Below are 57,671 nucleotides of genomic sequence, written 5' to 3'. Positions count from 1 at the left end.
CTATGGCGAGGGTGGCTATCGCGATGCGGACGGGGTCGAGTTTGTCGGTCTGCCGCGTCAACCGCAAAATATGGCTGAAGGTGACTTCAGTGTTCCTCTGCCAAAAAATGCCCGTTTACCAGCCACACCATCAGCCAGTCATGCAGGCTTGCCGCCCGCGCCGGCTTCGGTCTATGCGTCAACCAAGCTGATGCAGGAGTACCTGCTATGCCAGGCTGGCGAAGGTGCGGGATGGGAGGCCACCATCCTGCGCTTCCAGAACGTCTACGGCCCCGGTCAATCTCTGCGTAACCCCTACACCGGTGTGCTTTCCATCTTCGCTCGTCAACTTCTGGCCGGTGGGCAGTTGGCCATTTTTGAAGATGGTGATATCGCCCGGGACTTCGTATTCGTTGACGACGTAGTTGCTGCGTTGGTGTGCGCCAGTATCAATCCTGTAACACACGGTACAATTCTGGATATCGGTAGTGGGGAAGCCGTTACAATCCTCGATATGGCACGTATGCTGATGCGCGCCCTCGGTTTGCCGGACAATGCCTATAGCGTCACAGGTCAATTTCGCATCGGTGACATTCGGTATGCTTGTGCTGACGTTTCTGCGGCCAAAGGCCAGCTCAAATGGTCACCTCAAGTGAGCATCCAGTCAGGCGTTCAACAACTGGCTGACTGGGCAAAAACCGAATTCAAGACAGCGACGCTATAAAAGGAATTGCCATGGAAAACGATGAAGTCATCCGGGTTTACGTCGGCGCCGATCGCTCCCAATTGCTCGCGGTTCCCGTCTTGGAGTATTCAATCAAGCGGCATACCACGGCAAAAGTTGAAGTCATCCCGATGCTCGATCTGCCAGTGCCCGTCCCAAAGGATCCACGTAACGGCCAGCGCACAGGATTTTCTTTCAGTCGTTTTTGCATTCCGAAGCTGGCCGGATATAAAGGCAAGGCTATCTATATGGATGCCGATATGCTGGTATTCCAGGATATCCGCAGCCTGTGGAACCTGCCTTTCAATGGCGCGAAGATTCTGATTCAGGAAGAAGTAAAATTTACCGACGTCACCATGGCCAAGGAAAACGCGCCTAAGGTCAGGAAAAAGCAGTGCGCAGTCATGCTGCTGGACTGTGAAAATCTTGACTGGGACGTGGAAAAAATCGTGCAAGGTCTGGATGACGGCCAGTACAACTATGAGCAATTGATGTCGGAGCTGTGCATTCTTCCCGAAAGCGAAGTGGGCTACAGCGTACCGTTCGAATGGAACAGCCTCGAACACTATGATCCGAACACCTGCCTGATCCACTATACCGACATGGGCACTCAGCCCTGGGTATCGACGCGCAACTCAAATGGCTATTTGTGGTTCGATGAGGTCCGCAGGATGATCGCGGCCGGGGTGCTTGATCTGCAGACGATAAAGGATGAGATTACCCAAGGTCATTTCCGTCCTTCACTCATCAGCGAAATACGTTATGGCCACGTTATACCACGCTTTTTGCGCCCGCTCTTCAACAAGAAGAACGAAGCCGCCGACAAACTTTCGGGCTATGTGCCTCATAAGAGCGTCTATGATCAAAAGCGGATTCGCAATAAAGCCATAAAAGAATATGAGCGTTCGCTCAGCAGTGTTAAGGTCTAGAATTTCACATGCGCAGCTATATGAACAGTTTCAAAGCGGCCGTAAGGATTTCGCTGGCTCGAACCTTAGGCCTGAACATGTCGTCCAAAACCGTTGGGACTGCCAATAGCCCCGCGCGTGTACTTTTTATTTCCAATGCCTTTATCCCGACGCTGCAGCTCAGTTTCTTCAAGCCCCTGGCCAACTTGATCGAACAGGGAGAATTGGCCGCCGAACTGTTAAGCGAACAGCAGATGAGGGAGCAATTCGGCAAGCGTTTGCGTGGAGCAGAAGTCGAGCAGTGGATCAACAAGCGGATTGCACAGTTCAATCCTACCGCGCTAGTCTTCTGCCGATACAGTGGGCCGCATGCGCAGCACATCACCGAATTGGCTCGCCGTGCCAGCATCCCCACCATCTTTCATATCGACGACGATCTGTTGAATGTGCCCATGGAGATAGGCCAGAAAAAATACGCGCTCCATAATCATCCACTCAGACTCGAAACTGTCAGATACCTACTGCAAAATGTAGACCTTGTTTACTGCTCGACTGAACCGCTGAAGCAACGTTTCGTTTCCTATGGATTGAACGGAAACTTCAAGGTCGGTGATATTTACTGCTCAGGCAAAGTGCTTGTTCCGGCAGTGGATCGTCCGGTAAGAAAAATCGGCTATATGGGCTTCGACCATGCCCATGATCTCGAAACGGTGATACCCGCGTTGATCCAGGTGATGCGAAGGAATCCAAAGGTGGAATTCGAACTGTTTGGTTCCATTCCAAAACCTGCCGCGCTTGAAGAATTTGGAAGACGGGTCAACGTCATCCCCCCCGTCCCCAACTACGAAGAGTTCCTGGAAAAATTCGCTTCGCTAAACTGGGATATAGGTATTTGCCCACTGGCGAAGACCGATTTCAACGCAGTGAAGGCGAACACCAAGTGGGTTGAATACACTTCGGTCGGAACCGCCGTCATTGCCACAGCGGGAACTATCTATGATGCCTGCTGTGCTGATGGGTGTGGTGTGCTGGCCAATACGACCAACGAGTGGGTAGAAGCATTGGAGACTCTTATAGCCGACAGTCAAAGCCGTGCGAAGCAGGTGGCAACGGCTCAGCAACGGCTACAGCAGGATTATTCTGTTGAGCGCTTGGAACTCCAGGTGCGTGAGGTCCTGGCGAGCGCCGGACGATACATCAACAAGCAAGAGCAGTGACCACCCGCATGCACAAGTGCTGCGCCTGCTGCATTAGCGGTTTTATGCAAGACTGAAGCCTTTTCAGCGACCAAGATCACATGGCAACTTGTGTCGGCAGCGGATGGTTGAGCCTGGCGCTGAACGAAGGCTACAAGGAATGCCTGAATGGGCATGATCAATGCCGACCTCAAGCGTTTTGCGATTGAGCAAGAGAACAGAGCCGTTTATCGGTTTGCAACAAATAGCAGGGATATCGCTATGCAGTCAATAACGGCTCTTCTATCAGAGGATGTACCAATACATGATTGATCGGAAAGTAAACTGGGTTATCCCACCCGCACTGACTCAGGACGAACCGTTGTTACTGTTCTCCAGTTGCGACTCAGGATATCTTAGATATGCGATCTCGTTGATCAGAAGCGTAGATCTTTATTCACCTGGATATTCGTTTGTTCTTCATATCATTAACCCTGACCAACAATCACTTGAACGGATCAATGACTTGCGTTCAGGATTGCGCCATACGCGTCTATTTGTGTCCAGGGAAGACACCGATCTTACTTCACTTCCCTTAAAACAAAAGCGAGCTTATTACGCCAGCGCTCGCTTCCCTCGGCTACAAACCCTGCTGAGCGAATACGCTACACCTGTATTTAGCATGGATGCAGACTCTCTGGTAGTTAATCCAATTGAACTGGATTTTTCAGACAAAGCAAACGCAGAACTGATTATTATTCGGCGTGATCAGGTCGAAGGCACGCCTGAGCATCTCTCGATCGCCACCGGCTCTATCTGGTTCTTACCCACCCCTCGGGTAGTTGAACTCCTAAAAGATGTGTCAGATGAAATAGATAATCACTTTAAAAATCAGACGTTAAAATGGTTCATCGACCAGATTGTATTTTTCCAAAAGATGCAAAAATTTAAAAAAATCCACTATTTCAACCTGAAACAAAAATATGCCGACTGGCAGTTTAAAGAAACAAGCATTCTTTGGGCGGGCAAGGGTGGGCGCAAGCTGTACGATATGCGCTTCTTTATACTGCAGGCACTGTTATCGGATGATGAAGAACGACGGGTACTTGCCAATCAACTCGTAGCCAATCTACAGAGTAATAGCGATTTACTTTCAAACGAGTGGATGTTTGAACGCCTGAGAGTAGCTCGGAACGTCTCGGCACGTATTACGCTGTATATTCCAAGGCTAGACCTACCTTGGAAACGAGGAGCTGTCGCCAACGCCGCGCCGCCAATCCCCAGCGACGATACGATTGATCTCCGCTTGTATTGGAAAGCTTTTACTTTGCGCTTGGCCAATTCCATTCAACGAGCGGGAATGCCAGTAGATATTATCGAAGTTCCCGCTTGGACAATAACCCGTCAGAAAATCGAAGAGAATTGCTCAGCGTTGGCCTTAATTCCTCATCGCTGCAAACTTGACTTCGAGGATGGCCCCACGCCTGTCATGTTTTACATGCAGGAATTTTTTCGCTGGGTGTTCGTGGTCAATGACCAGGGCTGGAGCGCTGCGTCAAGTGTTTACCCGGTGGATCTGCAGTCTCTGCCACAACAATCTCAAGAGGCCTACGACCATTATCGTGACCGTTTGCAGGACGGAAAAATCGGTAGTAAATTTTCCCAGCCAGCCCCGAGAACCAAGGAAGAACTGCTACGTGAAGGACTGATTCCTGCCTTGTACAATACACAGGGAATCAAGACTGATACTCCTCGACCGTATATTTTCTTCCCCTTACAGATTCCCACTGATCAGTCGATTCGCTATTTTTCGGATGTTTCCGAAGAAGATGCTGTTGCGGCGCTTATTACCTGGGCCCGGGCTCGTGATATAGCCGTCGTGCTCAAGCCTCATCCCGCCAATATGAAAAGCATGTCGCCATTTGAGCGATATGCGGACGGGGCCACGGTCTTATTCAGTAATGCCAATGTTCATGATCTGACGAAGCATGCGAGCGGCGTCTATACAATCAACAGTGGTGTAGGCTTTGAGGCTTTGCTACAGGCCAAGCCCGTGGTCACATTTGGCCGGGTTGAGTATGATTGCGTGACCTTCAATGCCACACTCGGCAACCTTGATCAGGCGTGGGAGTTTGTTTCAAACACCAGCAAGGCGGAGCTGGAGAATCGCTATCGACGCTTCGTTGACTGGTTCCTCGGAAGCTACGCAATTGACATGTCGCAATCCGAGACTCTCGACAATCGCTTCAAGGAAACAGCCGAAGCTATCGTAAGCAAAGCTCATGACTTTCTCAACAAGGGCAACAGCCATTAAAACCTTACTCAACATAATGGACTCCGGCGTAACCCTAGCATTACGCAACATCCGCCTGCAGATGCGTGAACATGCCCTGGGATATGCATGGGCGTTGATCATCCCCATGCTCTATGCCATCTGTTACATATTCATTAAACGTGAGCTGACCGGAAATGCCACCAATCTTTCGGAGCAGGCGGGCTGGGACATTCTTCGTGCCTTTGCCGGGATTACTCTGTTCCAATGCTGGATGCAGATAGTTCAGGAAATGGCCAATTTCATACGCCGTCAGCGCGGCCTGTTGCGAGGGCTGGACGTCGGCCCAACGCCTTTTGTACTGGCAATTGTATTTGAGGGCGGAATTGCCGTTCTGATTCGCAGCGCTCTGATCATTCTTGCCATTCCGCTTCTCGGTCTGGCTTTCCCGACAGGCATATACCCTTGGTTAATATTTATAGCGTGTATTTTGGCGCTGCTGCTATCGGCAACCACTATAGGTTTGCTGCTGGCTCCTTGGTCGGTGCTATATGCCGATGTGCGTAAAGCACTGAGTTCGATAAATCTGCCGATCGTCCTGATTTCGCCAATTTTCTACCCTGCAACAGAGAGATTGGACAGCGTGCTTTATTGGATAAATATTGTTAACCCTCTGGCGTCACCACTAGCAGTTCTGTCCAGCGTGCTACAGGGACAGAGCGGAGGCGTTTATATGCTGCCCATGCTTGTCGCCAGTGGAATTTCGCTATTGTTACTGACATGGTTACTTGTTCTGTTGCGTCGTCAGGTACCTATTTTATTAGAGCGGATGGGTAACTGATGGAAGTGCTACTTGAAGTCCAGGGTCTCTGGAAGAAATACTCCCGCAACCTGAACGCGTCGGTACGTCATGCGGCCAAGGACCTGCTGTCGAATGCGACCGGCATGACAGATCGAAATAGTGACCTGCGTGACTCGGAATTCTGGGCCCTCCGCGACGTCGATTTCTCACTGCGACGTGGCGAGGTCATTGGCGTACTGGGCCACAATGGTGCGGGAAAAAGCACCTTGCTCAAATGTATCGCCGGGAAGTTAAGGGCGGATAAGGGAAACATAGTACGACGCGGCGAGCTAGGGCACTTACTTGAAATGAGTGCGGGCTTCGCACCGAGCATGACCGGACGCGACAATGTTTCGGTACGCGGACGCTTGATGGGAAAGCGCGGTAAAGACTTGGCCCAATACATTGCTCAAGTCGAAGAGTTTGCGGAAATCGATGAATTCTTTGATTCACCAGTGCAGTTTTATAGCTCTGGGATGAAGTCACGCCTCGGCTTCGCAGCCTCCTCAGTGATAGAACCGGATATCCTTATCATTGATGAGGTGCTCGCCGTCGGCGATCTGGCGTTCCGCATGCGCTGTTATGAAAGGATCAACGAGCTTTCGCGAAATGCTGCGGTTATTTTTGTTTCGCATTCCATAGGACAAGTCGCTCGGCTGTGCGAACGTGGGCTATATCTTGAGAAAGGCCGCGTTTTATTTGATGGCGGCGTGCAGCAAGCGATCGAACTCTACCAAGATAAACTGGGCCATCATAATGAGAAAAAACGCGGGCAAGTATTCAATCCAGAGCTTGTCGCCCTTGAGTTACTGGTCGCCGGATCGCCTCTTGTCTCCGGTCAACCCATACAGTACGGAAGCCCGCTGTCGTTGAATATCGATATTTCCAAGCTGCCGGCCAATGCTCAAGTGCGAGTCTTATTGAGAGACACCGCGCAAGGCGTGCTGATGGACTGGAATTCGGTACGCGCAGCACTTGCCTGGCCCGACCATGCCAGTATTTTACATGTTGAACTTGGCAGCGCTGAACTTTCTCCAGGTGCATTTTCGATTGCGGTACAAGTCATGAGTCCAGACGGAGTGGATCATCTCAGCCTTTCGGAAGCTGTTCCTTTCCGGGTAGCTGGAGAATATCACTATGCCGTTCCGGTTCAACGAGCGGCCCAGTGGTCGTTTAAGTAAACGTTCGAAACCAAATTTTAACGGAATGTTTGTATGACAAGCGTACAGCGACAACCCCTTCTGATTGGTGGCGCTCCCCGCAGCGGCACGACCGCTCTATTGCAGGTATTGAACTCGCACCGCTCGGTTTATATCTCTTCGGAAGAGAATCTTGTCAATACAGGGAAGGTATTGAGCAAGCTTCTTGGTACCCGCGAGCGACGTGCCCGTACGCTCACCGGAGGTATGCGCTCACTGTCTCACCGTGAAACGTTGACGCTAGACAATATTCATAGCCATAATTTTTCCGTAAAATCCGTCTGGCCAGCTATTCTTTATATGTATAAATGGCACCATAAACGTCATGCCGAGGGCGAACCCTTGGTCGTCTGGGGAGATAAATATCCTAACTACTACAAAGAAATTGATGAAGTATTAGCCTTGCCCCACGCTCGATACTTGCATATTACCCGCAATCCCTATGACGTGGTTAACTCCATGCTGCGCCGTACCGAAATGTCCAAACAAGGCAAGGATTGGTGGAAAGCAATTACCGATATCGATCTGATGATTGAAGCATGGGCCCAGGCCTATTCCACGATCCTACGTATCGAAAGGAATCCGAACGTTTTCCATATGCACTACGAGAGCCTTGTTTTCGACTTCGACAAGACGATGGACAGGCTAAATAATTTTTTGGGCGTTGACTTCGCGTACGAAAATTTAATGGTTGATGACCCGGACAAACATTATGAGCGCGATTTTATCAGCGATGAGATCGAACAGCGCATTTCTTCCAATTCTCAAGTCAGCGACTACGTCAATACATTTCGGAATCATCCAGATCTGGCCAGCGTAGCAGCTTCACTTAGCCTGTTGAAGTCGCTTTAGTTTGGAGTCTGAAAATGCAGAGACTCGTCTGAATTCGTATCACCGTTCGCTATGAGTAAAAAGGAACACTATGAGCACTGAGCCAACACTGACGGAGACCGGCGCACGAATTTTCATCGCGGCCACACCTGCCGAATGGTTGCCAATGCGGGTGCTTGAGTTTTCTATCAGAGAAATCTCATCGATCCCCGTGGAAGTGTCGCCCATATACTCATTCGAGCGATCAATCCCCGTACCGGAAGCATTGGAAAATCGTCCGCGAACACCTTTTTCCTTCCAGCGTTTCCTGATCCCTGAGTTGTGTGGTTTTTCAGGTAAAGCCATCTACCTGGACGCAGACATGCAGGTATTCCAGAACATTACTGGTCTATGGGACCGCCCCTTTTCCGGTAGCGATCTACAAACAGTTGAAAAAGCAGAAGGCAGCCGACGCCCGCAGTTCAGCGTCATGCTTCTGGATTGCAGCAAGCTCAACTGGAAGATAGAGGAGATCGTTGCAGATCTGGACGCGAACCGTCTTAATTATGCGAGCTTAATGTTTGAAATGCGCGTAGCAAAGAATATCGCCTGGACGATCCCCGATACTTGGAACTCACTTGAGCATTATGAGCCGGGCGAAACGGCGCTCCTGCATTATACCGACATGAATACTCAGCCCTGGGTTTCAATTAAAAACAAAAATGCCAGCCTTTGGGTTTCTTGCTTACGGCGTGCAGTTAACAGCGGTTTTATCAGCCGCTCTGATATTGAACGAGAAATCGAAGCTGGAAACGCACGCCCCTCGCTCCTCTACCAAATCGAAAATGGCCTTGATGACCCACGGGCATTACCAGCCAGACTATTGCTGCGTGATGTTAAATTTATCCCCCCCTATAATCGTATTCTTAAAACCAGGCGGCCAATACTGTACGTATACGCTCGTCAACTGTTGAGCATGCTTATGCTCTCCGGTCGACGTCTGCTCGGCAAGCCTTGATGAGAGCCAGGTTTCTCAACCCTATCCTGCTACCTAGCCTGCACAAGTCCGGCTTGCCTGCTGCCCTGGCCATCCATGCGTCATTGTTGGTCAGATGGGGCATCTGACCTATCACACCAGCCCGGGCCATGTCGTCGGCAGGCGTCCCCTGCTGGCGCCCATGATTACCTCCGACCACGTCCTCAACATAGCAGGTAAAGGCAACAATTATCCGCTGCCCATGGCATCATTCTCGACATAGGGAGGTGAGCCTGTTCCGACTCTTGAATGCCAAAAGATGCAAATACGCAATCGTCGGCCTGGGGAACGCCTCCTATAAGATACCGGCCCGTTCCGGCTTGATGGTGTTTTGCTGTGCGTGCGCCAACACTACCGCTACCCGACTGCGACAACGTGCGAAGACCGTCGGAAGCGAAATGTCTGTCGAGAGGCAGAGGTAGAATTCAATGTTAAACAGTAATGGGGGTCCGAATGGATCACGGAGATGAAGTGATACGGGTATATGTCGGCGTTGATCGCTCACAGCTATTGGCCGTTCCTGTCCTTGAGTATTCGATAAAGCGACACACCACCGCTAAAGTCGAGGTCATCCCGATGCTCGACCTTCCTGTCCCTGAACCCAAGGATCCAAGGAACGGTCAGCGCACAGGGTTCTCCTTTAGCCGCTTCTGCATCCCGAAGCTCACCGGCTATAAGGGCAAAGCGATCTATATGGACGCCGATATGCTGGTGTTTCGCGACATCCGTGAGCTGTGGAATATTCCATTTGACGGCGCGAAGGTCATCATCCAACAGGAAGTGAAGTTCGGCGACGAGTCGACCCAGAAAATCGGTGCCCCGAAGACCCGCAAAAAACAATGCGCTGTTATGCTCCTTGACTGTAACCGCTTGGACTGGGACATCGAAACCATTGTCCGGGGCATGGACGAAGGTCGCTACGACTATGATGAATTGATGTCGCAACTGATCATTCTTGAGGAAGAACATGTCAAGTACGGTGTCCCGTTCGAGTGGAACAGCCTGGAGCACTGGGACACCGATACACGTCTGATTCACTATACCGATGTTTACACGCAACCCTGGTCCGCGTGCGGGAATAAAAATGCCTGGCCTTGGTTCGCGGAGGTGCGCAGGATGCTCAAAGATGGCTCATTGACAGAGGCCCAGATACAGACAGAGATCGATCTTGGATATTTTCGTCCCTCACTGTTGCGTGATATCAAATATCGGCATTGGCTGCCATCTTTCCTGCACGGTTTGTGGGACAAGAAAAACGCGGCAGCTGACAAACTCTCGGGTTACATCCCACACAAAGCGGTCTATGAAGCCAAAAGGAATCGTCAGCGTGTGATCAAGGCTTATGAAGCTAAGCTACAAGCGGAAAAAAACCGAGACGACCAGAAGGCGTCCAACTCATGAGGGGCCTCTTCGATTTATTATCCAGACCAAAAACCGCCGGAGCAACGAAACCGTTTGACCTCTGCTTGAATGGTAACCCTAACGGGCGGAACATTCTTATTTTTACTGAGTATGTTAATGCTACCTATTTTATTAGCTTCGATCTTCCGTTACGCGAGATGCACCGTCGAAAGGAGGTAAACTTCGCGGTTATTTCCCAAAACCTGGTCACTCGTGCAGAGGAAGGATTCTGGAAATTATCGAGTGAGGCGTTCAAACCGGACTTGGTCATCATTACCCGCTACGGCCAACCTTTTGGGGCGCAGATTGTCGATTATTTTAAAGCTAAAAAAATACCAACAATTTATCATATCGACGACAACTTGCTCGAAATCCCCGCCTCTTTAGGCGTAGAAGTCCTGGAACGACAAGGCGCCCAAGATATTATCGATGCTCGTCGATATCTATTGGCACATTGCGACCTGATTTATGCTTCTACATCCCATCTGGCAGGTTTACTGATCCAGCTGTTTCCAGATCGACCCGTTTATCACGGCATGTATGCGCCATATATTGGGGACAGGCTTCCAATCACCAGAAAAGCTCGACCGTACCAAACGGTGGGTTACATGGGATCTAAAGGGCATCAGGAAGATTTGAATCTGGTTGTGCCTGCGCTCGAACGTTTACTGGACGAAAGGCCAGATTTACATTTCGAAGTTTTCGGCACGATTCAGATGCCTCCGCGTCTTGAGCGCTTCGGTGACAGAATTAAAAGTCACAAGGTAAACAAAGCCTATTCCGAATTCCTTTCCGTGTTGGCAAGCTTGAATTGGGACATAGGCCTGGCACCTCTTGTCAATGAAGAGTTCAATCTATGCAAGGCGCCGACCAAATTTATCGAATATACCGCAGCCGGAATACCTGTTATCGCTTCAAATATCCCTGTGTACAGCAAGGTAATACCTAGCGATGGAGGTATGCTCGTGGATGAAACAGGCTGGTATGACGCGCTAGTCTCATCGCTTGATTCCAAGGATTTTAGAACACAGGCGGTTAGAATTGCTCAAGAGTTCTGTGCCGTGAATTTTTCGATCGACCGGCTTGAGCAGCAGTTAGCGTTAGTTTTTGATAAGGTGACAATACCCTAAGGGTTTCCATCGAGCCCGCTCGCCGAGTAACTTAAGCACAACGAAAGGTAACGAATTAAGTTACCTTTTGTTATCGATCGAGCGCCATGCCCATTTGCGCAACGCAATGTCTGTCCAACCAACATGGTGTTTCTACAGCCAGACGTCTGGCCCGACTCTATATGCTCGAAGATTGTTGAGCTTACTTATCCTATCCGGCCAACAGCTGTTCGAAAAGCCCTGACCGTTCTCAACGCTCAGAATTGGATCTTTCAAGCAAGCAAAAACCCGACACACAGCAACTCAGGGTACGTGAAACGATACAAAATACTGACAAATGTGGCATCATGCGCACTTCACGACAGCATGATCAGCAAATATGAACTATAACCTGCATACAAAAATGATTGATTGCTTGAGAGGGCTAGCAGCTTCTGCTGTGTTCTTTTCACACTCCGATGCATCTCATCTCGCCACAAATGAATGGCTGACCGCGAATAAAGGATTTCTAGGTTCATTTGGCGTATATATTTTTTTCTGTTTAAGCGGATATTTGATATGGCGATCCGGGACGCGCTTAATCGGGACGCCTAACGGAATAAAACTCTACGCCATTCACCGCGTCACCCGGCTGATGCCGCTGTACTTGGTAAACATAATCGTAGTTGCCGGATTGGTTGGGTATATCGGCAGCCAATGGGTCGCGTCTCACGACCCTTGGATTATATTCAGGCATCTGATCTTTTCTCAAGACTTATACCCTTCTGTATCCAGAGGCATCAACCCGGTACTTTGGACACTCACACATGAGGCGCTGTTCTATCTACTCGCTGCCTTAATGTTGATGGCAAACTTCCGGAACCCTGTCGTGATCTTGGCAGCCTCTCTGCTATTGTGCTTCATTTTTCAAGCCTATGGTATTGTCGAATATTTCAAATTCTCACAAATATTCTATTCCTTCGCATTAGGAATATTCATTGCAGAGGCTAATAAAACCGTTAGAATCGCGATAGGCACTATTGTTGCGGGCCTTGCGGCTTATACATTTTTTGATACCAGGCTAACCTCTTACTCAGCCCCGTTAAGCGGCATTTCCGTAGCAATGCTCAGCATCACGTTTACCATTGGCAGAAGATGCAACCGCCTGACCAGCAGACTCCTGTCCCCCCTTGCCTTTCTAGGTGTAATTTCTTATAGCCTTTATATCTGGCATTATCAAATAATCAACATCATGGAATATCACCTGAGATTTTTCATCGATAATGTGCCAGGCTTTTCGGACTCGAAATTTGTTCGCGGGCTCGTCACCAGCTTCATCTGCGTAGGAATATCCTATATTTCTTACCTGTTCATTGAGAAGCCATCAATGGGTAAACTGCGTATAGCGCTTGAGCGCAAAGCAGAAATTAACCCAGCACCAGAAAAATAAATCTATCCGCTCCATGATTCTCACCTTAACAGATGAGTTTCATGGAGCGCGCGCACAGGTCAATCAATCTACAATCCCAATATTTCGAGCCTTCGCCCAGTCTGCAAAGCGCTCTACAATCAGACGGCTACCGAACTCATTGTAGTGGCGGAAATCTCGAAGCAATGGCACGCCATCCTTCACTAAACTGCAGTTTTTATCATTGCAGAACAACGGATTTTGATCAAAAACAAAGGCCTCTGGATGCTTTGCTGCCACGCGATCAATGACCGCTACGATTCCAGCCTGCTGTTTTCCTACTTCGTCCAGAGAGACGATACAGCTGTTAGCTGCCGGAGCGAAGGGGCGCGCAAAGCAGGTCCTTGGCTCGTAAGCGACTTCTGGCTTTGGCTTGAAAATAATAGTAGTCACACCATGTTTATTTAAGAAATCAATCTTTGCACTTAAGAAGTCTTCATAGCGTTTAAAAAAACTCATATTATAATTCAACGACTCTCCACTTATCATATTAACTATCTCGCCGTCCTCACGAATCCGAGGCCATAGCGAGCTGATAATTGCATACTTAATTGACGGTTGTTCCGAAATGATCTGCTCCTGCATATCGCAGTCAATCTGGTAGCCACCCGGTTCACACGAACCATACGACAGAATATTTTGCTTGGAGAAGCGTTCGCTTTCCACCAGTCCGCCATACAGATGATTGGCGTAGCTATTGCCGATCAGAATAACTGTGGGCGGACTGGGTTTTTCCTGCGAGCAGAAGTAACGAAAAGTGGGCGCATACAAGGAAACACACAAATCATTCTTTGTGTACTTCCACGTAGGACCAACCAAGAGCTTATTGAGCGCCTCTTGGTCTGTCGCTGCGGCACGTCCAGGAATGCCTTCGGTTTTCGCCACGTACCAACCAAATGCACCGATAGCAATCATGGAAATGACAAGGCCTATAGTTACATTCCGGCTCTTGGAGTATCTAAGCGGCCTCTCCACAAAAAGATAGGTGGCGATGGCCAGTATCAATGAAAGTAGAACGGCTCCCGCCCTGACCAGAACGGAAGGCTGCCCTCCGAGTATCACGTGAGCAAACGACAGAATCGGCCAGTGCCAAAGGTAAAAGGGAAAACTTACCAGACCAAGAAACCGTGCAGAAGAACTCGCTAGAACATGCTGGCTGACCCATCCGGATGGGGTTGAGGCGATAACAAAAAATGCGCCGAAAACCGGAAGCAGAGCCCAGTAGCCCGGGAACATCGGCCCCTCTTCGGCAAAAACATAGGAAAGGGTAATCAAGGCTATCCCAACCCACGCATAAAGTGCATGAGCTTTCCAGCCATCTCGGCATACATAAGCCAGCAAAGCGCCCATCGCCAGTTCCCAGAATCGGAAGAAAGGCAAGTAAAACGCGGCAACCTGATCCTCTCTGATGACGATGATGGAGGCGATGAAAGAGGCGATTATGGACAGGACCAGGAAGATCCCAAAGAAGCGGCCAGTTCGCCATAACAGAACAGCAACAATAGGCCAAACAATATAAAACTGTTCCTCTACACCCAGCGACCAAAGATGCAGTAGAGGCTTGGTTATCGACGAGACGTCAAAATAACCGCTCTCCCTGAAAAAACCGATATTGGATAAAAAGCTGGCTCCCAGCGCAGTTTGTTTCCCGAGCTGCGCATATTCGTTTGGGAACAGGGCGAACCATCCAAATCCTATACATGATGCCATGACCAGCGCCAGTGACGGAAATATCCGCTTGATTCGGCGCCGATAAAAATCGAGAATACTAAACTGCCCAAGTGCAGCACTTTTATAAATATTGGCTGAAATCAGATAGCCGGATATTACAAAAAAAACATCTACCCCCGTAAACCCACCAATCATAAGACTTGGGAAGGCGTGATACAGAACCACACCTAAAACGGCGATTGCGCGAAGTCCATCAATGTCCGCGCGATAGGCAAGATGGGGATATGAATATGAACGACCCTCTGTCGCCGGCACTTCCAACTCAGCCTTTGACATCTGTATCGCTCCATTCAGAGCACGGCCCAAAAGTGATGCAGAAGGGTTCAGCTCTTTCTTGCGTCACATAAAATAAGTCAGTCGTTGAAACCATCTTAATTGACGGCATAACCTTTGTTTTTTTTTGCATGAGTGGGTTCATCGAATTCATATGGAAATGCCAACAACACGTTAGCTGCGCGTAACAGTAGCATATTTGACTTATTGAGAGGCTACGGGGCGCCCGCTACCGCATCGGCATGACTGGTCCCGACACACTGTCGAGTGACCGGTGAGCCGTATTTGCCCAATCAATCACGATGTGTCTGGAGCCCCGGCTATGGATAGCTGAAGCTCTTGATCAATGTCAGCTCCCCGACCGCCCGCATCGGCACCACGAACGTTTCCATCTTCTCGCTCGGAGTGCCCTCTTCAGTAATCACCGTTACCTGCGCCGTGGTCAGGGCCTGTTGCGCCTGCTCCACCTGCTCGCCGTCGCCCTCCTCATCCTCGTCACTGCGGTAGCCGCCGCCGTAATAGTTCACGTAGACCAAATACTGGCCCTTGATCGGCGCGGGCATGGCGAAGATTTCCGGGCCGTAGCCGGTGGTGACGTCGACGTCGAGCGCGGCGCCGTTGGCGACGGCGCGGTCGCCGTACCAGATGTGCGCGCCATCGGGCGTCACCAGGTGCAGGTCGAGGTCGGTGCCGTCGCTATCCCAAGTCAGCAGGACCCGTAGCTTGGCCGGGGTGGCGCCGCCGGTGGTGTTGAGGAACTGCGTGCGGTGGCGCTGCTGACCATCGGCGCTGCGCACTTCAACGCTGTTGCTGCCATTGGGGAATGAGAACGGTCGGTCGAAACGGCCTTCTTCATCTGTTTTCAGCGGCAGGCTTACGCCGTTGACGATCAATTGTCCTGGCGCATTGCTGTCCTTGGGCGCGCCTTTGATCTGGCCGCTGATGCGTGCGGTGTCGGCCTGGCTCGGGGGCGTATTGACCGACGAGGCCGGGTAGTTGACGGTCTGGCTGAAGCTTTCGCCCTCGCCCCCCGGCGCACCGCTGCGCCAGCCGCCGACGGGTGTGTCGAGCTTGATGGGGTCGGCAGCCATGGCCGGTGGTAACGCGGTCAAGGCACAGAGCAACAACAAGACCTGTGGATAACGGAGTGTCATGGTCTATTCCAGCAAGAGGTGACGGGCGAGCCCTTCGATATAGGTTTCGTCCTGGCCGTTGGGGTGAGCCTCAAAGGCCAGGTGCAGGTATTCGTGTGTGAGGTCGAGGCGGTCTTGCAGCGAGAGCACGCCACGTACGTAGATGCGCTGGCGCTCGCGGTCGACATACGGCCGGCCGAAGGCGACGCGGCAGACCGCGAAAGCGCTGATTTCGTTGTAGCCCACTTCGCTTTCCAGGCGCTCACGCCAGCCACGGCGCTGCTTCAGCAACCAGTCCTGGGCCGCGGGCAACGCTTCGCAGGACGCTACCGGGTTGTCCCAGCGGCTGAGGCTGGCACGCGGATATGCATGCAGCAGGATGGCGTCGTAGCGTTGGCCGCCGTTGGCTTGTTCAACGGCTTGGGCCCAGGACAATTTGTCCGGGCCCGGTTGATCGGAGTGGTAAGTGACGTCAGTGCCGGCCAGGACCAGATCAGTGGTCCACGCGGCAATAGCGCGGGTTTCAGGCGCCGCCGGACGCGGGGCGACGCGCTGGCGGTGACTGCTGTCATCGATGCTCAGGCAATCACCATTGCGTCCGGCGTTTTGCAGCAGGTAGGTGCGAATCGCCACGGCCAATGCCTTGGCCGCTTCGACCGGTTCGGCCTTGGCTTCGCGTTGCAGGACCCGGGCGACGTATTCTTCCCGATCCAGTCGCGCGACCAGCTTGCCAGGCAGCAGGAACAGCTCGCCGTCGCTGTGGATATCCAATTGGTTGCCATTGGTGAACTCGACACGGTAATCGCCGCGCAGCTGACCCGGCGTGGCAGGACGGTCGCCAGCCATGACCCGCTGCAACGGATAACGGGCAAACAGGCCTACTTCCACGCAACGCCCGGTTTCCGCCGGCCAGCGCGACGGCAATGCCATGGCCAAGCCATCGCCATACTTCTTCAGCACCTGCTGGCTGGTACCGCGCCCACCGGCCCAGACGGGCGTGCCATCGGCCAACCAACCGGCGAAACCGCCCTGGCGCGACGCTGGGCCCCGGTCATCCAGCCAGCTCCAGGTCTTGACCCGCAGGCGACCGCCCAATTGACCGATCAATCGCCCATCCGCAGCGCCGAGCACCACGTCGAGTAATACCCGCCGGGCCTGATCCTGGGCCGGCAACGTGGCCAGCGCCTTGAGCAGTTCTGCAACGGGTACCTGGGTTTGCGGCTGCAAGGTCGGCAAGTCCAGCAACCAGTTCGGCGCCCGGCGCGCTTGCCAGTAATCTCGCCAGTCCGGTGCCGAAAGCCCGAGCCGTTGCGGTTCGAAGTACAAGCCGCAGGACTTCACCAGCGCCTGATCCCGGCCGATGCTCTGCCCGGCAGTGCAGCAATAGACTTCTTCTTTCGATTCGCCGCGACACTCATAGACCGGCTCGCGAGCATCGGTGTCCACCAGCCAGGCGTAGACGAAGAGCTTCCACAGGCTGCCCAACGGTGCCGTCAACGCGTCCGGCAACGGCTGGCGGTCCAGCACCTGGGTCTGGCTCACTCGCAACAGCTGACCGTCGAAAGCCAGGCGCAAGGGCTCCTCCTGCGCTGTCGCCAGCGCAGGAATCAAGCACAACAGCCACCAGCCCCAAGGCTTGCGCATGTCAGTTGACCGTCACCTGACCGAGCGCCGGTTTCTGTTCGCGAGCCTGGTTTTGCGGCGCATACACCTGGGTGAAACGCACCGGCGGCAGGGTGAACTGGCCCTTCTGGGAGAAACGCACCAGGTGCCGCAGGCGCAGTTCGCCACTAAGGGCATCCACCGGGACCGCGTAAGCCATCTGGCCCGGCTCGAAACGGGCCTTTTCCAGGGACGTCGGTTCGCTGTCGGCCTTGCCCAGCAACTGGATGCCCCACGTGGTGCGCTCCACATCAGCGCCCGGCGGCAGCGGCACTTCGAGCATGCCGTAGCGCAGCGGCGTTGAGGCCTTGCTGTTGATGATCACTTCATCCAGATAGAGGCTGTCGCTGGACAACGGCTTGTTGCCGACAGCTTCGAGCTTGAAGGTGAACGCTTCGTCGCCCGGCACGAGGCGCGACAGGCGGCGGGTGATGGACACGGCCATCGGCGCAATTGGCGCTTGCTGGCTCTGGAAGCTCAATGACGCCTGCACCGGACGCGCCTGGGCACTGGTCAGGGTCAGCATCGTTGGTAGCTGCGCGCCCTGCCACTGCCAGTAGGTTTCACCGGTCGCGCCCTGCTTGGCTGCCCAGCCTTCGGCCGGTTCCAGGGTTGTGGCCGCCGGTGCCTGTTCGATACTGCGCTGCAACCAAGTCAGGGCCAGGGCACGTTCCAGCGTGGATTGCTGTGGCAACACACGCTGCAGCAACGCGGCGGCGCGCGCCTGATCGAAGCTCTGCATCGACAAGAGCAAGGCCTCGACGAACGGCTGGGAGCTGAGTTCCAACTGCTGTTGCGCGGCGTCTGCCTGGCGACTGAAGGCCGCCGGCATTGGCACTTTTACCTGCTTGGCCAGCGATGCCGTCAGGACACGGGCGCTGGCCAGGCCGAGGGCTGAATCCGGCGCGTACATGACGAGGCTGTCCTCGCCACTGTCCAGCACGCTCTCGGTGCTGTCTTCGCTGGCCTTCGCCAGGTCGTCCATCAGACCGCTGACCAAGGTGTTCACCGGCAGCTGCATCTGTTTGGCAAACGACAGGATCAGGGCACGTTGCAGCAATGGCGTCTCACCGGCCTGCTTGGCATAGACCTCCAGCACTCGCTGCCAGTGTTCCGGCGGCAGGTTCAGGTCCAGCGCCTTGCTGGCGTGCCAGTCGGCGTAATAGGCGTAGGCGGTGAGGAATGCATCCGGCTCGCCGTCCTGGCCCCACCAGGTGAAGCTCGCCGACGGGCCGGCCATCTGCACCAGGCGCAAGCGACTGTTTTGCATGATCAAGCGCAAGCGGTCGCGGATCTGCGGGTTCGACGCCAGGGACGGGTAGGCAATACTCAACGGCAACAAGCGGCTGGCGGTCTGTTCGACGCCGCCGTACGGGTAGCTCAACAGGTCGTCCAGGGCCGAACGGAACAGCGCTTGCGGGCTGTCATCCAGGCGCAGGCGAATGTCACTGGCGTCGGCCGGCAGGTTCAGTGGCGTGGCGTCACTCATAACGTCGAGGCGCTGGCTCTGGGTGACTTGCCAACCGTTGCCGCTGGCATTGAGGTGCATGGCCAGGGCGTCCTGGGTTTCGCCATTGAGTTGCAACTGCACGGTCAAGTCGCCGTTGCTCAGCTCCATGGGAGGCAGCGCGACGTAGTTGATGCCATTTTTCAGGTCCGCGACCACACGCTGTTCGGCGCCGGCGTAGCGGATCAACAGTTCGGCCTTGAGCGGTTTTTCCGACTGGCTGAAGACGAACAGGCCCAGTTGCGGCTTGTCGCCCACGCGGAAGCGGGTCGGGCCGCTCCACTTCAGGTACAGCGGTTTTTCCGAGGCGATGAACTGCTTCTTCTGCCCCACCTGGCCGTCGTCAGCGATTGCCTTGGCGGTGATGCGCCAGCGGGTCAGGGAGTCCGGCATCTTGAAGGTAAAGCGGGCCTTGCCGTTGGCGTCGGTGACCAGCTCCGGTTGCCATGCGGCGGTGTCGACGTCTTCGCGACGCGGCCGTTCCAGCACCTTGACGCCACGCTCGCTGCGGTTGGCCTTGCCCGGTGCGCCAGGGCTGCCCGGCAGCGCCACGTCGTAGCTGATGAATGACAGGCTGGCGCTGGTGCGCACGTTGTTGCGGCGTGGGTGATAGAAGAACTGGTCGATGGTGGGCGCCACTTCCGGTTGCAGGGCATAGACCATTTCATCGACGACGCTGACGGTCAGGTGCGCCGGGATCGCCTTGCCGGCGAACTGGGTGCCCAAGTCCACGGTTACGGTGTCGCCCGGGCGATACGTGGCTTTATCGGTGGTGATGGCCACGTCGATCTGCGGCGCGACCACCTTGATCCCGGCGTTCTGGAAGCTGTACTGGCCGCCCTTGGTGTACAGCACCGAGAAGGTCAGGTTCGGCGCAAAGTTGTCTTTCACGGCAATGCGCGCGCGGTATTGGGTGTCGCTGAGCTTTTCCATCTTCAGCCAGTCGGCGCCCTTGGTCAGCAGCGCGGTAGCCTCGACCTTGTCCCGTTCCAGGGACAGCAGCGCGTCGCTGACCGGTTCCGGGAAAGTGATCAAAGCCAGGGCTTCGTCACCGGTCTTGTATTCAGGCTTGTCGAAGACGATCTCGACCGTGCCCGGCACGGCCTTGATACCTTCACCGGTTACCGCATGCGCGGCGGCGCCAATGACCCGGCCGTGGTCGTCCTTGAGCGTCAGGTTGTAGGTGCCAGGACGCTCGAAGGTCAGGCTGAAACCCTTGTCCTTGGCCGCCAGCTTGCCTTCGCCTGTGCTCTGGTCTTCCAGGCGTACCCAGGCGTAGCTGCCCGGTGTCACGGCCTTGGCCTGCTCGTTGCCGCCTTCGTTGGCGTAGCTGAACGACACTTTCTGGCCAACGGCGCTGAACCGCTGGGGAGCGCCCAGGCGGAAATTTGCCGCGCCACGATCGATGAGGATTTCCTTGCTGGTCTTGACCCGATAGGCCGCGCCATCGCTGGCGAATACGGTAAGTGTGTAGCGGCTTGGCTTGTCGGCGGCCGGCAGGTCGAGGGCGGCGTTGCCCTTGGCGTCGGTGGTCACTTCGCTGCTGGTCAGCTCCACCGGGAATTGCCCCAGGTATTGCAGCTCGTTATCCACCATCGACAGTTGCTGGGCGCGCAGACTCAGGCTGACCTTGGCGTCCGCCACGGGCTTGCCGTCCGGGTACAGCAACACCAGATTGCCCTTGACCGGCTCGCCGGTGCGGTAATCCTGCTTGGCGAGGTTCAGGGCGATTTCGAAATGCGGCTTGACGTATTCAGCCACGCGAAAGGCGCTGCTGTAGAGCTGATCCTTGTAGCTGAAGCGCAACTCATAACCACCGGCCACGGCATTTTCCGGCAATTGGAAACGGCCCTGGGTGCCGGCCTTGGAGTCGAGCTTCAGGGCCAGGGTTTGCAGCGCGGTGCCGGTCGCGTCCAGCACTGTGACGTTGACGTCGGCGGCGGTCGGTTGCACCGAGTCGCGGGCATTCTTGAACTCCCGGCCAACGATCTTCAGCGATACCCAATCCCCCGGCCGGTACAGCGGCCGGTCGGTGAAGGCGTAGAGCTTGGTGTCGTAGATTTCGCTGTCGTAGTAGAAGTTTTCCGAGACGAACACCCCGCCCTCTTCGTCCTCGCCAATGACGAACGAACGCTCCGGGCTGACGTGCTTGAGGCGCAGCAGGCCGTCTTCATCGGTGGCACCGCTGCTCATCACGCCCAGGCCGTCGGTCCACAGCACGTTGACCTTGGGCACCGAGCGCCCTTCATGCTTGCGCGCGGCCCAGACCAGCAATTCGTCACCGGCAATCTTGCTCACGGCCACGGTGTTGGAGACGAAGACCATCGTCGTCGCCCGGTACTTGCCGATCAGCGCTTCCACCAGGTACAGGCCCGGTTTCAACTGGCCCAGCGGCACGTAGACATTGCCCGGCGCGACGCTGACAAAGTCGCTGGACGAACCGGCCAGGTCGACGCCGGCCGGTGGCTGGATCGGTTTGGCCTGCCACAGCGGATAGCGGAACTGGCTGACCACCGGCAAGCCGGGGATCAAGGCGAATTGCGCTGGAGCGTCGTACGGGGTCGGCGCGATCAGGGCATTGCCGACCTTCAGCTCCGGCACTTCTTCAGTGACTTGCTGGCGGGACTCGTAGGAGAACGCCCGCTGCATCACCCGGCGGGACTTGCGATACCAGTTGTCCCACAGGTACGCGATGGTATTGGACAAGCCTTCGCCCTTGAACTGGCCGTCGCTGACCACGCGATGCAGGTTCTTCTGGCGCTTGAGAAACTCCAGTGGCTTTTCGATGCGATAGACGCGGATATCCGCGCCGCCGTAGGGCTCCATGCGGAACCGGCGGTAGTCGCGACCCGGCGCTTCGAGACGGACCATCGCCTGCTCGTCGCTGGCGAAACTGCTGTCGGCCAGCAGGAAGAAGCTTTCACCGGACACCGGCGTGTAGCCGCTGGGCTCCACGGTGTCTTCGGCATTCACGAGAGGTGCCAGCAACAGAGCAAACAGCAGGGGCAGTTTTGAACACAAGCGCAGCATGCGGGCACCGGTCATTGGGTGAGAAAGTTGAGTCGATAGACGCCGATGAAGTTGGGGTTGGCTGCGTCGGGTATCCATCGGGTGTCCTTCCAGTTCATGAGTTGTTGCAGGCTTGCGGAACGCATGCCGTTGTCAGTGGGGGTGGTAGTGCCGGTGTGATAGGCGATGTAGCGGCCCATCCAGATCATCAGGTGCTGGTCGTCGCCCTGGTCGAAGAACATCAGGTCGCCGGGCCGGGCCTGGGTGACATCGCGGCCCACCAGACGGCTGTTGAACTGGATCAGCTTGATCGCGTTGACATAGGGCCCGACCTTGCCGCCGCCCTGTTGCCATTGCTGGGCCAGGCGCCGTTGCGCATCGCTCAGCGGCAGCTCCGGCGGCAGGTAGCGGTTGGACAGCCCATTGCTGCGCAACCATTTCTGGTCATGGACTTTCAGCGCTTCGTTGGCAGCGAAGCGCACCAGTCCGGCGCAGTCCTGCTGGTACCAACGCGGGCTCGGGCCTTTGCTCAGTTGCTCCTGGGCGATGCGCACGAACCAGGCCCGAAAGACCTGGGATTGTTGCGCATCCAGCGGCGGCGCCTCGTCGGCGAACGCCCGCGCGCCGAGCAGCAATGCCAGCAGCAGCGCCAATCCGGGAATGCGGATCAGTCCTGTCACAGCGCTTTCCATTCCAGCGGCAACCATTGCCAATGGCCGTCCGGCTCGCTGCCTGCAGGCAAGGTCAGCGCGTATTTGCCGTAGCCGCCGAGGGTGCGCAGTTTCGGAATCAGGTAGGTTTGCGCGGCGTTATAGAACACCGGTTCCATGTCCTGGGGCAGGCTGTCGAGGGTTTCGCGCTGCATCAGTTGCGCCATGGAGTCGGGGCCAAAGTAGACCGGCATCAATTGGTCCTTGGGCACTACATCGGCCATGGGCGGGAAGCGTTTGTCGAGGGTGCCGAGGGCCTTGTCGACCAGTTTGTCGTCAAGGGAGAACAGCAGGGTCGAACCGTGGCGCGCCAGGCTGACCCGCATGAACGCCTTGCCGGTGATCGACTCGGGCTGCTCAGCGTCCTTGGCCAGGTAGGGGCCGAAGTTGGAGCTGACCTGGCGTTGCCATTGGTGCATCGCACCTTGCTGCTTCTCTACAACCGGGAACGCATGTTCGGCGACATTGTTTTCATAGGCGCCCACCATCGAACCGAACAGCTTGCCCAGGTCGGCGTCGAGCTTGCCGTCGTCTTCGTTCAGGCTTGCCACCAGCAGCGGTGTGTACAGGCGCGACTCGGCGTACCAGCACAGGCCCGCCGCACCCGCCACGTGATCAACCATGGCCTGGGCGGCTTTTTCGTCGGCACCGAGTTTTACCAGCAGGGGCTTCTGCTGCTCGGCGGCCAGGGGCAAGGCCACGCAGGCGCTGGCGCCCATCGGCATGGCTTGCCAGATGGGCTTGAAATCGAAGTCCGGCTGGTTCTCCAATTCGTCCATGGCCAGGAAGCTGTGCCAGCCTTTGTCGTCCATGTCGAAACGCAAGCCGGCGAAGTTCGGAATGAAACGCTGGTAACCCATGGCGAGCACGCTGGCGTTGACCGAGATGCGCTGCTTGACCTGCGGCGCCTTGGGTGGCAGGCCGAAGGCTTCCGGGAAGAGTTTCTCACCGGCCAGCAACGCTTCGAGGGCCTGGGTCGAGATCATGCCCGGTTCGTCGGTAGGGCCACTGCCCTGGTCGTAGAGCTTGGTCGGGTTGGACAGCACCACCAGCTTGTCGCCATGGGACGCGAAGACCAGGGATTTGTTGGCGTTATAGCTCAGTTGGTAGAGCGCGACTTCGTCGCCGCCCACCTTCAGGTCGCCGAGCTTGCTCAACTGGGTGTCGTCCAGGGCGACTTTCGCCAACGGCTCCAGCACCTTCGCCAATCCGCCACGGTCCATCACCAGCAGGAAATCCTTGAGCCGGCCGTCCGCACCGCGCCACAGCGCGACGTCGGCTGGCTGGTCGAAAAGCTGCTCGATCAGGCTGTCCTGCAGCTTGAGGTCATGCTCGTAGATGATTCGGCGCAGGCTGCCGATCAGGCCGAGGCGGTCGGCGTGGGCTTCGTAATAGAAGACGAAATCCTCGGTGAGCGTGGCCTTGAGGAACGGCACGGCCAGCAGGTCCTTGGGCAATTGGCTCAAGGAGTGCGCCTCGAGCAGACCGTCGGGACGGCTCACGCCGAGCTTTTCCAACGCCAGCTCCGTGGGCGGCGCCTTGGGCTTGGTCATGAACCAGCCCAACCCGGCGGCCACGCCGGTCACCAGGCATAGCCCGATCAGTATCGCCGGCCAGCGGCGCACTGGTTTGGCGACAGGGGTCGGCGTGGTCGGGGAAGCAGTGTTGTCGCTCATATTCACAAGGGCCTGTTCATCCGTGGAGCTTAGTAATTGAAAGTCTTGACCAGCAACAGATCGCCAATGGCGCGCAGGGGCACGACAAAGGTCTCGCGTTTTTCATCGACGGTGTTTTCGTTGAGCACCAGGTTGATCTGCGAGGTGATCACCTCGTTCTGGTTGCTCGTTTCATCGAAGTTGTAGCCGCCGCTGCCGTAGTTGCCCCAATAGTTCACGTAGACCAGGTACGTACCGTGCATCGGCGCGGTCATGGTGAACATCTCGGGGCCGGGGCCATCGACGCCGTCCGGGTCGAGGCCGCCGCCATTGCTCAGCGCCGGTTGGCCGAAGAACGCATGTTGGCCATCAGGTGTGACGATATGCAGGTCGAGTTCGGCCTTGGGGTCGTCCCAGCCCAGCACCACGCGAATTTGCGCCGGGGTGCGCAGGTTGTTGGCTTCATAAAATTGCACGCGCTTGAGGGACTGGCCTTCGGAGCTGCGCACCTCGACGCTGTTGGAGCCGGCGCCGAACGCATACGGCCGGGCAAAACGCCCCTCGTCGTCGGTATAGAGATTCAACGGGTTGCCGTTGACTGCCAGGCTGTGGGGCTGGCGCGCCGCGCCCATGTCCTTGATCCGACCTTCGATCATCGTGCGATTGCGCTGGATGCCTCGGTCAATGGGCGGTGTCGGATAGGCGACCTGAGGGTTTTCCGTGCGATCGAGCAAGCCGCTATAACGCCAGCCACCGACCGGCTCCGACAACTCGGCCGAAGGCCCGGCCCACGCCAACGGCGCACCGAGCAGCACGATCGATAAAAAAAGAAAACGCACGTATGCCTCCTGCCATGCACAACGCAACCCGGCGCCCTTCCCCGGGCGCTGTTTGTCATTATTCGGATTACGTCTGAAGGCCCCGTTACAAGGGGCCGTAGATGGCGCGAAGAGTAGCCATTTGACGGATTTTTCACAATCGGGGAACGCGCGATTCTGTGTGCGAAATCACGGACTGAGAATAGCGTGAGCCGAATAGGAATTTTATTCGGCTCACGAAATGAGCCGAATAGGGCTATTATTCGGCTCATTCACTTTCGGACAGACTCATGGCAGCTTATTGGATCTGGCAGCAGGCCGAATGGCCCGACTTTCACTGGCAAGCTGAAGCATTGGCGCCGGTACTAAGGGAATGCGTACAGGCGCAAGGTCGGTTGCTGGGCATGACGGGCGCGGTCACGGCGTCAATCAGCGTGCAGAACGAACTTGATGCCTTGTTGCAAAACATCGTGTCCTCTTCAGCTATCGAAGGAGAACAGTTGAATGTCGGCTCGGTGCGCTCGTCCCTGGCCCGCCGCCTGGGCCTGGAACACGCCGATGACACTTCGGTCACTCAGCGTAGCGAAGGCTTGGCGAAGCTGCTGTTGGATGCCACTCGGCATTTCAACCAGCCCCTGACCGTCGAACGCTTGCTGGAATGGCATGAGTGGTTATTTCCTGATCAAACCAGCGACCTTGCCCATCAGCGGATCCGCGTAGGTGCACTGCGCGGTGACGAACCGATGCAAGTGGTTTCGGGAAGGCTGGAGCGGCCTACCATGCATTTCGAAGCGCCGCCTCGAAAAGGACTTGAGCAACAATTGCAACAGTTCATCGACTGGTTCGAAGCCAGCCGTCATCAGACCAGCATCGATCCGCTGCTACGTGCCGGCATCGCTCATTTCTGGTTTGTCACTCTGCACCCATTCGATGATGGCAATGGTCGCTTGACCCGCACCTTGACCGACCTGGCACTGGCCCAGGGCGAGGCCCAGGCGATCCGTTTCCACGCGATGTCGGTGAGCATCCTGGACGACCGCGCCGGCTATTACCGAATCCTGGAAAACAGCCAGAAAGCCACGCTGGATATCACCGACTGGTTGACCTGGTTCCTGCAAACGCTTTTGCGCAGCCTGCAGAAGGCAATGACCAATATCGAAAGTGTTCTGGGCAAGACGCGTTTCTGGCAAGTCCATCGCGACTCGGCGCTCTCACCGGAACAGATCAAAGTGCTGAACCGATTGCTCGACGGTGGTGAAAAGGGGTTCGAGCAGGGCATCAGCGCAGCTCAGTACCAAGCCGTGGCCAAGGTCTCCAAGGCAACGGCCACGCGACACCTGACGGAGCTGTTGGAGAAGGGCTGCCTGGAGCGGATGCCCGGCGGGGGACGCAGCACCCGTTATCGCATCAATTATCCCGCTGACTGAATACCCCGTGGCGAGGGAGCTTGCTCCCGCTCGACTGCGCAGCAGTCGCAATCTGGGTAAGCCTGCGCAGCGTTGGGCCTGCTTCGCAGCCCAGCGGGAGCAAGCTCCCTCGCCACAAAAGCGGTCTGTCTCAGCTCACCCGTTGCGCCGCGATAAACCCGACCCTGATTTGCCCCAAACCCCCATGTCTGCTAGTGTCGCGCCGGTTTAACAGTCAACCGGAATAGCCGCCATGGCCCGCAAGAAAGCTGCACTGGATTTCGAACAATCTCTGGCCGACCTGCAAGCGCTGGTCGAACGCCTGGAGAACGGCGAACTGTCGCTGGAAGACTCGCTGACCGCTTTCGAGCAGGGTATCGGCTTGACTCGCGACTGCCAGGCGGCGCTGGCCCAGGCCGAGCAGAAAGTGCAACTGCTGCTGGAACGCGACGGCGAGCTGACCGAAGAACCGTTCGACGCGGAACAGCCTGAATGATCGGCGCGTATCAGGCCAGCAGTCAGGCCCGGGTCAATGCCGCGCTGGACAGCTTGTTCGCCGCCCCGAGCCCTGAACTGGCGCGGCTCTACGAAGCCATGCGCTATAGCGTGATGAACGGCGGCAAGCGCGTGCGTCCGTTGCTCGCCTATGCCGCGTGCGAAGCCCTTGGCGGCGCTGCCGAGCAGGCCAACGGCGCGGCCTGCGCGGTGGAATTGATCCACGCCTATTCGCTGGTGCACGACGACTTGCCGGCCATGGACGATGACGACCTGCGTCGCGGCCAGCCGACCACGCACAAGAAATTCGACGAAGCCTGCGCGATCCTCGCGGGCGACGGTTTGCAAAGCCTGGCTTTCAGCGCCCTGCTGGACCCGGCCCTGAGCAATTGCCCGGCAGAGGTTCGCCTGGACATGGTCAGCGCCCTGGCACAAGCGGCAGGCCCGGCTGGAATGGTCGGCGGCCAGGCCATCGACCTCGGTTCGGTGGGCTTGAAACTCGACCAGGACGCCCTGGAATACATGCACCGGCACAAGACCGGCGCGCTGATCGAAGCCAGCGTCCGGCTCGGCGCCCTGGCCAGCGGCCGGGCTACGCCTGAACAGCTGCAAGCCCTGCAAACCTACGCCCGGGCCATCGGCCTGGCCTTCCAGGTGCAGGACGATATCCTCGACGTCGAAAGCGATACCCAGACTCTCGGCAAACGCCAGGGCGCCGATATCGCCCGTGACAAGCCGACCTACCCGGCCCTGCTCGGACTCGAGGCCGCCAAGGCCTACGCGCTGGAGCTGCGCGACCAGGCCCTGGACGCGCTGCGACCCTTTGACGCGGCCGCCGAACCGTTGCGCGAGCTGGCGCGTTATATCGTCGAACGACGCAGCTGATACACGGTCAACCCAATTACAAGTGCGTATCGGCCAAGTTCCGGCCAACGCGTGGGCAGCTTGCGATGCATAAGGTAAACTGCCGCCTCTTTTATACCTATAACGATTCGCCTGATGCCCACGACGTTCCAAGAGATTCCCCGCACACGCCCGTCCACGCCACTGCTGGACCGCGCCAACACGCCGGATGGCCTGCGTCGGCTGGGTGAAGCCGAGCTGGAAACCCTGGCCGATGAGTTGCGCCTGGAATTGCTCTACACGGTCGGTCAGACCGGTGGGCATTTCGGCGCTGGCCTGGGCGTCATCGAGCTGACCATCGCCCTGCATTACGTCTTCGACACTCCGGACGATCGCCTGGTGTGGGACGTTGGCCATCAGGCCTACCCGCATAAAATCCTCACCGGCCGCCGCGATCGCATGGGCACACTGCGCCAGAAGGACGGCATCGCGGCTTTTCCGCGCCGTTCCGAGAGCGCGTACGACACCTTTGGCGTCGGTCATTCCAGCACCTCCATCAGCGCTGCCCTTGGCATGGCCATTGCCGCCCGCCTGCAGAACAGCGAACGCAAGGCGATCGCCGTGATCGGCGATGGTGCGTTGACGGCGGGCATGGCCTTCGAGGCGCTGAACCACGCCCCTGAAGTCGACGCCAACATGCTGGTGATCCTCAACGACAACGACATGTCGATCTCGCGCAATGTCGGCGGCTTGTCCAACTACCTGGCGAAGATCCTCTCCAGCCGCACCTACGCGAGCATGCGCGAAGGCAGCAAGAAGGTCTTGTCGCGCCTGCCCGGCGCCTGGGAAATCGCCCGCCGTACCGAAGAATATGCCAAGGGCATGCTGGTCCCCGGCACGCTGTTCGAAGAGCTGGGCTGGAACTACATCGGCCCCATCGACGGCCACGATCTGCCGACGCTGATCGCCACCCTGCGCAACATGCGCGATCTCAAGGGGCCGCAGTTCCTGCACGTGGTCACCAAGAAAGGCAAAGGCTTCGCTCCGGCGGAAGTCGACCCGATCGGCTATCACGCGATCACCAAGCTCGAACCCCTGGATGCCCCCGCCGCCGCGCCGAAAAAGGCCGGCGGACCGAAGTATTCCGGCGTGTTCGGCCAATGGCTGTGCGACATGGCCGACGCCGACCCGCGCCTGGTGGGCATTACCCCGGCGATGAAGGAAGGTTCGGACCTGGTGGCGTTCAGCGAGCGTTACCCGCAGCGTTATTTCGACGTGGCAATTGCCGAACAGCATGCCGTTACGCTCGCCGCCGGCATGGCCTGCGAAGGCGCCAAACCGGTGGTGGCGATCTATTCGACGTTCCTGCAACGCGGCTATGACCAACTGGTGCATGACGTCGCCGTGCAGAACCTCGACGTGCTGTTCGCCATTGACCGGGCGGGCCTGGTGGGCGAAGACGGTCCGACCCATGCCGGCAGCTTCGACCTGTCCTACCTGCGCTGCATCCCCGGCATGCTGGTGATGACGCCGAGCGATGAGAACGAACTGCGCAAGATGCTCACCACCGGCCATCTGTTCAACGGTCCGGCGGCGGTGCGCTACCCGCGTGGCACCGGCCCGAATGCAACGATCGAAAGCGACCTGGAGCCGATCGAGATCGGCAAGGGTGTGATCCGCCGCCACGGCAAGCAAACCGCCCTGCTGGTGTTTGGCGTACAGCTGGCGGAAGCCTTGAAGGTCGCCGAAAAACTCGACGCCACCGTGGTGGACATGCGTTTCGTCAAACCGCTGGACGAAGCCCTGGTGCGCGAGATGGCCGGCAGCCACGAACTGCTTGTGACCATCGAGGAGAACGCCATCATGGGCGGCGCCGGCGCGGCGGTCAGCGAGTTCCTCGCCCGGGAAAACATCCTCAAGTCGGTGCTGCACCTGGGGTTGCCGGACATCTACGTCGAACACGCCAAGCCGGCGCAGATGCTCGCCGAATGCGGGCTGGACGAGCTGGGGATCGAAGCGGCGGTGCGGCTGCGGTTGCAGTTGCTGGGCTTGTAAGTACAGCCAACACAAGCCCCTGTGGGAGCGAGCTTGCTCGCGATAGCGGTGTATCAGCCGAGCATTAGTTGACTGACACTCCGCTATCGCGAGCAAGCTCGCTCCCACATTGGTTTTATGTGGACCCAGTCATAACGGAACACCCATGAAACTCCGCCTCGCCCTCGCCCTCTCTCTGCTACCCGCCGCCGACCTGCTCGCCGAGACCTTCGAACGCGACCAGGCCCTCAAGCTGCCTGACATCCTGATCAGCGCCAATCGCCAGGTCGAGGCGCGCAATGACAGCAGCGCCGCCAACACAATCTTCACCCGCGACGACATCGAACGCTTGCAACCGGCCAGCGTCACCGACCTGCTCAGCCGCGTGCCCGGCGTACAGGTGGCGCCGTTGGGCGGGCGCGGCAGCCTGCCGGGGATCTACATTCGCGGCACCAAGTCGGCCCAGAGCCTGGTGCTGGTGGACGGCCAGCGCATCGGCAACGCGACCTCCGGCGACAGCAATCTGCAACGCTTGAACATCAACCAGATCGAACGGGTGGAAGTGCTGCGCGGTTCGCGCTCGGTGATCTACGGCGCCGATGCGGTGGGCGGGGTCATTCAGATTTTCACCCGTCGCGGCGCCCAACAAGGCCTGCAGCCACGCCTGCATATGGGCGTCGGCAATCATCAGACCTGGGAGCGCAGCCTCGGTCTGTCCGGTGGCGACGAGCAGACCCGTTTCAACCTGGGCGCCAGCCTCGACGAAAGCGAGGGGAGCAATCGGACCCATGAGTCCTACGCCAGCGACCGCGACGCCGATGCCAACCGCAACCAGTCCTTCAGTCTCAGCCTGAGCCATGCAGCCAGCGACGACCTGGAAGTTGGCCTGAACCTGCTGGATAACCGTGGCAAAAGCGAATACGACAACCCGTTCGGCCGCTTCGACCCCAACACCTTCGAATCGCTGCCCCAGCAGCCCTACAGTGAATTTGCGGTCAGCAGTTTCAGCGGTTATGTCGATGGGCGGATCAACGACGCGTGGAAATCTCGCCTCGAGCTGGGCCACAGCGAGAACCGGGAAAAAACGTTCGACAAGCTCAGCGATGTCCGGGAGGTGTTCAACACTTATCGCGACTCGCTGACCTGGCAGAACGACGTGACCCTGGACGAACGCAACAGCCTGATCCTCGGCGGCGACTGGTACCAGGACCGCGTCAACAGCAGCACGCCGTTCGACGAAGACAGCCGCTGGAATCGTGCGGCATTCATCCAGCACCGCTTCCAGGCCGAAACGTTCTCGACCGAGCTGGGCCTGCGCCGCGACCAGAACCAGCAGTTCGGCGGCCAGAACAGCTGGAGCGGCACCCTTACCCTGCCGGTCAACCCGACCAACGACGTGTTGCTGACCTACAGCGAAAGCTTCCGCGCGCCGACCTTCAACGATCTTTACTACCCGGACTTCAGCAACCCGGACCTGAAACCCGAGACGGCCAGAAGCTACGAATTGCAATGGCGCAGCCAACTGAGCGACAGCGCTCGCCTGGAAGCGTCCCTGTACCGCACGAACCTGGAAGACGCGATCATCTTCGGCAGCAATTCACGGCCGCAAAACGTCGCTTCGGCGCGGATCAACGGTTTCGAAATGGCCTACCGGCAGGAACTGTTCGGCTGGCAGGGCAACCTCGGTCTGGCGATGATCGACCCGCGCGACCGCGACAGCGGCCACACCCTGGCACGCCGCGCCCGCCGCACGTTGAGCCTCGACCTGGACCGGCAATTCGATCGCCTCGGCCTCGGCGCGAGCTGGCAAGCGGTGAGCAGCAGTTACGACGACGAAAACAACCGCAACGCCCTGGGCGGCTATGCGCTGCTCGGAGTGCGCGGCAGTTGGGCGTTGAGCCGGGAAGTGAAGCTGGAGATGAAGGTCGATAACCTGCTGGACCAAGGTTACAGCCGGGCGCTGTATAGCCATGACGGGGGACAGTATGGGTATCGGGAGGAAGGGCGGGCGTGGTTGTTTGGGGTGACCTGGACGCCTTCCCTCTGATCCAGGATTTATGGTGCCCGGCCTGGCCTCATCGCGAGCAAGCTCGCTCCCACAGGTGATCTGTGGCGGATATGAAATCAGCGTTCGCCACAAATCCCTGTGGGAGCGAGCTTGCTCGCGATTGGGCGCACCGCGGTCTAACGGTCTGGCGCAATCAACTCACACAACCGCGCCGTCGCCTCGATCATCTGCCCGCTGGCCCGCTCCAGGCCTTTATCCTTGACCAGCAAAAACCGCCCCTGCGCCACCGGCCAGGCTTTCCAGGCGTCAAGCTGCGCCTGCTCCGTAGCCAGGATCACCTGCGGTTGGCGCTGCAAAACCGACTCCACGCTCACCTGCGGCGCCGGCAGGTCCAGGTCTGCAAAGAGGTTGCGCGCGCCGCACACTGACAGCGCATCACTGATGATCTGTCGGCCGCCCACGGTGTACAGCGGCCGATCCCAGACCTGATAGAACACCGGCAACGGCGCGTCCCGTCGATAGCGCTGGCGTAACGCCTGAAGACGCTCGCGCAATTGCGCCGCTCGCTGCACGCCCCGCTCCGGGCGGCCGAGCTGGGCGGCGATGTCTTCGATTTGGTGGAGGAGCTGGTCGAGGCTGTGGGACTCGGCGATATAAATCGGGATGCCCAGGCCCTTGAGCTGTTCGCGCTGGGCCGGGCCAACACTGCCAGGCCAGAGCAGGAGCAGGTCAGGCTGGAGGCTAAGCAAGCGCTCCATGTCCAGCTGGCCGTAACGCCCCACCGACGGCAGGTCCTTCAAGAGCGGTGGACGATCGCCACCGTCCAGCACACCCACCAGCAGGTCGGCGGAGTCTAGTTCAATGACAATTTCGGAGAGCGACGGCGCCAGGCTGACGACACGATTGGCCGCCGCCGTCGAAGCGCTGGCGGCCAGCAACAGAACCGCCAGCCAGAGACGCATCAGCCGAGCTGGCGTGGGATGCGATACAGGTAGAACAGCACCGCAGTGGATAACGCCAGGAGCATCAGCGGTACCGCTTCCAACCCGACAAACACCGCCAGCGCGCCAATCCACGCCGGTAGGCCTGCCGCCAGGAAGGCCGCACGACGCCGAGCGGCGAGGGTGATCCAGGCCTGGGGTTCTTCCGTTGTATCGAGGGATTTTTGCGTGGCGATCAGGGCGTTTTTATAACCGCCGAAAAATCGCAGGCTGACAAACATCGACGCCACGCCGGCGATAAACAGCGGCATCGCCAACACCGGAAGAATCGCTTCGCCCTGGCCGAACACCGCGTTGATCACGAACAGCGGCAGCAACGCCAGCGCCAGGTATTGCCACCAACTGACGGCCAGCCGCCGCCGAACCTGACCACGCGTCACGCCCGGTCGACCTCGCCCTGGTGCTCGTTGCCCATCATGTGGTCGAGCTTGCTGGCCTTGGTTGCCAGGTAAAGCTTGTTGTGCGGGTTGTGCCCGGTATGCAGCGGCACGCGCTCCGCCACCACTACGCCCATGTCGGTCAATGCCTTGACCTTGCGCGGGTTGTTGGTCATCAGTCGCAACGACTTGATGCCCAGGTGTTCGAGCATCGGTTGGCAAATGCTGTAGTCACGCAAGTCGGCGGCAAACCCGAGGCGCTCGTTGGCTTCGACAGTATCAGCGCCGCCGTCTTGCAGCTCGTAGGCACGGATCTTGTTCAACAGGCCGATGCCGCGGCCTTCCTGGCGCAGGTACAGCAGTACGCCACGGCCCTCGCGAGCAATGGCCTGCAGGGCCGCTTCGAGTTGCGAGCCGCAGTCGCAGCGCTGGCTGAACAAGGCATCGCCCGTCAGGCATTCGGAGTGCAGGCGACCGAGTACCGGAGCGCCGTCGGCGAAATCACCCAGGCTGAGCACGACGTGCTCGCGGCCGGTGGCTTCATCGAGAAAACCATGCATGGTGAATTGCGCAAAGGGTGTTGGCAGCTTGGAAGCGGCAACAAAAACGACAGGCACCGGTGTGCTCCTGATCTAGTACTGGAGATTCGCAGAGGCGGGCATTGTAACAGCACGATCCGACAGACGCTTAGGCTGAATTATCAACCATTACCATCGAAAAGTTTGATCACGGCTTTGGTGGCTTGCCGCTCTCGTCGAAGGGATAGGGCTGCTTCCACCGTTCGAAAATCGGCTTCAATTGGCCGCTTTTCACCAGCACGTCCATGCGCCGGTCGAACAGTGCACGCAAGGCACGTCCGTTTTCGGTGTCGGCAAAGCCCAGGTAAAGCGGCAGGTTGATCAGCGCAGAGAGCTTGAACTGCTGGGGGTCGTCGGCCTTGGCGAGTACATCCTGGATTTCCATCAACGCATCGATATAAAAATCGGCACGGTCGTGGACCAGCATCGGCAGGATCCCCACGGAGCGGTGGATTTCATTGAAGCGCCGGATGTTCGGCAGGTAGTTGTTGTATTCGTACCCGCGCATCCACACCAGCCGGTAATTACCCACCGTGGCCAACGTGGGAGAGGGCTTTGACGCCAGGCCCAACGCATAGATGTGATCGACGTCGTAGTGCCAATTGGGGTAGAGCACCCCCTCGGATTCGTCGCGATAGGCACCGACCTGCACGTCGACTTCGCCACGCTGCACCAGGCCGATCGAACGGGTGTAAGGCACGCTGCGGGTTTCCAGCTTGACGCCTTCGGGTTCGAACACCTCGCGCAGGATATCCCAGGCCATGCCCTGGCCATCCGCCTGGGTGTAGTCGGCCCACTCCTCGCTGGCCGCGCGGATCTTGCCGGGCAACGGCGCCGACTCGGCCACGCGAACACCGAGCAACGCCCCGAGACACAACAACAGTAACAGTGTGCGGCTTACGCCCATGCCTGGTTCCCTCAGGTAAAACACCACACCAGCCCTTGCATTGCCAGCCAGGCGAACACGCCGGCCAATACGTCGTCGAGCATGATGCCTACCCCGCCGTGTACATGCCGATCGATCCAGCGGATCGGCCACGGCTTGAGGATATCGAAGAAGCGGAACACCAGGAAACCCGTCAACAACCAATACCAGCCTTCCGGTACCAGCCACAGGGTAATCCACATGCCGACCATCTCGTCCCAGACGATGCCTTCATGGTCGTGCACCCGCAAATCATCCGCCACTTTGCCGCACAGCCAGAAGCCGAACAGCATGGTGATGCCGAGCATCAGCCAGTAGCCCCAATCCGGCAACATCTGCCACAACGGTATGAAGGGTAGCGCAACCAGCGAGCCCCATGTGCCTGGCGCTTTGGGCAACGTGCCCGAACCGAAGCCAAACGCGATGAAATGCCAGGGATTACGCCAGACCGAGGGCGGAACGAATTCTGCCGGAACCTGGTTGGGATGATCTGTCACGGTGTCTCCCGAAAATGTTGATAGCCCCGGATTGGCGGGGTGATGTCCTGTCCTAGGCTGTCGACCAGCATGACGCCCTGCCCCGCCGTGACACTGCCGACCACATGAATCGGCCAGCCTTCGGCGAGAAGTGCCGACAATCGGACCGGCGGCAGGGTGAACAGCAACACATAGTCGTCGCCGCCACTCAGGGCGGCATGTTGTGCCTGCGGCAGGCCAAACGCCAACAGAGCGTTGGACAACGGCAACCGGTCCCGTTCAACCCGTAACGCCACGCCGGATGCCAGCGCGATATGCCCGCAGTCCGCCAACAACCCATCGGAAATGTCCATTGCCGCGCTGGCCTTGCCCCGTAGCGCCAGGCCAAGGCCGATCTGCGGTTGTGGCGACCAGTAATGCGCCAGCAGCGGCTCGGCGATAGCAGGCTCAGCGCTGCGCTCGTCGAGAACCAGCGGCAACGCGCCAGCGGCATTGCCCAGGTCACCACCGACGCAAAGCAGATCGCCGGGTTGCGCGCCGCTGCGGGTCAGCGCCTGGCCGGACGGCACGCGGCCGAACACGGTCATAGTCAGGCTCAACGGCCCGCGGGTGGTATCACCTCCCACCAACGCTACGCCACAAGCCTGGGCCATCTGGTTCAGACCACGGGCATACGCCTGCAGCCAATCGGTGGCCACCGTCGGCAAGGTGAGGGCAAGGGTAAAGGCAAGAGGGCTGGCGCCCATGGCTGCCAGGTCGCTGACCGCCACGGCCAGCGAGCGCTGGCCGAGCAGGAACGGGTCGCAAGGGTCTGGAAAATGCACACCGGCCACGAGCGTGTCGGTGGATACCGCCAGCTGTTCCCCGGGAGGAACGGCCAGCAGGGCGCAATCGTCGCCGATTCCGAGCGCAACGCCCTCGCCGCCCTGCGCACAGGCAGCGGCGGCAAAGTAGTGACGGATCAGCTCAAATTCGCCCATAGCCGCTACAAGCGCCAATCAGCGCTTGAACGCCTTCACTTCGGCTTCACGCAGACGCGGGGCGAGCTTGTCGAGGACGCCGTTGACGAACTTGTGACCATCGGTGGAACCGAAGACTTTCGCCAGCTCGATCCCTTCGTTGATCACCACGCGGTACGGTACGTCGACGCGCTGCATCAGTTCCCAGGTGGACAGGCGCAACACGGCCAGCTCAACCGGGTCCAGTTCCTCAATGGTCAGGTCCAGGCAAGGAGCCAGGGCCGTATCGATTTCGGTCTTGTGGGCCGGGACGCCGTGCAGGATCTCGCGGAAATACGCGCCATCGACATCGCTGAAATCGTTATCGACGCGAAACTGCGCTTCGATCTCGTTCAGCGACTGCTTGGCCATGTGCCATTGGTACAGGGCCTGGGTCGCGAGCTGACGGGCTTCGCGGCGCTTGACGCTCTTCGAAGGCTTGCCAGCGTCGGCCGGTTTCGGCTCGCGCGGATTGAAACGATCGCTTTCGTCGCTAATCACTTGGCCTCCAACTGCGCCAGCAGGCTGACCATTTCCAGGGCGGACAGGGCAGCTTCGGCACCTTTGTTACCGGCCTTGGTGCCGGAACGTTCGATGGCTTGTTCGATGGAATCAACGGTCAGCACGCCGAAGGCAACCGGTACGCCGAATTCCATGGACACCTGGGCCAGGCCCTTGGTGCATTCGCCGGCCACGTATTCGAAGTGTGGAGTACCGCCACGAATGACCGCGCCGAGGGCGATGATCGCCGCAAATTCGCCCTTTTGTGCGACTTTCTGCGCAACCAGCGGAATTTCGAAGGCGCCAGGGGCACGGATGATGGTGATGTCGCCTTCGCTCACGCCATGGCGAACCAGGGCATCGACCGCACCGTCGACCAGGCTCTCAACCACAAAGCTGTTGAAACGGCCGACTACCAGCGCGTAGCGGCCCTTGGGGGCGATGAAGGTACCTTCGATGGTCTTCAGGGTCATTCGTCAGTTCTCTTAAAGAGCCGGAGCACGCTCTATACGTGCTCCTCAGTGATATTAGTCTCGAATACAGCGCCGCAGATCCGTCATCTCGTTCACTTGCACGTCTTCTGTGGCGAGGGAGCTTGCTCCCGCTTGGGTGCGCAGCGCCCATAACAGGGCCGCTACGCAGCACCCCCAAGAAGGGCCGCTACGCAGCCCAGCGGGAGCAAGCTCCCTCGCCACAGATAAATCTAACAAGCCTTGAGTGAACAATAATGCCGGAATCCGCAGGCCATTATTCGGAGGGCACGTATTCTACAACTTCCAGATCGAAACCGGATATCGCATTAAATTTCATCGGTGCGCTCATCAGGCGCATTTTGCGTACGCCCAAGTCGCGCAGGATCTGCGAACCGGCACCGACGATGCTGTAGGTGGTCGGTTTTTTCACCGGCTGATGTTCAGTGGTTTCGCGAATGTGCGCCAGCAGCACGTCGCCATCGAGCGGGTGCCCGAGCAACAGCACCACGCCGCTGCCGGCCTCGGCGACCGCGGCCATGGCCGCGCGCAGGCTCCAGCGGCCCGGTTGCTTGACCATCAGCAGGTCACGCAGTGGGTCCATGTTGTGCACGCGAACCAGAGTCGGTTCTTCGGCGCACACGGTCCCCAGGGTCAGCGCCATGTGCACGTCGCCTTCCACCGAATCGCGGTAGGTCACCAGGTTGAACTGGCCCAGTTCGCTGTCCAGCGGCTGCTCGGCAATCCGCTGAACGGTACGCTCGTGGATCATCCGGTAGTGGATCAGATCGGCAATGGTGCCGATCTTGATGTCGTGCTCGGCAGCGAAAGCCTCAAGCTCGGCGCGACGGGACATGGTGCCGTCGTCGTTCATCACTTCGCAGATGACGCCGGCGGGCTCGAAACCGGCCATACGCGCGAGGTCGCACGCCGCTTCGGTGTGGCCGGCGCGGGCCAGGGTGCCGCCGGCCTGGGCCATCAGCGGGAAGATGTGACCGGGGCTGACGATGTCTTCGGCCCTGGCGTCGGCGGCCGCAGCGGCCTGCACGGTACGCGCCCGGTCCGCGGCGGAAATACCGGTGGTCACGCCCTCGGCGGCCTCGATGGACACGGTGAACTTGGTGCCGAACCCGGAACCGTTGCGTGGCGCCATCAACGGCAGCTTCAGCAGCTCGCAGCGCTCACGGGTCATCGGCATGCAGATCAGGCCACGGGCGTGCTTGGCCATGAAGTTGATGTGTTCGGCCTTGCAGCATTCGGCGGCCATGATCAGGTCGCCTTCGTTCTCGCGGTCTTCGTCATCCATGAGGATGACCATCTTGCCTTGGCGGATGTCTTCAACCAGTTCTTCGATGCTATTGAGCGCCACGCGGCACCCCCTTGGGTCAGGATTTGAGGTAGCCGTTGGCGGCCAGAAAGCTTTCAGTGATGTTACCGGCCGCAGGTTCGGCAGCCTTGTCGCCCAGCAACAGGCGCTCCAGGTAACGGGCCAGCAGGTCGACCTCAAGGTTGACCCGGCGACCAGGCCGGTACGAGGCCATGATGGTTTCGCTCAGCGTGTGCGGGATGATCGTCAGCAGGAATTCGGCGCCATCCACCGCGTTGACGGTCAGGCTGGTGCCGTCGACCGTGATCGAGCCCTTGTGGGCGATGTACTTGGCGAGTTCTTTCGGAGCGCGGATACGAAACTCCACGGCCCGGGCGTTATCGCTGCGCGACACCACTTCACCGACGCCATCGACATGACCGCTGACCAGGTGCCCGCCCAGGCGGGTAGTCGGGGTCAGGGCTTTTTCCAGGTTGACCGGGCTGCCGCTCTTGAGGTCGTTCATCGCGGTGCAGTCGAGGGTTTCCCGGCTGACGTCCGCCAGGAAACCATTGCCCGGCAGTTCCACGGCGGTCAGGCAGACGCCGTTCACGGCGATGCTGTCGCCCAGCTTGACGTCGCTCAGGTCGAGCTTGCCGGTTTCGACGTGGACCCGCACATCGCCGCCCTTGGGAGTGAGTGCACGGATGCTGCCGATGGATTCGATGATGCCGGTAAACATGGAGTCCTCCTCGAGAACGGACCGTCGCTTGCGCGAAAGCCGGGAATTATACGCTGGCCTGCGGAGCGGGGACGGCGATGACTCGCCAGTCATCGCCCACGGCGCGAATGTCGGTGATTTGAAGCTGCGGCGCGTCTTTCATCTGCGCCAGCGGCCAATCGAGCAATGGCCGCGCCGTGGATCCGAGGAACTTGCCGGCGATGAAAATCTGGAATTCGTCGACCAACCCCTGCCGGGCGAAAGCACCCGCCAGGCGCGGGCCGGCTTCCACCAGCACTTCATTGACGCCACGGGCCGCCAGCTCCAGCAGCAGGCGATGCAGATCGACCTGGCCATCTTCCCCGGCGATGATCATGCATTCAGGGCCGTTGGCGTACTGTTCCTCAACCGCCATGCAGGTAGCGACAAGCGCCGGGCCGGCTCTGAAGAACGGCGCATCCAGCGGCACCCGCAGACGACCGTCCACCAGCACCCGCAGCGCCGGACGGCTCATGGCCAACGCGGTCTGCTCGGCGTCCAGCCCAAGCTCATCGGCACGCACGGTCAGCCGGGCGTTGTCCGCCAGCACCGTATCGGCGCCGGTCAGCACCACGCAGGCCTGGGCGCGCAGGCGTTGCACCGCCGAGCGAGCGGCGGGGCCGGTGATCCATTGGCTCTCGCCGCTTTCCATGGCGGTACGGCCATCCAGGCTCATGGCAAGCTTGACCCGCACGAACGGCAGGCCGTGCTCCATGCGCTTGAGAAAACCTTCGTTGAGCTTGCGCGCTTCGCCTTCGAGCACGCCGCTTTGTGTGGCGATGCCGGCCTGGGCGAGACGTTGCAGGCCGCGCCCGGCGACTTCCGGATTGGGGTCCTGCATTGCCGCGACCACCCGCGCCACGCCGGCATTGACCAGCGCATCGGCGCAGGGCGGCGTGCGCCCATGGTGGCTGCAAGGTTCGAGGGTCACGTAGGCCGTCGCGCCCCGGGCCTTGTCAGCAGCGGCGCGCAGGGCATGGACTTCGGCATGGGGTTCGCCCGCACGGATGTGCCAGCCTTCGCCGACCACCACCCCGTCGCGCACGATCACGCAACCGACCCGGGGGTTGGGGTGGGTGCTGTAGTGACCGCGCCGCGCCAGTTCCAGGGCGCGGGCCATGTAGTGGGCGTCGAGGACGGCCTGCTGCGCCGCGCCGGTCATTCTTTCACCGGTTCGCGGGCCAGGCGGTCGATTTCCTCGCGGAACTCGTTGAGGTCCTGGAAACGCCGGTACACCGAGGCGAAGCGGATATAGGCCACTTCATCGAGCTTTTGCAGTTCGGCCATGACCAGCTCACCGACGACGAGGGACTTGACCTCACGCTCGCCGGTCGCGCGCAGCTTGTGCTTGATGTGCACCAGCGCCGCTTCCAGACGCTCGACGCTCACCGGGCGTTTTTCCAGGGCGCGCTGCATGCCGGCGCGCAGTTTTTCTTCGTCGAACGGCTGGCGGCTGCCGTCGGTCTTGATCAGGCGCGGCAACACCAGTTCAGCGGTCTCGAACGTCGTGAAACGCTCGCCGCAGGCCAGGCATTCGCGGCGGCGGCGGACCTGTTCGCCCTCGGCGACCAGTCGCGAGTCGATGACTTTGGTGTCGTTGGCACCGCAGAAGGGACAGTGCATGGTGGCAGGCAACAAAAAAAGGGAGGGCCATGGTAGCGCATCCCACTGGCAAGACAAGCCATAGGGTTTACGGTATACAGACGGGCCTATTGTAAGACCCACGGAATTCACCTTGCTGGAGCCACCCATGCCGCTACGATCGCTCGTTTTGCTCAGTCTCTTCAGCCTGCTGATGGCGTGCAGCAGCGACGCCCCCAAGCCCGCTGCCCCCGCCCCGGCCCCAGCGCCGAAACAGGCCCAGGAAAAGGCCCGGCAGGCCACCGAGCTTGGCCCGCTGCCGGCCCATCAGCGCGAATTGAGCGGCACCCTGCAAGGCGTACCGGCCGGCGCCGAAGTCGAACTGGCGCTACTGGTGATCGATGACAAGGACCGCCCGCAACAACTGCTCGCCAGCTCCAGCCTGATCGGCACCAACCAGGCGCTGCCCTTTCGCCTGCGCTTCAATCCGGAAGCGTTCCCGGTCGGCGCCCGTGTCGAGTTGCGCGGCCGCGCCAGCCAGTCCGGCCAACTGATCCTGCATCTGCCGGAACAACGCATCACGCAACCGACCACCCAGGCGCTGGGCGTCCTGCAATTCGTCAAAGCTCCATGAAGGCACCGCAGCACCTGCAAAATGCCTTGGTCGAGCTGCTGGGCGATGCGCGCCTGGTGTCCTGTGCGCTACCCGGCACCGATCTGGCGTTGTGGCTGATCGACGGTGAGAACATGGACCGCGCCTTCAGCCCGGAGGAAACCCGCCGCATCCTCCACGAACCGCCCTACTGGAGTTTCTGCTGGGCCAGCGGCCTGGCGCTGGCCCGCTACCTGGCCGAACACCCGCAGTGGGTCGAGGGCAAGCGGGTACTGGATTTCGGCGCCGGCTCCGGCGTGGCGGGTATCGCGGCGATCAAGGCCGGGGCGCGCGAAGTGGTGGCCTGCGACCTGGATCCATTGGCGCTTGCCGCGTCACGGGCCAACGCCGCGCTTAACGGCGTAGAACTGAATTATTCAGCGGACTTTTTCGCCGAAGCCGATTGCTTCGACCTGATCCTGGTCGCCGATGTGCTTTATGACCGGGCCAACCTGCCGTTGCTCGACCAGTTCCTCAGCCGAGGCCGCGAGGCGCTGGTGGCGGATTCACGGGTGCGTGATTTCCAGCATCCGCTGTATCGCCGTATTGAGATGTTCGAGGCCATGACCTTGCCGGACCTGGCCGAGCCGGAGGAGTTTCGGCATGTGAGCCTGTACCACGCGCGGCGTTGGCCCTAAAAGCATCGCGAGCAAGCTCGCTCCCACAGGGTTGCATGATCACTTGAGATCCCTTGTGGGAGCGAGCTTGCTCGCGATGGGGCCCTGCCAATCAATACACCTCTCAAAGCCACCCGGCTTTCAGCCATCCCCCACCAAGCCGTATAGTTGCCCCATTCAAGCGTTCTACGAGACCTCCCATGACCCAGGACACGCCCTACATCTTCGACGCCACCACTGCCGATTTCGACCAGTCGGTAATCGCCAACTCCTTCCACAAACCGGTGCTGGTGGATTTCTGGGCCGAGTGGTGTGCGCCGTGCAAGGCGCTGATGCCGATGCTGCAAGGCATCGCCGAGAGCTACCAGGGTGAACTGCTGCTGGCCAAGGTCAACTGCGACATCGAGCAGGACATCGTCGCCCGCTTCGGCATTCGCAGCCTGCCCACCGTTGTGTTGTTCAAGGACGGCCAGCCGGTCGACGGCTTTGCCGGTGCCCAGCCGGAATCGGCGGTGCGGGCAATGCTCGAACCCCATGTGCAGATGCCGCCGCCAGCCGCCGCCGATCCGCTGGAAGAAGCCCAGGCGCTGTTCGACGACGGTCGTTTCGCCGACGCCGAAGCCCTGCTCAAGGCACTGCTGGTGGAAGACAACAGCAACGCCAAGGCGCTGATCCTCTATGCCCGCTGCCTGACCGAGCGCGGCGAGCTGGACGAAGCGCAGACAGTTCTGGATGCCGTGAAAAGTGACGAACACAAGGCTGCACTGGCCGCTGCCAAGGCGCAGATCCAGTTCCTCGGCCTGGCCAAGGACCTGCCGGACGCCGCCGACCTGAAGGCGCGCCTGGCGAAAGACCCACAGGATGATGAAGCGGTGTATCAACTGGCGATCCAGCAACTGGCGCGCCAGCAGTACGAACCCGCCCTCGATGCGCTGCTCAAGCTGTTCATCCGCAATCGCAGCTACAGCGAAGGCCTGCCGCACAAGACCTTGCTCCAAGTGTTCGAGCTGCTGGGCAATGATCACCCGCTGGTGACGACCTATCGCCGCAAGCTGTTCGCCGCGCTTTACTGACCGACCCAGCTGTAGAGCGGCGTATCCCCGCCGCTCAGCACCTTGACCTCGGCGCTGTGGCGCAGGCGCACCAACAGCCGCTTGCCGGACGAAGCGCTGCCGGTCAGGCCTTCCAGCTGCTCCAGCAAGTCCGGGCCGGTCAATTGCCCGGCCTTGCGCAGCAGCTCCTTGGCGATCTGCCATTGGGCATCGTCCTGATTCGCCGGCCTGGCCGACGGTGTCGTCGCAACCTCGGACTTGGCCACCTGCAACTGCGCGCCGAGCTGCGCCCAGTCGCCTTCATCCATCTCGATCGTCAAGTCCACCGGCCACTCGCCGACGGTTCCGCGTATCCGCAACATCACCGTGCTCCTGAAGATTTCATCTACGCATGCTCCCATGGGCCTTGCGCGACGCCAAGCAGACGGTCAAACTCTGCGCACTTTCGTTATAAGATTACATAACCTTTCCGGAGACTCGTCATGCGTCGTCTGCTTCTCGCTTTGCCGTTCGCCCTGCTGCCGTTGGCTGTCGCTCACGCGGCCGTCGAGCATGATCACGACCATGACCATGAGCACGGCAGCCTCGGCGCCCATGAACACGGCGTCGCTCGGCTGAACGCCGCGCTGGACGGCCAGACCCTGGAACTGGAGCTGGAGAGCCCGGCGATGAACCTGGTCGGCTTCGAACACGCCGCCACCAGCGATGCCGACAAGGCCAAGGTCGCCGCCGTGCGGGCGCAGCTGGAAAAACCCCTGGCGCTGTTCAACCTGCCGGCCGCGGCCAAGTGCACCGTGGCCCAGCAGGAGTTGGAGAGCCCGCTTTTCGGCGATGAGCCGGACCATGAAGACCACGATGAAGACGGCGACGAGCATCACGACGAGCACAGCGAGATCCATGCCCACTACCAGTTCACCTGCGCGGTTCCGGGCACCTTGAAGAACCTGGACCTGGCGACCCTGTTCAAAACCTTCCCGGCCACCCAGAAAATTCAGGTACAACTGATCAGCCCGAACGGTCAGCAAGGTGTTGAAGTAACGGCAAAGGCGCCGGCACTGAAATTCTGATCCACCGCAAATCCCAAAGTGGGAGCGAGCCTGGGTGGGAGCGGGCTTGCTCGCGAAGACGGTGGCACAATCGGCATTAATGCAGTCTGACCCGCCGCTTTCGCGAGCAAGCCCGCTCCCACAGGTCCCAAATCACCTTTGAACATTGAAAAATCGGCAACATGACCCAAGCACTCATCGAACTGTCCGACCTGGGCTTCAGCTGGCCCGGGCATCCGCTCTTGCTGGATATCCCGGCGTTTCGTCTGGAGGCCGGTGAAACCCTGTTTCTCAAGGGCCCCAGCGGCAGCGGCAAGACCACGTTGCTGGGGCTGCTGGGCGGTGTGCAGACACCCGATCGCGGCAGCATCCGCCTGCTCGGCCAGGAACTCAGCGAACTGGGCGCCGGCCGCCGCGACCGCTTTCGCGTGGACCATACCGGCTACATTTTCCAGCAGTTCAACCTGCTGCCATTTCTCTCGGTGCGCGAAAACGTCGAGCTGCCCTGCCATTTCTCGACATTGCGCGCGCAACGGGCGAAGCAACGCCATGGCAGCGTCGATCAAGCCGCCGCCACGCTGCTGGCTCACCTCGGGCTGAGCGATTCGAGCCTGCTGGATCGCCGCGCCGACTCATTGTCCATCGGCCAGCAACAACGGGTCGCCGCCGCCCGCGCGCTGATCGGCCAACCGGAACTGGTGATTGCCGACGAGCCGACCTCGGCGCTGGATTACGACGCCCGGGAAAACTTCCTGCGGCTGCTCTTCGCCGAATGCCGCGAAGCCGGTTCGAGCCTGCTGTTTGTCAGCCACGACCAGAGCCTGGCGCCGCTGTTCGATCGCCACCTCTCGCTGGCCGATCTCAATCGCGCCGCCACGCCACTCGAGGTCTGAGATGTATTTGTTCCGTCTAGCCATGGCCAGCCTGGCGAACCGCCGCTTCACGGCGATCCTCACCGCTTTTGCCATTGCCCTTTCCGTCTGCCTGCTGCTGGCCGTGGAACGCGTGCGTACCGAGGCGCGGGCCAGTTTCGCCAGCACCATCAGCGGCACCGACCTGATCGTCGGCGCTCGCTCCGGTTCGGTGAACCTGCTGTTGTACTCGGTGTTTCGCATCGGCAACGCCACCAATAACATTCGCTGGGACAGCTTCGAGCAGTTCGCCAACAACCCGAAAGTGAAATGGGCGATCCCCATGTCCCTTGGCGATTCCCATCGCGGTTATCGAGTGATGGGCACCACCGAGGCCTACTTCGAGCACTACCAGTACGGTCGCCGGCAGCATCTGGAACTGGCGGACGGCCGGGCATTCGCCAGCGATCCGTTCGAAGTGGTGCTCGGCGCGGAAGTGGCCGAGGCGCTGCATTACAAACTCGGGGAAAAGCTGGTGTTGGCCCACGGCGTGGCGGCCATCAGCCTGGTCAAGCATGACGACAAACCGTTCACCGTGGTCGGGATTCTCAAGCGCACCGGCACGCCGGTGGACCGTACGCTGCACATCAGCCTGGGCGGCATGGAGGCAATCCATGTCGACTGGAAAAATGGCGTACCGGCCCAGGGCAACGGCCGTATCAGCGCCGACCAGGCCCGCAACATGGACCTTACGCCCAAGGCCATTACCGCGTTCATGCTTGGCCTCAACAGCAAGATTTCCACGTTTGCGCTGCAACGGGAAATCAACGAATTCCGTGGCGAGCCGCTGCTGGCGATCCTGCCCGGTGTGGCGCTGCAAGAGTTGTGGAGCCTGATGGGCACGGCGGAAAAGGCCTTGTTCGTGATTTCACTGTTCGTGGTGCTGACCGGCTTGATCGGCATGCTCACGGCGATCCTCACCAGCCTCAACGAGCGCCGCCGGGAAATGGCAATCCTGCGTTCAGTGGGCGCGCGGCCGTGGCACATCGCGACGCTGCTGGTGCTCGAAGCCTTTGCGCTGGCCTTGGCCGGAGTCACCTCCGGGCTGGCCTTGCTGTACATCGGCATCGCCGTCGCCCAGGGTTACGTGCAGTCGGCCTACGGCCTGTATCTGCCCCTGGGCTGGCCGAGCGAGTATGAATGGACGCTGCTGGCTGGCATTCTGGTCGCCGCCCTGCTGATGGGCAGCGTGCCGGCCTGGCGCGCCTATCGCCAATCGCTGGCCGATGGCCTGTCGATCCGTTTATGAGGACGTTGAAAATGCCCCGCGCCCTGCTTGCGCTGTTGATGCTGGTCAGCCTGCCATTGTGGGCGGCCGAGCCGAGAGACCTGGCCTGGTCGGAAATGATCCCGCCGGACGCGCCGCCGGAAGTGCCGAACATGACGCCCTTGCATGACCTGTCGAAAATGAGCGACGCCCTGGCCGCCGAGTCCGCGCCGGCGGCCCGGCAGGACATGCCCAACGCCCCGGTGGTCAAGGCCCTGGACGGCCAGCAGATTCGCTTGCCGGGTTATATCGTGCCGCTGGAAGTCAGTGAGGAAGGCCGCACGACCGACTTCCTGCTGGTGCCGTATTTCGGCGCCTGCATCCACGTGCCGCCTCCGCCGTCGAACCAGATCGTGCATGTGAAAAGCGAAGTCGGGGTCAAGCTCGACGAGCTTTATCAACCGTACTGGGTGGAAGGGCCGATGCAGGTCAAGCCATCCACCAGTGAACTGGCCGATGCCGGGTATCAGATGGAGGCGCAGAAGATTTATGTGTATGAGCTGCCGGAGTGAGGCTGGTAGTGATGTGTTGTTCATGAGATAGCTATCGCGAGCAAGCTCGCTCCCACAGTGGATCGGCTGTGAACACAGATCCTGTGCCCGCCGCAGAACCACTGTGGGAGCGAGCCTGCTCGCGAAGCCTCAAGACCCACTCATCACTTTCATTGAGCTGAGTCAAAAGACCGCTCCAGACGGCTTCGTAACATGGGACATCCTTTTTGAATGTTCTCCGGAGCCCCCATGCAAAAGTCTCTGCTCAGCGCTTCCCTCGTCGCCCTCGCGCTCGCGGCACCACTCGCCCAGGCCCATACCGCCGGCGATATCATCGTTCGCGCCGGCGCCATCACCGTCAATCCGGATGCCGACAGTTCCAGCGTCAAGGTCGACCGTGGCCCGCTGGCCGGTGCCGACCTGGGCGGCAAGGCGACCATGAGCAGCGACACTCAGTTGGGCCTGAACTTCGCCTACATGCTCACCGACAATTGGGGAATCGAGCTGCTGGCGGCCTCGCCATTCGAGCACGACGTGAAAATCAAAGGCACCGCCCTGGGCGCCGCCAATGGCAAGCTCGGCACACTCAAGCACTTGCCGCCGACCCTGAGCCTGGTCTACTACCCGCTCGACGCCAAGTCGGCCTTCCAGCCTTACGTCGGCGCCGGCATCAACTACACCTGGATCTATGACGAACACGTCGGCAGCGACGCCAGCGCCAACGGTTTCAGCAACTTCCGGGCGAGCAACAGCTGGGGCATGGCGTGGCAAGTCGGCGCCGACTACATGCTGACGGACAACATCATGATCAACGGCCAGGTCCGCTACATCGACATCGACACCACCGCCTACGTCGACAACAACGCGGTGGCCGGCGGAACGCGGGCCAAGGTTGACGTGGACGTGGATCCGTTCGTCTACATGGTGGGGTTGGGCTACAAGTTCTGAGCCGAACCTGAAGGTATGAAAGCCCCTGTGGGAGCGAGCTTGCTCGCGATGACGGTGGATCAGTCGGTGATGGATGTTGACTGATCCGCCGCTTTCGCGAGCAGGCTCGCTCCCACAGTGTTTGGGCTGGTGAAACTCAGCGCCCGAGCAACCGCGCCAGGCCCACGCTCATCGGCGTTTGCGCCGGCAAGTCGAAACGCTCCAGCAACCGCCGGTTATCAGCCCGCGAATGGCGGATGTCGCCGGAGCGCGCCGGGCCGTAGCTGATCGCAGGCAAATCCCCGACCACGTCGGCCAGGGCCTGGAGCATCTGCTTGAGCGTGGTGGCCTGGTTCCAGCCGACATTCACCGCGCCCGCTTGCACTTCAGGTTTCTCGATGGCCTGCACCAGCACCTGTACCAGGTCTTCCACGTAGACGAAATCCCGGGTCTGCTCGCCGTCGCCGAACACGCTGATCGGCAAGCCTTTCTGGGCCCGCTCGCTGAAAATGCTGATGACCCCCGAGTACGGCGAGGACGGATCCTGGCGTGGACCGTAGATGTTGAAGAAGCGGAACACCACCGGTTCGAGATCGTGCTGGCGCCGGTAGAAGTCGAGGTAGAGCTCGCTCGCCAGCTTGTCCGAAGCGTAGGGCGTAAGCGGCGCCTTGGAGGTGTCTTCGTCGATGGACTGGCCTTCGCCATTGTTGCCATAGACTGCGGCGCTGGAGGCGAACAGCACCCGTTTCACGCCCGCCTGGCGCATGGCCTCGCAGACATTCAGGGTGCCGATGAAATTGCTCTGGTGGGTGCGTACCGGGTCGTCCACCGAGGCTTGCACCGAGGCCACCGCCGCCAGGTGCGCCACCGCGCTGCACCCGGCCATGGCCTGGGCGACCAGCGCCGCATCGGCGACGTCGCCTTCGATCAGTTCGACTGCCGGGTTGTCCAGCGGCAGGTTGCTGCGCTTGCCGGTGGACAAGTCATCGAGAATGCGCACCGAATGGCCGTTGGCGAGCAACGCGTCGGTCAAGTGCGAACCGATGAAACCGGCGCCGCCGGTGATTAAAACAGGGCCTTTAGCCATGGCGATAAAACCTATCCAGTAAGCCCGGGAGTGCGGCGCGCCAGGCGCGTGGCTTGATCCCGAAAGTGTGCAGAATTTTCTTGCAGGCCAGCACCGCGTGCTGCGGTTCTTCGGCGGCGTCCGGCCGCGCGGCATGGGCCTGCGGGGTGGGCGACTCGATGGCCAGCGGGTGCAGGGCGCGGGCTTCGGTAAGAATTGCCTGGCCCAGCGCCAGCGGCGTAGTCGCCTCGTGTCCGGCGTAATGGTACGTGCCCCACAGCGGCGCCGCGCAATCGAGTTGCTTGAGCACCGAAATGATCACCCGCGCCGCATCGTCAACCGGTGTCGGATTACCCCGGCGGTCGTCGGCCAGCAGCAGCTCTTCGGGCTGCTCGGCCCGGGCCAGGAACCGTCCGAGGATGCCATCGGCGCTGTCGTCCAGCAGCCAGCCAAAACGCAGCAGTACATGCTGCGGACAGGTGGCGCGCACGCTTTGCTCGATGCGCCACAGTGCCTGGCCACGCAAGCCCAGGGGCACCGGCTCGTCTTTTTCGCTGTAGGCGGTGGCGCGCGAGCCGTCGAATACACGGTAACTCGATGGTTGCACCAGGACGATGTTGTGATGCTGGCACAGTTCGGCCAGGCGCTCGACCGCCCGCTCCTGGCTCGCCAGGCGCTGCTCGCTGACGGTCTCGGCCTGGAACCAGTCGAAGTAGTACGCCAGGTTGATCAGGGCGTCCGGCCGGGTGTCGTCGAGCAACTGCGTCAGGCTCGCGGCATCCCAGCCATCTTCGGGTGGGCGGGGGGCAAGAAAACCGATGTCTTCTTCTGCACCGAGGCGAATCAGCGCCTGCCCAAGGGCATTTCCGCCGCCCAGTAACATAAGGCGCATTCGCATAAAGTCAGCAGGCCCAGTCTGTTGGCACAAGAATTTTGGTCGACAACGCCCGTGGGCGTGGTCGGAATCGTTGCATTTTGCGGGTTTAGTGCGCAACCGTCATCCGTAATGTGCAGATCGTGGCTTTGCGCAGGCCTTGAGGCCGCCATCGCGAGCAAGCTCGCTCCCACATGATTGCATGCACAGTCGAGATCCCCTGTGGGAGCGAGCTTGCTCGCGATGGGGCCTGAACAGGCAATAGAGATCCCGGACGGTACTTGCATCCTACCCACCCCACCCGCCTAAACTGCCCTTCATGAATCTGCCCCTTCCAGCCGACCACGCCATGGCAGGCTTTCACCCCGCCGTTCGCGCCTGGTTCAGCCAGACATTCCCGGCGGTCACCGCCGCCCAGGCCCGGGCGTGGCCGTTGATCAGCCAACGGCGTTCGGTGCTGGTCGCGGCGCCCACCGGCTCGGGCAAGACCTTGACGGCGTTTCTCGCGGTGCTCGATGACCTGGTGCATCGCGGCCTGGAGCAAGGCGGTCTGCCGGACCAGACCTTGGTGGTCTACGTCTCGCCGCTCAAGGCGTTGAGCAACGATATCCGCATCAATCTGCAAAATCCCCTGGCCGGCATCACCGAGCAGTTGCAACGAATGGGCTTGCCGCCGTTGCCCATCACCACGGCGGTGCGCACGGGCGACACGCCGCAAAAAGATCGCACGGCGATGCGCAAGACCGCGCCGCACATCCTGGTGACCACGCCCGAATCGCTCTACGTGCTGCTCGGTTCCGATTCCGGCCGGCAGATGCTCGCCAGCACGCGCACGGTGATCATTGATGAAATCCACGCCATCGCCGCGAGCAAACGCGGCAGCCACCTGGCCTTGAGCCTGGAGCGACTGCAAGCGCTGTGTGCCGAACCGTTGGTGCGCATCGGCCTGTCCGCCACGCAAAAACCCATCGAAGCGGTGTCGCGCTTTCTCGTCGGCCAGGGACGCACCTGTGAAATCGTCGACATCGGCCACGCCCGCCCACGGGACCTGGACATCGAAGTGCCGCCTGTGCCGCTTTCGGCGGTGATGTCCAACGATGTCTGGGAACTGGTCTACAACCGGCTCGCCGAACTGGCCCGGCAACATCGGACCACGCTGGTGTTCGTCAATACCCGGCGCCTGGCCGAGCGCCTGAGCCGGCATTTGAGCGAGCGCCTGGGCAAGGAGGCGGTGGCGGCCCATCACGGCAGCCTGGCCAAGGAGTTTCGCCTCGACGCCGAACAACGCCTCAAGCGCGGCGAACTGCAGGTATTGGTCGCCACCGCGTCCTTGGAGCTGGGCATCGATATCGGCGATGTCGATCTGGTCTGCCAGATCGCCTCGCCCCGTTCGATCTCGGCGTTCCTGCAAAGGGTTGGACGCTCCGGCCACCAAGTCGGCGGCACGCCAAAGGGGCGTCTGTTCGCCACCACTCGCGACGACCTGATCGAGTGCGTCGCCCTGCTCGACTGCGTGCGCCGTGGCGAGCTGGACATCCTGCACATCCCCGAGGCGCCGCTGGATGTGCTGGCGCAGCAGATCGTCGCCGAGGTCAGTTGCCAGGAATGGCACGAACAGGCATTGCTGGAGATGTTCCGCCGTGCCTCGCCCTACGCCGAACTCGACGAAGGCCATTACCAGGCGCTGTTGCAGATGCTCGCCGAGGGCGTCAATGGCCGCCAGGGTGTGCGCAGCGCGTACCTGCATCGCGACGCAGTCAGTCGGACCTTGCGCGGGCGCCGAGGCAGCAAGCTCACCGCCGTGACCAGCGGCGGCACGATTCCGGACAATGCCGACTACAGCGTGCTGCTCGAACCCCAGGGCCTGAATATCGGCAGCGTCAACGAAGACTTCGCGGTCGAGAGCATTGCTGGCGACGTGTTCCAGTTGGGCAATACCTCGTACCGGATCATCCGCGTCGAAAGTGGCCGCGTGCGGGTCGAGGACGCCCAGGGCCAACCGCCGACCATCCCGTTCTGGCTCGGCGAAGCCCCGGGGCGCAGCGCCGAGTTGTCCGAGGCCGTGGCCCGCCTGCAAGCCCGCCTGGATGAATTGCTCGGCGCCACACCGGGCAATCTGCAGCCGGCCCTCGACTGGCTGACCGGGACCCTGCAACTGAACCTCGCCAGCGCCGAGCAACTGCTCGATTACCTCGCCCCGGCGCGCCTGGCCTTCGGCGCCCTGCCGTCCCAGGACACGCTGCTGATGGAGCGCTTTTTCGACGAATCCGGCGGGACGCAACTGATCATCCACACGCCGTTCGGCAGCCGCATCAACCGCGCCTGGGGCCTGGCCCTGCGCAAGCGTTTCTGCCGCACGTTCAATTTCGAATTGCAGGCCGCCGCCAGCGAAGACGCCATCGTGCTCTCGCTGTCCACCAGCCACAGCTTCGAGCTGGACGAGGTCTGGCGTTACCTCAACAGCCACAGCGCCGAACAGATCCTGATCCAGGCGGTGCTGGATGCGCCGTTGTTCGGGGTGCGCTGGCGCTGGAACGCCGGCGTGGCCCTGGCGTTGCCGCGTTACGCCGGTGGGCGCAAGGTCGCGCCGCAGATCCAGCGCATGAAGAGCGAAGACCTGATCGCTAGCGTTTTTCCCGACCAGATCGCTTGTCTGGAGAACCTCGCCGGCGAGCGAGAGATTCCCGACCACCCGCTGGTGGAACAGACTCTCGACGATTGCCTGCACGAAGCCATGGACAGCGAAGGCTGGCTGGCCCTGTTGCGGCGCATGGAAGCGGGCAAGATCCGCCTGGTCAGCCGCGACCTGCCGGCGCCCTCGCCCCTGGCGGCGGAAATTCTCAGCGCCCGACCCTACACCTTTCTCGACGACGCGCCCTTGGAAGAACGCCGCACCCAAGCGGTGATCAATCGCCGCTGGAGCGATCCGCAATCCACCGATGACCTCGGCGCGCTGGATGCCGAAGCCATTCAGGCGGTCCGGGAAGAGGCCTGGCCGACGCCGAGCAATATCGATGAAATCCATGAAGCGCTGATGAGCCTGGCGTGCATCGCCGACAGCGAAGCCGACGCCGAGCCGTCGTGGCTGGAGGGCTTGCGGACCCTGGCCGAGCGCGGTCGCGCCAGCCATGTGCGGATCAGCGAGGAGCGTGGTTTGTGGGTACCGCTGGAACGGCTGACGTGCCTGCAAGCAATTTATCCACAGGCCCGATGGCAGCCGCCGCTGACGCCACTGCCGGGGTTTGATGAGCAGTGGGACAGCGACGACGCCGTGGTCGAGGTGCTGCGGGCGCGACTCAGCGCCTTCGGCCCGCAGCCGCTGACGGCGATCGCCTATCCGCTGGGGTTGTCACCGGCGCAAGCGACCCAGGCCCTGGCCCAACTGGAGCAGCAGGGGTATGTGCTGCGCGGTCGGTTTACGCCGGGCACCGGGCAGGAAGAATGGTGCGAGCGGCACCTGCTGGCGCGGATCCACCGCTACACCGTCAAGCGCCTGCGCCGGGAAATCGAGCCGGTGACGCTGCAGGATTTCATGCGATTCCTCTTCGACTGGCAGCACCTGTCGCCATCCGCCCAAGGCCGGGGCAACGCCGTATTGCCATCGATCGTCAGCCAGTTCGAAGGTTATCCGGCGGCCGCCTCGGCCTGGGACAGCGACCTGCTGCCGGCGCGGATCAAAGATTATTCAGCGAGCTGGCTCGACGAACTGTGTCGCAGCGGCAAGTTTGTCTGGACGCGCCTGAGCGCCCGCCAGAAGCTGTCCGCCAGCGCTTTGCGCAGCACGCCGATCGTCTTGCTGCCGCGCCGCCAGGTCGGGCTCTGGAGCAGCCTGGCCGAGCAGACGCCGCTCGACGAGCTGTCGCCCAGGACGCAAAAAGTCCACCAGGCCCTCAGCGAGCACGGCGCATTGTTTTTCGATGAGCTGCTGCACGAGGCGCACCTGCTGCGCAGCGAACTGGAAAGCGCCTTGCAGGAACTGGTGGGCGCCGGGCTGGTGAACGCCGACAGCTTCGCCGGGCTGCGAGCCTTGATCACTCCCGCCAGCAAGCGCCAGGCCCGCAGCAGCCGGCGCGGGCGTGGAGCATTTGTCGGCGGCATGGACGACGCCGGGCGCTGGGCCTTGTTGCGCCGCAGTTCGCCTGCTGCGCAACCGGGTAAGCGCCCGGCGCCGACTGCGCCCGAGACCTTGGAACACATCGCCATGACCCTGCTGCGCCGTTACGGCGTGGTGTTCTGGCGGCTGCTGGAGCGCGAGGCGGATTGGCTGCCGAGCTGGCGCGAGTTGCTGCGCACCTTCCATCGCCTGGAGGCACGCGGCGAGATTCGCGGCGGGCGGTTTGTCAGCGGGCTGGCCGGCGAGCAATTTGCCTTACCCGAAGCCATTCCCCTGCTGCGCGAAACGCGGCGCCGTCCCAGCGATGGCAGCCTGATCGCGGTGTGCGGGGTGGATCCGCTGAACCTCGCCGGGACCTTGCTGCCGGGGGCGAAAGTGCCGGCGCTGGCGAGTAATCGACTGGTGTATCGCGATGGGTTGCCGGTGGCGGCGCTGATTGCCGGCAAGCCGCAGTTCTGGGTGGAGCTGGATGCTCAAGGGATGGCTGAGATTCGCACCCAGTTGATTCAACGCCGTTAGCCAGACACACAAGGCCCGTGGCGAGGGAGCTTGCTCCCGCTGGGCTGTGCAACAGCCCCCGGCTCATCGATCGTCTGAAAAAGCGACGACTGCTGCGCAGCCGAGCGGGAGCAAGCTCCCTCGCCACGGGTTATTGCGCAGGCTGGTCGGACGGCTTCGATGGAGGCTGCGACGATGGCTCTGAATGCTCCGCTGGTGCATCCAACCGCTTCGGCATCACCACCTGCTGTGGATAAGTCTGCGCAAAATGCACCGACGGCTCGTTATCCACAAGCTTCTTGAGCCGCTGGTTGAACGCCCGGCTCACCGCATATTGCCCACCCGACACCGTGCGGAACTGAGCGGTGAGCACCAGCCCGTTGAGGTCCATCTTGTCCACGCCGAACACATCCAGCGGCCCTTGCAGGTTGAACTTGAGGAACGGGTCTTCGGAAATCGAATCGCCGGCCTCGCGGATCAGTTCGATGGCACGGTCCACATCGGTGTCGTAGGTAAACTGCACCGAGAAAAACGCAAAGGCGAATTGCCGGGACTGGTTGGTCACGGCCTTGATCTGCCCGAACGGCACCGAATGCACGAACCCCTTGCCGTCGCGCAGGCGCAGGGTGCGGATGGTCAGGCCTTCGACGGTGCCGGCGTGGCCGGAGCTGAGTACCACCCAGTCACCGATGGACAGCGTGTCTTCGATGATGATGAACAACCCGGTGATCACGTCCTGTACCAGTTGCTGCGAACCAAAACCGATCGCCAGCCCCACCACCCCGGCGCCGGCCAGCAACGGTGCGACGTTGATGCCCAGGTTGGCCATGGTGGTGATCGCGCAGATCACCACCAGGATGATCTTGGCGGCGTTGCGCAGCAGCGGCAGGATGGTCTTGACCCGCGTGCTGGGCTGACGCGCGCCACGCTTGTTGAGCGGCGGCTTGAGAGCCTCCTGGATCGCCGTGTCGAGCACCACCCAGGTCAGCCAGGTCATCAGGAAGATCAGGCCGATGCGGCTCAAGGAATCACTGATCGCCCGGCCCACGGCGTTGCGCGAAGCGAATTCGAACAGGGAAATCCCCCAGATCCGCCCGAGGATTTCAATGAACGCTACCGCCATGACGATGCGCAACAACGCATGCAACAGACTCAACAATCGTCCCTTGTAGGCGCTGTTACGCTGGATGGCTTCGGCCTTGGGCGACTTGAAGACATGTTGGAATATGGTGCTGAGGAACACCATCGCGATCAACAGGATGGTGGTGAACAGGGCGCAACGCAGGGCTTTCTGGTTGTCTTCGCCGACGCCGATCAGGCTCACCGCCGACACCAGCACCATCAGCAGGATCGGCCAGTACCAGAGACCGGAAAAAATCCGCAGGGACTCCTGCAACGCCGGCTGTTTCAAGCGCTGGGCCAACGGTCGGTTGCGGATCAGATGGGCCACCGGCCGGCGCATATGGATCACCAGCCAGCCAAAGATCATCGACGCCGACAGCCCGGTGAACACCGCAACGCTGCTGGTGATATTGCCGCCCAGTTGCCGGGCGATCTGCGGGCTGGTCAGTGCATCGCTGAGGGCGGCCAGGAAGCCGATCAGGAACAACGGCCGCGGGGTGAAACGACGAAGCATCGCTACCGCTCGCCGTTTGTGCCCGGCGTTGAACATCACGATCACGCAAAGCAGCACCGACGTGGAAAAAATACCGCTGCTGGTGGCGTAGGCGAAACACAGCGCCAGGGCGCGGCCGACCGAGACTTGCAGGAAGTGGCTGACGTAGAGGGTCAGCGGCAGGCAGGCCACGGCCGGCAAGGTGTAGGGCAACACATAGCCGAGCACGTCCAGCACCCGCTGGCGGGTGCGTAGCCAGCGGCGCCGGCGCAAGCGGCGCACCAGCAATCGCGCGGCGGTCCATATCAGCGCAAACGTCCCCAGCCATACGCCCGAGAGCAGCAGGAAATCCCCCGCCACGCGCCATGTGGAACGGGACGTCTGGTCCACCAGGCGATCGACCTCGTCCGCCGCCCGGTCCGCCCGCAGGCGCCAGGCGTCCACCAGGCTCTGGTTGAGGTCGAGCTTGTCCTGGACGTCATCGATGCTCGAACTGATCGCGCCCAGCAAACCGCCTTGCACCAGCGGCTCGGGTTCGGCCGAGGCCTCACTGGGATTGGAGGCGCCAGGGACAGCAGCGGTCCCGTAGGCGCTGGTGCCGGTCAGCGTCAGCAGGACCAACAGCAATACGGTGCTCAATCGAGACAAAACGCGGGGCTCCTTTACACGGGACAAGTAAGGAACTGATCAAGAATCAGCCGGCAAGTTCGCCAGAAAGGTCAATGCACGCCCTTGTGGTGAGGGGATTTATCCCCGCTGGGTTGCGCAGCAGTGCCCCAAAAAAACAGGGACGCTGCGCGCCCCAGCGGGAGCAAGCTCCCTCGCCACGGGTTCACTTCTTCCCCGCCGCCGGGCACTCCACCGAAACTTTCCAGCCCGCGCGGCGGTCATCAAAAGACACAGGCGGTACGAGGTCATTGGCACGGGAGGGATACATGACGGCGATCCACATTGGTATTTCCGGTTGGCGCTACACGCCTTGGCGGGGGGATTTCTACCCCAAGGGGCTGGCTCAGAAGCGGGAACTGCAATTCGCCTCTCGCGCGGTCAACAGCATCGAAATCAATGGATCGTTCTACGCCCTGCAACGTCCCGAACGGTATGCCCAGTGGTACGCCGAGACGCCGGACGACTTCGTCTTCAGCGTCAAGGCGCCAAGGTTCATCACTCACATCAAGCGCCTGCGGGACATCCACAAGCCGCTGGCGAACTTCTTCGCCTCCGGGGTGCTGGAACTCAAGGAAAAACTTGGGGCTATCCTCTGGCAGTTTCCGCCGAGCTTCAAATTCGACCCCGAGCTCTTCGAAGAATTTCTCAAGCAATTGCCCCACGACACCGAAGCCGCCGCCGCGCTGGCACGCGAGCATGAACCACGCCTGGACG

At 60.0% G+C, this 57,671-nt stretch carries 50 protein-coding genes (2 of these 50 cut by a window edge); 27 read left to right on the top strand and 23 right to left on the bottom strand.

Annotation, left to right across the window (positions count from 1 at the left end; translation table 11 throughout):
* From J3P96_RS03570 to J3P96_RS03515, 12 genes are all read left to right on the top strand, one after another.
* Positions 1–703: the 3' portion of an NAD-dependent epimerase/dehydratase family protein gene (locus J3P96_RS03570; RefSeq protein ID WP_434655380.1), read on the top strand. 392 nt of this gene lie to the left of the window's left edge; only the last 703 of its 1,095 coding nucleotides appear in the window; the start codon falls outside the window, past its left edge; it ends in the stop codon at positions 701–703.
* An 11-nt stretch (positions 704–714) separates the two neighbouring features.
* Positions 715–1,632, top strand: coding sequence for a glycosyltransferase (locus J3P96_RS03565; protein ID WP_434655378.1), 918 nt, complete (start codon positions 715–717; stop codon positions 1,630–1,632).
* 8 nt (positions 1,633–1,640) lie between these two features.
* Positions 1,641–2,828 (top strand): glycosyltransferase family protein, encoded by a 1,188-nt coding sequence (locus J3P96_RS03560; protein ID WP_434655376.1) that lies wholly within the window; start codon positions 1,641–1,643, stop codon positions 2,826–2,828.
* Between the two features lie 147 nt (positions 2,829–2,975).
* Entirely contained in the window at positions 2,976–3,119 is a 144-nt protein-coding gene (locus J3P96_RS03555) for a hypothetical protein (RefSeq protein WP_434655374.1), read from the top strand.
* The gene (locus J3P96_RS03550; RefSeq protein ID WP_434655370.1) at positions 3,112–5,100 is read left to right on the top strand and encodes a capsular polysaccharide export protein, LipB/KpsS family; all 1,989 of its coding nucleotides are present in this window, start codon (positions 3,112–3,114) and stop codon (positions 5,098–5,100) included. Before J3P96_RS03555 ends, J3P96_RS03550 begins: the two co-directional genes overlap by 8 nt.
* Positions 5,069–5,899, top strand: coding sequence for an ABC transporter permease (locus J3P96_RS03545; RefSeq protein WP_434655367.1), 831 nt, complete (start codon positions 5,069–5,071; stop codon positions 5,897–5,899). The genes J3P96_RS03550 and J3P96_RS03545 overlap by 32 nt, the downstream gene beginning before the upstream one ends.
* Positions 5,899–7,080 carry an ABC transporter ATP-binding protein gene (locus J3P96_RS03540; RefSeq protein ID WP_434655364.1) on the top strand — a complete coding sequence of 394 codons (1,182 nt, stop codon included), beginning with the start codon at positions 5,899–5,901 and terminating at the stop codon, positions 7,078–7,080. The genes J3P96_RS03545 and J3P96_RS03540 overlap by 1 nt, the downstream gene beginning before the upstream one ends.
* Positions 7,081–7,113: 33 nt before the next feature.
* Complete coding sequence (locus tag J3P96_RS03535; RefSeq protein ID WP_434655360.1) at positions 7,114–7,950, top strand: sulfotransferase family protein; 837 nt, start codon at positions 7,114–7,116, stop codon at positions 7,948–7,950.
* Positions 7,951–8,020: 70 nt separating this feature from the next.
* Positions 8,021–8,926, top strand: a complete 906-nt coding sequence (locus tag J3P96_RS03530) for a glycosyltransferase (RefSeq protein ID WP_434655358.1) — start codon at positions 8,021–8,023, stop codon at positions 8,924–8,926.
* Positions 8,927–9,397: 471 nt separating this feature from the next.
* Positions 9,398–10,345, top strand: a complete 948-nt coding sequence (locus J3P96_RS03525) for a glycosyltransferase (protein WP_434655356.1) — start codon at positions 9,398–9,400, stop codon at positions 10,343–10,345.
* Entirely contained in the window at positions 10,342–11,475 is a 1,134-nt protein-coding gene (locus J3P96_RS03520) for a glycosyltransferase (protein WP_434655353.1), read from the top strand. Before J3P96_RS03525 ends, J3P96_RS03520 begins: the two co-directional genes overlap by 4 nt.
* Positions 11,476–11,833: 358 nt before the next feature.
* Positions 11,834–12,883 (top strand): acyltransferase family protein, encoded by a 1,050-nt coding sequence (locus J3P96_RS03515; protein ID WP_434655352.1) that lies wholly within the window; start codon positions 11,834–11,836, stop codon positions 12,881–12,883.
* A 63-nt stretch (positions 12,884–12,946) separates the two neighbouring features.
* Here the strand turns inward: J3P96_RS03515 and J3P96_RS03510 are convergent, their stop codons facing one another.
* From J3P96_RS03510 to J3P96_RS03480, 7 genes are all read right to left on the bottom strand, one after another.
* A complete protein-coding gene (locus J3P96_RS03510) occupies positions 12,947–14,908 on the bottom strand; it encodes an acyltransferase family protein (RefSeq protein ID WP_434655350.1) in 1,962 nt (653 codons plus the stop codon).
* A 317-nt stretch (positions 14,909–15,225) separates the two neighbouring features.
* Positions 15,226–16,059 (bottom strand): YfaP family protein, encoded by an 834-nt coding sequence (locus tag J3P96_RS03505; protein WP_434655346.1) that lies wholly within the window; start codon positions 16,057–16,059, stop codon positions 15,226–15,228.
* A 3-nt stretch (positions 16,060–16,062) separates the two neighbouring features.
* Entirely contained in the window at positions 16,063–17,682 is a 1,620-nt protein-coding gene (locus tag J3P96_RS03500) for a DUF2300 domain-containing protein (RefSeq protein ID WP_434655343.1), read from the bottom strand.
* Position 17,683: 1 nt separating this feature from the next.
* Positions 17,684–22,252, bottom strand: coding sequence for an alpha-2-macroglobulin family protein (locus J3P96_RS03495; protein ID WP_434658080.1), 4,569 nt, complete (start codon positions 22,250–22,252; stop codon positions 17,684–17,686).
* Complete coding sequence (locus tag J3P96_RS03490) at positions 22,249–22,908, bottom strand: DUF1175 domain-containing protein (RefSeq protein ID WP_434571546.1); 660 nt, start codon at positions 22,906–22,908, stop codon at positions 22,249–22,251. Before J3P96_RS03490 ends, J3P96_RS03495 begins: the two co-directional genes overlap by 4 nt.
* Positions 22,893–24,602, bottom strand: coding sequence for a DUF2138 domain-containing protein (locus J3P96_RS03485; RefSeq protein WP_434655340.1), 1,710 nt, complete (start codon positions 24,600–24,602; stop codon positions 22,893–22,895). The genes J3P96_RS03490 and J3P96_RS03485 overlap by 16 nt, the downstream gene beginning before the upstream one ends.
* Positions 24,603–24,631: 29 nt before the next feature.
* Positions 24,632–25,420: a YfaP family protein gene (locus J3P96_RS03480; RefSeq protein ID WP_434627871.1), complete on the bottom strand. Its 789-nt coding sequence runs from the start codon at positions 25,418–25,420 to the stop codon at positions 24,632–24,634.
* A 269-nt stretch (positions 25,421–25,689) separates the two neighbouring features.
* Between J3P96_RS03480 and J3P96_RS03475 the strand changes: the two genes are divergently transcribed.
* From J3P96_RS03475 to J3P96_RS03455, 5 genes are all read left to right on the top strand, one after another.
* A complete protein-coding gene (locus J3P96_RS03475) occupies positions 25,690–26,826 on the top strand; it encodes a Fic family protein (RefSeq protein ID WP_434655337.1) in 1,137 nt (378 codons plus the stop codon).
* A 232-nt stretch (positions 26,827–27,058) separates the two neighbouring features.
* The gene (locus J3P96_RS03470) at positions 27,059–27,301 is read left to right on the top strand and encodes an exodeoxyribonuclease VII small subunit (RefSeq protein ID WP_305498501.1); all 243 of its coding nucleotides are present in this window, start codon (positions 27,059–27,061) and stop codon (positions 27,299–27,301) included.
* Positions 27,298–28,185, top strand: a complete 888-nt coding sequence (ispA, locus tag J3P96_RS03465) for a (2E,6E)-farnesyl diphosphate synthase (RefSeq protein WP_434655334.1) — start codon at positions 27,298–27,300, stop codon at positions 28,183–28,185. Before J3P96_RS03470 ends, ispA begins: the two co-directional genes overlap by 4 nt.
* Positions 28,186–28,299: 114 nt before the next feature.
* Positions 28,300–30,198 carry a 1-deoxy-D-xylulose-5-phosphate synthase gene (gene dxs / locus J3P96_RS03460; RefSeq protein ID WP_434655332.1) on the top strand — a complete coding sequence of 633 codons (1,899 nt, stop codon included), beginning with the start codon at positions 28,300–28,302 and terminating at the stop codon, positions 30,196–30,198.
* Positions 30,199–30,343: 145 nt separating this feature from the next.
* A complete protein-coding gene (locus J3P96_RS03455) occupies positions 30,344–32,224 on the top strand; it encodes a TonB-dependent receptor domain-containing protein (protein ID WP_434655329.1) in 1,881 nt (626 codons plus the stop codon).
* Between the two features lie 137 nt (positions 32,225–32,361).
* Here J3P96_RS03455 and J3P96_RS03450 read toward each other — a convergent pair whose 3' ends face one another.
* The 12 genes from J3P96_RS03450 to nrdR form a co-directional block, all read right to left on the bottom strand.
* Entirely contained in the window at positions 32,362–33,147 is a 786-nt protein-coding gene (locus tag J3P96_RS03450; RefSeq protein ID WP_434655326.1) for a cobalamin-binding protein, read from the bottom strand.
* Positions 33,147–33,566 (bottom strand): MFS transporter, encoded by a 420-nt coding sequence (locus J3P96_RS03445; RefSeq protein WP_434655323.1) that lies wholly within the window; start codon positions 33,564–33,566, stop codon positions 33,147–33,149. Before J3P96_RS03445 ends, J3P96_RS03450 begins: the two co-directional genes overlap by 1 nt.
* A complete protein-coding gene (gene ribA, locus J3P96_RS03440; RefSeq protein ID WP_305498489.1) occupies positions 33,563–34,180 on the bottom strand; it encodes a GTP cyclohydrolase II in 618 nt (205 codons plus the stop codon). Before ribA ends, J3P96_RS03445 begins: the two co-directional genes overlap by 4 nt.
* Positions 34,181–34,289: 109 nt before the next feature.
* Positions 34,290–35,048 (bottom strand): substrate-binding periplasmic protein, encoded by a 759-nt coding sequence (locus J3P96_RS03435; protein WP_434601967.1) that lies wholly within the window; start codon positions 35,046–35,048, stop codon positions 34,290–34,292.
* Between the two features lie 11 nt (positions 35,049–35,059).
* The gene (locus tag J3P96_RS03430; protein ID WP_434655320.1) at positions 35,060–35,563 is read right to left on the bottom strand and encodes a phosphatidylglycerophosphatase A family protein; all 504 of its coding nucleotides are present in this window, start codon (positions 35,561–35,563) and stop codon (positions 35,060–35,062) included.
* Positions 35,560–36,522 (bottom strand): thiamine-phosphate kinase, encoded by a 963-nt coding sequence (thiL, locus tag J3P96_RS03425; protein ID WP_434655317.1) that lies wholly within the window; start codon positions 36,520–36,522, stop codon positions 35,560–35,562. Before thiL ends, J3P96_RS03430 begins: the two co-directional genes overlap by 4 nt.
* A gap of 18 nt (positions 36,523–36,540) precedes the next feature.
* Positions 36,541–37,041, bottom strand: coding sequence for a transcription antitermination factor NusB (gene nusB, locus J3P96_RS03420; RefSeq protein WP_434655314.1), 501 nt, complete (start codon positions 37,039–37,041; stop codon positions 36,541–36,543).
* Positions 37,038–37,514 (bottom strand): 6,7-dimethyl-8-ribityllumazine synthase, encoded by a 477-nt coding sequence (ribH, locus tag J3P96_RS03415; protein ID WP_039594266.1) that lies wholly within the window; start codon positions 37,512–37,514, stop codon positions 37,038–37,040. Before ribH ends, nusB begins: the two co-directional genes overlap by 4 nt.
* Before the next feature lie 274 nt (positions 37,515–37,788).
* Entirely contained in the window at positions 37,789–38,880 is a 1,092-nt protein-coding gene (gene ribBA, locus J3P96_RS03410; protein ID WP_305498480.1) for a bifunctional 3,4-dihydroxy-2-butanone-4-phosphate synthase/GTP cyclohydrolase II, read from the bottom strand.
* 16 nt (positions 38,881–38,896) lie between these two features.
* Positions 38,897–39,559 (bottom strand): riboflavin synthase, encoded by a 663-nt coding sequence (locus tag J3P96_RS03405; protein ID WP_123343996.1) that lies wholly within the window; start codon positions 39,557–39,559, stop codon positions 38,897–38,899.
* 46 nt (positions 39,560–39,605) lie between these two features.
* Positions 39,606–40,739, bottom strand: a complete 1,134-nt coding sequence (ribD, locus tag J3P96_RS03400) for a bifunctional diaminohydroxyphosphoribosylaminopyrimidine deaminase/5-amino-6-(5-phosphoribosylamino)uracil reductase RibD (RefSeq protein WP_434655311.1) — start codon at positions 40,737–40,739, stop codon at positions 39,606–39,608.
* Positions 40,736–41,200: a transcriptional regulator NrdR gene (gene nrdR, locus J3P96_RS03395; RefSeq protein ID WP_013694316.1), complete on the bottom strand. Its 465-nt coding sequence runs from the start codon at positions 41,198–41,200 to the stop codon at positions 40,736–40,738. The genes ribD and nrdR overlap by 4 nt, the downstream gene beginning before the upstream one ends.
* Before the next feature lie 127 nt (positions 41,201–41,327).
* On the opposite strand from nrdR, the gene J3P96_RS03390 reads away from it, so the two are divergent.
* The 3 genes from J3P96_RS03390 (at position 41,328) to trxA (ending at position 43,500) form a co-directional block, all read left to right on the top strand.
* Complete coding sequence (locus J3P96_RS03390) at positions 41,328–41,792, top strand: YbaY family lipoprotein (RefSeq protein WP_305498477.1); 465 nt, start codon at positions 41,328–41,330, stop codon at positions 41,790–41,792.
* Positions 41,789–42,448 (top strand): class I SAM-dependent methyltransferase, encoded by a 660-nt coding sequence (locus J3P96_RS03385; protein ID WP_434655307.1) that lies wholly within the window; start codon positions 41,789–41,791, stop codon positions 42,446–42,448. Before J3P96_RS03390 ends, J3P96_RS03385 begins: the two co-directional genes overlap by 4 nt.
* A gap of 179 nt (positions 42,449–42,627) precedes the next feature.
* Complete coding sequence (trxA, locus tag J3P96_RS03380; RefSeq protein ID WP_434655304.1) at positions 42,628–43,500, top strand: thioredoxin; 873 nt, start codon at positions 42,628–42,630, stop codon at positions 43,498–43,500.
* Here trxA and J3P96_RS03375 read toward each other — a convergent pair.
* On the bottom strand, positions 43,494–43,841 hold the full coding sequence (locus tag J3P96_RS03375) for a hypothetical protein (protein ID WP_434655301.1): 348 nt from the start codon (positions 43,839–43,841) through the stop codon (positions 43,494–43,496). The genes trxA and J3P96_RS03375 overlap by 7 nt on opposite strands.
* A gap of 120 nt (positions 43,842–43,961) precedes the next feature.
* Between J3P96_RS03375 and J3P96_RS03370 the strand changes: the two genes are divergently transcribed.
* From J3P96_RS03370 to J3P96_RS03350, 5 genes are all read left to right on the top strand, one after another.
* Positions 43,962–44,546: a DUF2796 domain-containing protein gene (locus J3P96_RS03370; protein WP_434655298.1), complete on the top strand. Its 585-nt coding sequence runs from the start codon at positions 43,962–43,964 to the stop codon at positions 44,544–44,546.
* A 161-nt stretch (positions 44,547–44,707) separates the two neighbouring features.
* Complete coding sequence (locus J3P96_RS03365) at positions 44,708–45,418, top strand: ABC transporter ATP-binding protein (RefSeq protein ID WP_434571519.1); 711 nt, start codon at positions 44,708–44,710, stop codon at positions 45,416–45,418.
* A gap of 1 nt (position 45,419) precedes the next feature.
* Positions 45,420–46,685 carry an ABC transporter permease gene (locus J3P96_RS03360; protein WP_434655295.1) on the top strand — a complete coding sequence of 422 codons (1,266 nt, stop codon included), beginning with the start codon at positions 45,420–45,422 and terminating at the stop codon, positions 46,683–46,685.
* An 11-nt stretch (positions 46,686–46,696) separates the two neighbouring features.
* Positions 46,697–47,215, top strand: a complete 519-nt coding sequence (locus tag J3P96_RS03355) for a DUF3299 domain-containing protein (protein WP_434571515.1) — start codon at positions 46,697–46,699, stop codon at positions 47,213–47,215.
* Positions 47,216–47,443: 228 nt separating this feature from the next.
* Positions 47,444–48,142 carry an OmpW/AlkL family protein gene (locus J3P96_RS03350; protein ID WP_434571514.1) on the top strand — a complete coding sequence of 233 codons (699 nt, stop codon included), beginning with the start codon at positions 47,444–47,446 and terminating at the stop codon, positions 48,140–48,142.
* A gap of 136 nt (positions 48,143–48,278) precedes the next feature.
* Here the strand turns inward: J3P96_RS03350 and J3P96_RS03345 are convergent, their stop codons facing one another.
* On the bottom strand, positions 48,279–49,208 hold the full coding sequence (locus J3P96_RS03345) for an NAD-dependent epimerase/dehydratase family protein (RefSeq protein ID WP_434655293.1): 930 nt from the start codon (positions 49,206–49,208) through the stop codon (positions 48,279–48,281).
* Positions 49,201–50,085, bottom strand: coding sequence for a sugar nucleotide-binding protein (locus tag J3P96_RS03340; RefSeq protein WP_434571510.1), 885 nt, complete (start codon positions 50,083–50,085; stop codon positions 49,201–49,203). Before J3P96_RS03340 ends, J3P96_RS03345 begins: the two co-directional genes overlap by 8 nt.
* A 295-nt stretch (positions 50,086–50,380) precedes the next feature.
* Here J3P96_RS03340 and J3P96_RS03335 point away from each other — a divergent pair, with 295 nt between their 5' ends.
* Positions 50,381–54,694: a DEAD/DEAH box helicase gene (locus tag J3P96_RS03335; protein ID WP_434655290.1), complete on the top strand. Its 4,314-nt coding sequence runs from the start codon at positions 50,381–50,383 to the stop codon at positions 54,692–54,694.
* A 130-nt stretch (positions 54,695–54,824) separates the two neighbouring features.
* Here J3P96_RS03335 and J3P96_RS03330 read toward each other — a convergent pair whose 3' ends face one another.
* Positions 54,825–56,936, bottom strand: a complete 2,112-nt coding sequence (locus tag J3P96_RS03330) for a mechanosensitive ion channel family protein (RefSeq protein ID WP_434655288.1) — start codon at positions 56,934–56,936, stop codon at positions 54,825–54,827.
* Positions 56,937–57,223: 287 nt separating this feature from the next.
* Between J3P96_RS03330 and J3P96_RS03325 the strand changes: the two genes are divergently transcribed.
* On the top strand, positions 57,224–57,671 hold the start of the coding sequence (locus J3P96_RS03325; protein WP_434655285.1) for a DUF72 domain-containing protein. It continues 479 nt past the right edge of the window; only the first 448 of its 927 coding nucleotides appear in the window; it begins with the start codon at positions 57,224–57,226; the stop codon falls past the right edge of the window.

It is taken from the genome of Pseudomonas sp. R3-56, from assembly GCF_051132075.1.
In the GTDB taxonomy this organism is placed as follows: Bacteria; Pseudomonadota; Gammaproteobacteria; order Pseudomonadales; family Pseudomonadaceae; genus Aquipseudomonas.
This window is presented reverse-complemented; position numbering and strand designations above follow the sequence as displayed.

What these genes read in the sequence shown, in the direction of transcription:
- J3P96_RS03565 (WP_434655378.1), top strand. Translation starts at nt 715, where the DNA reads ATGGAAAACGATGAAGTCATCCGGGTTTACGTCGGCGCCGATCGCTCC.
- J3P96_RS03560 (WP_434655376.1), top strand. Translation starts at nt 1,641, where the DNA reads ATGCGCAGCTATATGAACAGTTTCAAAGCGGCCGTAAGGATTTCGCTG.
- J3P96_RS03555 (WP_434655374.1), top strand. Translation starts at nt 2,976, where the DNA reads ATGGGCATGATCAATGCCGACCTCAAGCGTTTTGCGATTGAGCAAGAG.
- J3P96_RS03550 (WP_434655370.1), top strand. Translation starts at nt 3,112, where the DNA reads ATGATTGATCGGAAAGTAAACTGGGTTATCCCACCCGCACTGACTCAG.
- J3P96_RS03545 (WP_434655367.1), top strand. Translation starts at nt 5,069, where the DNA reads ATGACTTTCTCAACAAGGGCAACAGCCATTAAAACCTTACTCAACATA.
- J3P96_RS03540 (WP_434655364.1), top strand. Translation starts at nt 5,899, where the DNA reads ATGGAAGTGCTACTTGAAGTCCAGGGTCTCTGGAAGAAATACTCCCGC.
- J3P96_RS03535 (WP_434655360.1), top strand. Translation starts at nt 7,114, where the DNA reads ATGACAAGCGTACAGCGACAACCCCTTCTGATTGGTGGCGCTCCCCGC.
- J3P96_RS03530 (WP_434655358.1), top strand. Translation starts at nt 8,021, where the DNA reads ATGAGCACTGAGCCAACACTGACGGAGACCGGCGCACGAATTTTCATC.
- J3P96_RS03525 (WP_434655356.1), top strand. Translation starts at nt 9,398, where the DNA reads ATGGATCACGGAGATGAAGTGATACGGGTATATGTCGGCGTTGATCGC.
- J3P96_RS03520 (WP_434655353.1), top strand. Translation starts at nt 10,342, where the DNA reads ATGAGGGGCCTCTTCGATTTATTATCCAGACCAAAAACCGCCGGAGCA.
- J3P96_RS03515 (WP_434655352.1), top strand. Translation starts at nt 11,834, where the DNA reads ATGAACTATAACCTGCATACAAAAATGATTGATTGCTTGAGAGGGCTA.
- J3P96_RS03510 (WP_434655350.1), bottom strand. Translation starts at nt 14,908, where the DNA reads ATGTCAAAGGCTGAGTTGGAAGTGCCGGCGACAGAGGGTCGTTCATAT.
- J3P96_RS03505 (WP_434655346.1), bottom strand. Translation starts at nt 16,059, where the DNA reads ATGACACTCCGTTATCCACAGGTCTTGTTGTTGCTCTGTGCCTTGACC.
- J3P96_RS03500 (WP_434655343.1), bottom strand. Translation starts at nt 17,682, where the DNA reads ATGCGCAAGCCTTGGGGCTGGTGGCTGTTGTGCTTGATTCCTGCGCTG.
- J3P96_RS03495 (WP_434658080.1), bottom strand. Translation starts at nt 22,252, where the DNA reads ATGACCGGTGCCCGCATGCTGCGCTTGTGTTCAAAACTGCCCCTGCTG.
- J3P96_RS03490 (WP_434571546.1), bottom strand. Translation starts at nt 22,908, where the DNA reads ATGGAAAGCGCTGTGACAGGACTGATCCGCATTCCCGGATTGGCGCTG.
- J3P96_RS03485 (WP_434655340.1), bottom strand. Translation starts at nt 24,602, where the DNA reads ATGAGCGACAACACTGCTTCCCCGACCACGCCGACCCCTGTCGCCAAA.
- J3P96_RS03475 (WP_434655337.1), top strand. Translation starts at nt 25,690, where the DNA reads ATGGCAGCTTATTGGATCTGGCAGCAGGCCGAATGGCCCGACTTTCAC.
- J3P96_RS03470 (WP_305498501.1), top strand. Translation starts at nt 27,059, where the DNA reads ATGGCCCGCAAGAAAGCTGCACTGGATTTCGAACAATCTCTGGCCGAC.
- ispA (WP_434655334.1), top strand. Translation starts at nt 27,298, where the DNA reads ATGATCGGCGCGTATCAGGCCAGCAGTCAGGCCCGGGTCAATGCCGCG.
- dxs (WP_434655332.1), top strand. Translation starts at nt 28,300, where the DNA reads ATGCCCACGACGTTCCAAGAGATTCCCCGCACACGCCCGTCCACGCCA.
- J3P96_RS03455 (WP_434655329.1), top strand. Translation starts at nt 30,344, where the DNA reads ATGAAACTCCGCCTCGCCCTCGCCCTCTCTCTGCTACCCGCCGCCGAC.
- J3P96_RS03450 (WP_434655326.1), bottom strand. Translation starts at nt 33,147, where the DNA reads ATGCGTCTCTGGCTGGCGGTTCTGTTGCTGGCCGCCAGCGCTTCGACG.
- J3P96_RS03435 (WP_434601967.1), bottom strand. Translation starts at nt 35,048, where the DNA reads ATGGGCGTAAGCCGCACACTGTTACTGTTGTTGTGTCTCGGGGCGTTG.
- thiL (WP_434655317.1), bottom strand. Translation starts at nt 36,522, where the DNA reads ATGGGCGAATTTGAGCTGATCCGTCACTACTTTGCCGCCGCTGCCTGT.
- ribH (WP_039594266.1), bottom strand. Translation starts at nt 37,514, where the DNA reads ATGACCCTGAAGACCATCGAAGGTACCTTCATCGCCCCCAAGGGCCGC.
- J3P96_RS03405 (WP_123343996.1), bottom strand. Translation starts at nt 39,559, where the DNA reads ATGTTTACCGGCATCATCGAATCCATCGGCAGCATCCGTGCACTCACT.
- ribD (WP_434655311.1), bottom strand. Translation starts at nt 40,739, where the DNA reads ATGACCGGCGCGGCGCAGCAGGCCGTCCTCGACGCCCACTACATGGCC.
- nrdR (WP_013694316.1), bottom strand. Translation starts at nt 41,200, where the DNA reads ATGCACTGTCCCTTCTGCGGTGCCAACGACACCAAAGTCATCGACTCG.
- J3P96_RS03390 (WP_305498477.1), top strand. Translation starts at nt 41,328, where the DNA reads ATGCCGCTACGATCGCTCGTTTTGCTCAGTCTCTTCAGCCTGCTGATG.
- J3P96_RS03385 (WP_434655307.1), top strand. Translation starts at nt 41,789, where the DNA reads ATGAAGGCACCGCAGCACCTGCAAAATGCCTTGGTCGAGCTGCTGGGC.
- trxA (WP_434655304.1), top strand. Translation starts at nt 42,628, where the DNA reads ATGACCCAGGACACGCCCTACATCTTCGACGCCACCACTGCCGATTTC.
- J3P96_RS03375 (WP_434655301.1), bottom strand. Translation starts at nt 43,841, where the DNA reads ATGTTGCGGATACGCGGAACCGTCGGCGAGTGGCCGGTGGACTTGACG.
- J3P96_RS03370 (WP_434655298.1), top strand. Translation starts at nt 43,962, where the DNA reads ATGCGTCGTCTGCTTCTCGCTTTGCCGTTCGCCCTGCTGCCGTTGGCT.
- J3P96_RS03365 (WP_434571519.1), top strand. Translation starts at nt 44,708, where the DNA reads ATGACCCAAGCACTCATCGAACTGTCCGACCTGGGCTTCAGCTGGCCC.
- J3P96_RS03360 (WP_434655295.1), top strand. Translation starts at nt 45,420, where the DNA reads ATGTATTTGTTCCGTCTAGCCATGGCCAGCCTGGCGAACCGCCGCTTC.
- J3P96_RS03355 (WP_434571515.1), top strand. Translation starts at nt 46,697, where the DNA reads ATGCCCCGCGCCCTGCTTGCGCTGTTGATGCTGGTCAGCCTGCCATTG.
- J3P96_RS03350 (WP_434571514.1), top strand. Translation starts at nt 47,444, where the DNA reads ATGCAAAAGTCTCTGCTCAGCGCTTCCCTCGTCGCCCTCGCGCTCGCG.
- J3P96_RS03345 (WP_434655293.1), bottom strand. Translation starts at nt 49,208, where the DNA reads ATGGCTAAAGGCCCTGTTTTAATCACCGGCGGCGCCGGTTTCATCGGT.
- J3P96_RS03340 (WP_434571510.1), bottom strand. Translation starts at nt 50,085, where the DNA reads ATGCGAATGCGCCTTATGTTACTGGGCGGCGGAAATGCCCTTGGGCAG.
- J3P96_RS03335 (WP_434655290.1), top strand. Translation starts at nt 50,381, where the DNA reads ATGAATCTGCCCCTTCCAGCCGACCACGCCATGGCAGGCTTTCACCCC.